The sequence below is a fragment of the Ruegeria lacuscaerulensis genome, assembly GCF_013033355.1.
GTDB classification, from domain to species: domain Bacteria; phylum Pseudomonadota; class Alphaproteobacteria; order Rhodobacterales; family Rhodobacteraceae; genus Ruegeria; species Ruegeria lacuscaerulensis_A.
On record NZ_WQDY01000002.1, the window covers coordinates 507,102 to 551,296 of the forward strand.

Here is a 44,195-nt window from a genome sequence, read left to right on the forward strand (position 1 = left end):
CGTTACCGTCACGTGGCCATTCAGCGCCATGCGGATACGGTCACGAACAACACCGTCCAGCGCGCCGACCTTGACAGTGCCGTCCAGATAAGTCCGACCCGTCTCGACATAGTCCACCACTTTCGGTGCGTTGCCGGTCAGATCCAACATCGTGCCATTAACAGCCAGAATTCCGGTGCGCCCTCCAGCCTCGGCCAGCTTAGCATGCTCGCGCAGGTGGCGATGCTCACCATGCATTGGGATCACGATCTGCGGGTTGATCAGTGCATGTACCCTCTCAAGATCGGGACGGTTGGCATGACCCGACACGTGATACAGCCCCGAGCTGTCATCGACCACGTCCACCCCTTTTTCGCTAAGCTGGTTGATGATGAAGATCACGCCCCGCTCGTTGCCCGGAATAGTTTTCGACGAAAACAGGAACAGATCGCCCTCTTTCAGTTCCAGACCGCGATACTTGCCACGTGCAAGCTGCGCGCTGGCGGCACGGCGTTCGCCCTGGCTGCCAGTCACGATCAACATCAGGTTTTGGCGTGGAACGTCCACCGCCTCTTCTGCACTGATGACTTTGGGGAAATCCGACAGGATACCCGTTTCGGTCGCAGCTTCAATCATGCGGCGCATCGCGCGGCCCAGCAACACGACCGAGCGTCCGGCCCGCTGCCCAGCCTCGGCCAAGGTTTTCACCCGAGCGACGTTGGACGCGAAGGTGGTTGCAACAACCATCCCCTCGGCGCTTTCGACCAGCTTGGTGATCTCGGGGCCAACCTCGGATTCCGATCGTCCGTCATGGGGCGAGAATACATTGGTGCTATCACAAACCAGCGCCTTGACGCCCGGTTTGGCAATCTCGGCCCACAAATCGGCGTCGAAAGGCTCGCCCACCACCGGGTTGGTGTCCAGCTTGAAGTCACCCGAATGTACAATCCGTCCCGCTGGCGTATCTATTACCAACGCCGCACTTTCCGGGATCGAATGCGAGACCGGCAGGAAACCTACCGAGAACGGCCCCACCTGAACCTGCTCGGGCCAGGGCGAAACCGTTTGAACCGCATCCTCGGGATGGCCATGCTCTTCCATTTTCCGGCGTGCGATATTGGCAGTGAAAGCACGCGCATAAACCGGGGCGCCCAAAGCCTCGTAGCAATGGGCCACAGCACCGACGTGATCCTCGTGCGCGTGGGTCACAAAAACCGCTTCCAGCCGGTCGGCCCGCTCTTGCAGCCAAGAGATATCGGCATGGATCAGATCGACACCCGGCGTCGTATCCATATCCGGAAAGGTCACGCCAAGATCGACTAGGATCAACCTTTCCTGCCCGGGCTTTCCATAGCCGTAGACATAGGCGTTCATGCCGATTTCACCTGCACCGCCCAGCGGCAGATAGATCAGTCGTTCACTGCTCATGTTGAGCCATTTTCCTTGTTATAGCGATGGATCACGGTCAGTCCGTGCATCGTCAGATCATCTTCGATCGCGTCAAACCCTACATCCGCCTGATCAAACAGCGGGGCAAGCCCCCCGGTTCCGACAACCTTCATCGGATGGCCGTACTCGGCCTTGATCCGCGCAATCAGTCCTTCGATCAAGCCGGAATACCCCCAGTACACGCCGGATTGAATGCAGCCAACTGTATTCGTACCAATGACTTTGTCGGGGCGCGTGATATCAATATGCGGTAGAGCCGCAGCACCTTGGTGAAGCGCCTCAAGGCTGAGGTTCACACCCGGCGCAATAATACCCCCAACGTAGGCACCATCCGAGGCCACAACATCGAAATTGGTGGCAGTCCCGAAGTCGACCACCACAACGTCTCCGCCATGCCTGTAGAAGGCCCCAACCGCATTGGCCAGCCTGTCCGGTCCAGGAATAGTGCCCTCATCAATGCGCGGGGCCACCGGCAAAAGGCATTCAGGTTTGCCAACGACCAACGGGCGGCAACCAAAGAACCGATCCGCGAAAATACGAAGGTTGAACACCACACGCGGCACAGTCGAGGCGATCACTACATCGGTGATGTCCGCCTCGATCCCGTAGTGTTTCACCAATGTCGAATACCATGTGAAATAGGCATCTGCCGTGCGGGAATGATGGGTCGAGGTTCGCAACGTGCACAGAAACTGCTTGCCATCCCAGATCGAAAAAACAGTGTTTGTGTTGCCGCAATCAATAGCCAAAAGCATTTGCGTTCCTCTCAAAAATACACGTCGGCGGCTGGGATCGCGACCCGGCCTTTGGCGGTGTTTAGGACAAGGTTGCCGCCGGCGTCCACCGTTTCAAAAGTGCCCATCGTTTCGGATCTCGCTGTTTTGGCTGTAATCACTTCGCCCAAACGCGCGGCCCGATCCAACCATGCAGTACGGATCGGCTCGAACCCATAGGTCACGAACTGCGTCTCATAGCGAGCAAACGCGGCGGCCAACTCTGTCAGGAAATCCTCGGGCATGACGTCTGCGCCGGTCTCGGACAAAAGCGAAACGGGTCGGACCGCACCCTCCTCCAGCGCGTCGGTTGGTGGGGACTGAGACAGATTGACCCCGATCCCAATCGCCAAGTGAGACAGGTCGCGCCCTTGGCCCGTACCCTCCAGCAGTATCCCCGCAAGTTTTCCGCCGTTCAGCAGCACATCATTTGGCCATTTCAAAGACAGCCCATCGGACCGCCCTGAGACGGCAACACAGGCATCACACAGAGCGAGGGCTGCAACAAAGCTCCGCAACGCTGCTTGTTCGGGATTACCACTTGGTCGCATCAATAAAGTGGCAGCCAGGTTTCCAACGGGATTGGCCCATGCACGTCCCCGACGTCCACGCGCCGCAGTTTGGTTATAGGCCATGATCCACACTGGCCCCGTCGCCGTTGGTGCGATGCGCGAAGCTTCGTTCAACGTACTGTCAACCGTTTGCAACACATGCAAACCGTAACCTTGTGGCCAATCCGTCATGGTAAAAAGGCCCGGTCCAACGACCGAGCCCCTCTGATGTGTGTGATTTCAGGGTTAATTGACAAGCGTCGCCGCAGCAGCAGCTGCCGCGCCTTCAACACCAAATTGATAGAAAATTCCCACCAGCATCAAAGCAGCCGACCCCATCAGGGCGACCCACAGAACAGGCGTCGAGCGCGTTTCAATCGGGTCTTCGTTTTCTTCGCCGAAATACATGTAGAACACGATCCGCAGGTAATAGAACGCACCGATGACCGATGCGATGGCCGACACGATCACCAGACCCGTCAGGCCTGCGCTCACACCGGCCTGCCAAACGCCAAACTTGGCGAAGAAGCCCAGCATCGGCGGGACGCCGGCAAGGCTGAACATCAGGATCAGAACCGCAAGCGCCTTGCCCGGGTCACGTTTGGAATACTGCCGCAGCGCGTCAATATCCGTGACGGGCTTACCGTCCCGCTCCATCATCAGGATGAACGCAAAGGTGCCGATATTCATGGTCACATAGATCGCCAGATACATCAGCATCGCCTTGACGCCCATTTCCGTACCCGCCGCCAGACCGATCAGCGCATAGCCCATATGCGCAATCGACGAAAACGCCATCAGTCGCTTGATGTCACGCTGCCCGATCGCAGCCACTGCACCCAACAGCATCGACAAGACCGAGAGCAGAACGATCACCTGCTGCCAGTCCTTGATCACGCCGCCGAACGCGTCATGCAGCAGCCGCGCAAATAGCGCCATCGCCGCCACTTTCGGCGCGGTAGCGAAGAAAGCGGTGATTGGTGTCGGTGAGCCTTCGTATACGTCCGGCGTCCACATGTGGAACGGCACGGCTGACACTTTGAAGGCCAGCCCCGAGATCAGGAAGATCAGGCCAAACAGCAGCCCGACCGAGACGTCTCCGTGATGGACCGTCTGGATGATGCCCGAGAACAGCGTGGTGCCCGTGAAGCCATATACAAGCGACGCACCGTACAGCAACAAGCCCGAGCTTAGCGCGCCCAGAACGAAATACTTCAGACCAGCCTCGGTGGATTTTGCACTGTCGCGGCGCAGAGCGGCCACGACGTACAGCGCCAGCGATTGCAGCTCCAACCCCATGTACAGGGACATCAGATCACCAGCGCTGACCATCATCATCATACCCACGGCGGCCAGAGCGACCAGCAACGGGTATTCGAACCGCAACAACCCGCGGCGCGACATGTAATCCTGGCTCATCAACAAAACGGCTGCCGCTGACAGCAGGATCGCAACCTTAGCAAAGCGTGAGAAACCATCGTCAACGAACATGCCGTTAAAGGCCACGTTGGTGCCGTCGCCATTGGTGGCGATCCAAATCGCCAGCAGCGCCATCAGGCCCGAGGTCGCCCAGATCAGAACCGGGGCCAGCCCGTCTTTTGTGGTGTAGACAGCCCCAATCAGCGCCGCCATCGCATAAACGGCCAGAACGATCTCTGGCAGGATGATTGTCAGATCAGCTTGGATCATCTCCGAAGCTCCCTTAATGCGAAGCGGCTGTCTGGATCACGGCCTCAGCCGCGGCCAGAGCCGTGTCATAGTTCGAAATCAGTGCGGCGGTCGAGTCGCCGATCACATCGGTTACCAGCGACGGATAGACACCTAGCAGGATGGTCATCACGATCAGCGGTGCAAAGATCAGCCGCTCGCGCGAGCTCATGTCCGTCATCGCCTTGAGGCTTTCCTTGATCAGATCGCCAAAGACCACTCGACGGTATAGCCACAGCGCATACCCGGCCGAGAAGATCACCCCGGTCGCAGCCACTGCCGTTACCCAAGTGTTGACCTGGAAGGCTCCCATCAAGGTCAGGAATTCGCCGATAAAGCCCGAGGTGCCAGGCAGACCGACATTCGCCATGGTGAACAGCATGAAGACCAGCGCATAAGCGGGCATCCGGATCACCAAGCCGCCATATGCGTCAATGTCGCGGGTGTGCATCCGGTCATAGATCACGCCGACACACAGGAACAACGCCGCCGAGATGAACCCGTGGCTGATCATCTGGAAGATCGCGCCATCAATCCCCTGCTGGTTCGCCGCAAAAATCCCCATGGTCACAAAACCCATATGCGCGACCGAGGAATAGGCGATCAGCTTTTTCATATCCTCCTGCACCAGCGCCACCAGCGAGGTGTAGACAACCGCAATCGCCGACATCCACAGCACCAGATCGGTCATCACTGCCGACCCCACTGGGAACATCGGCAAGCTGAACCGCAAGAAGCCATAGCCGCCCATCTTCAGCAGGATCGCCGCCAGAACGACCGAGCCGGCCGTCGGGGCCTGCACGTGCGCGTCTGGCAACCAGGTATGCACCGGCCACATTGGCATTTTCACCGCGAAAGATGCAAAGAACGCCAGGAACATCAGCGTCTGCATTCCGCCGACGATGTAGACACCCAACACGCTGAAGCTTTCAGACGAGAACTGATGGCTCATCAGTGCTTCGATATCCGTGGTGCCTGCATCCGCATACATCGCGACCATCGCCACCAACATCAGCACCGAGCCAAGGAAGGTGTAGAGGAAGAACTTGAAGCTGGCATAGATGCGGTTCGCCCCGCCCCAGATACCGATGATCAGGAACATCGGGATCAGACCGGCCTCGAAGAACAGGTAGAAAAGCACCAGATCCAGTGCCATGAACACGCCCAGCATGAGCGTTTCCAGCAGCAGGAAGGCGATCATGTATTCCTTGACCCGGTCGGTCACGTTCCAGCTGGCCAGAATGGTCAGCGGCATGATGAAGGTGGTCAGCAGCACGAACAACACGCTGATGCCGTCCACGCCCATCTTGTATTTCAGGCCCAGCAGCCACTCACCCTCTTCCACCATCTGAAAGCCGGTGTTCGAGGGGTCAAAGCCCGTATAGATGCCAATCGAGACAAGGAACGTCACCGTGGTCGCCACCAGCGCGACCCATTTCGCGTTGCGCTGCGCGGCGTCGTCATCTCCGTGCAGGAACAGGGCCAGAATGGCCGCTGCCACTGCGGGGATGAAAGTAACGATCGAGAGGATATTATCCATTAGTGTGCGCCTCCGCCGATCGACATCCAGGTGACAAGGGCTGCAATCCCCAAGACCATCCAGAAGGCATAAGTAAAGATGTAGCCCGTCTGCGCCTTGCCTGCGAGGCGGGTTAAGAAGGGAACAACGCCCATGGCGATCCCGTTCAGGAAGCCGTCAATGGTGTTGCCATCGCCGCGTTTCCACAGGAACCGTCCAAGCGCCACGGTGGGTTTGACGAAGATCACATTGTAGATTTCGTCAAAGTACCACTTGTTCAGCAGGAACAGGTACAGCGGCCGCTGGTTCGCTGCCAGACGTCCTGGCAGAGACGGGTTCACGATGTAGAACCAATAGGCCATCGCAAAGCCCAGCAGCATCGCAACAAAGGGTGAAAACTTGACCCACTTAGGCGCCGCATGCGCATCGTCCAGCACATGGTTGTCCGGCGCCATATACAGCGCGCCCTCGCCCGGCTCACCTGCGAAAACATAGTGATGATCGCCATGAGCATCCTTTTCACCATGACCGTCATCCGCGTGGTCATCGCCGTGGCTATCATCGCCATGCGCGTCGGCTTTGCCATGATCACCGGCCTCGGCATGTTCCGACGCCTCAGCCACCGGGATGCCATAGAACTTGCCGACCGTGTCCGCGTGGCCGAAGAAATTGCCGTACCAAATCATGCCCGCAAAGACCGCGCCCAGCGAGAGAACGCCCAGCGGCACCAGCATGACCATCGGGCTTTCATGCGCATGGTCATGCGTATGTTTGTCGCCGCGCGGCGTGCCGTAGAAGGTCAGGAAGATCAGACGCCAGCTGTAGAAGGACGTAAACGCCGCCGCTACGACCAACAGCCAGAAGCCATAGGAAGACCCACCGGCATAGGCGCTCTCGATGATCGCATCCTTCGACAGGAAGCCAGCGAAACCGAAGGTCGTCAGCGGAATGCCCACACCTGTGATGGCCAGTGTGCCAATCATCATCGCCCAGAACGTATAGGGGATCTTTTTGCGCAGCCCGCCATATTCAGTCATCTCTTGTTCGTGGTGCATGGCGTGGATCACGGACCCCGCGCCAAGGAACAACAGCGCCTTGAAGAACGCGTGTGTGAACAGGTGGAACATCGCCGCCGAATACATGCCGACACCTGCGGCCACAAACATGTAGCCCAGCTGCGAACAGGTCGAATAGGCGATGACGCGCTTGATGTCGGTCTGAACCAGACCCACGGTCGCCGCAAAAAACGCGGTCGAAGCTCCCAGCACGGTGATGAATCCGGTCGCACCCGGCGCGAACTCCATAAGCGGCGACATACGGCATACAAGGAACACTCCCGCCGTCACCATGGTCGCGGCGTGGATCAGGGCCGACACAGGCGTCGGGCCTTCCATCGCGTCGGGCAACCATGTGTGCAGGATCAACTGCGCCGATTTCCCCATCGCGCCGACAAACAGCAGCACGCAGATGACCTCAACAGCGGTCCATTCGCCCCACAGGAAGTGCAGCTTCTCTTCGGCCAAGGCGGGCGCCGAGGCGAAAATGTCCGAGAAGTTGATGCTGTCGGTCAGCAAGAACAGCGCGAAAATCCCCAGCGCAAAGCCAAAGTCGCCGACACGGTTCACGATAAACGCTTTCATCGCCGCCGCATTGGCCGATGGCTTGCGATAATAAAACCCGATCAGCAAGTAGGATGCGACGCCCACGCCTTCCCAGCCAAAGAACATCTGCACCAGATTGTCCGCCGTCACCAGCATCAGCATCGCGAAGGTAAAGAAGGACAGATAGGCGAAGAAACGCGGCTTATAGCTCTCGCCCTCGCGCCATTGCGGGTCGTGATCCATGTAGCCGAAGGAATAGAGGTGCACGAGCGCCGAAACCGTCGTCACCACGATCAGCATGATCGCGGTCAGACGGTCCAGACGGATGGCCCAGCTTGTCGACAACGATCCGCTCTCGATCCAGCGCATAATCTCGATCTGTTGCGTCACCCCGTCGAAGGCAAAGAACACGATCCACGACAGCAGACAGGCCAGAAACAGCAGGCCCGTTGCGGTCCACATGGCGGCTTTCTCACCAATGAACCGCCAGCCGAAACCGCAGATCAACGCGCCCACCAGCGGGGCAAAGAGGATGGTGGTTTCCATAGTTCTCTTAGCCCTTCATCATATTGACGTCTTCAACCGCGATGGTGCCACGGTTGCGGAAGAAGCAGACCAGAATGGCCAGACCAATCGCCGCCTCGGCGGCCGCAACTGTCAGGACAAACAGCGTAAACACCTGTCCGACCAGATCGCCCAAGAAACTGGAAAACGCCACGAGGTTGATATTCACCGCCAAAAGCATCAACTCGATACTCATCAGCAGGATGATGACGTTCTTGCGGTTCAGGAAGAGACCGAAGATGCCGATGACGAACAGCGTCGCCGCCACAGTCAGGTAATGTTCAAGTCCGATCATTTTCTTTCGGTCCCATTCGTTTCCTGTTTTTCGCGGCCCTATACCCGATCCAACCAAGTACAACAGGCACCGCAATTAGTATTTTTAGCAGCCAGTACTCCATTGGAAGTACCAGCGGCAATTTCACAACCCCTGCCCCGGTTTCACGTCCTTCAGCTCCATCGCCTTGGCCGGGTCGCGCATCATTTGGCCGATGATGTCCTGACGTTTGATGTCCTGACGGTGGCGAAGGGTCAGTACGATGGCGCCAATCATAGCCACCAGCAGGATCAGACCCGCCAGTTGGAACAGAAGGAAGTATTGGTCGTAAAGGATGACACCCAGCGCCTCGGTGTTGTGGCGGTCGGTCGGAACCGGTTGGGCCAGATTGGCCTCAACGCCTTGCGCGCTGTCCCATGCACCGAACGCCATGACGAACTGCATCAGGATGACCAGACCGATCAGCAATGCCAGCGGCATATAACGCGCCATCTCGGCCTTAAGCTCGGCAAAGTCGACGTCCAGCATCATCACCACGAACAGGAACAACACCGCGACCGCGCCCACATAGACGATGATCAGCAGCATCGCCACGAACTCGGCCCCCAGCAGCACGAACAGCCCCGCCGAGGACAGGAAGGACAGTATCAGCCAAAGCACTGAGTGCACCGGCTGGCGGCTGATCACCGTGAACAGGCCGCCGGTGATGGCGCTGATGGCAAACAAATAGAAGGCAAAGACGGTCATTGATCCTCATCCTTGTTGTCGTCCATGACCTCTTGCGCCAGATCCAGCGCACGGGTCATGGCCGGGATGCCAGCAAACACCGACATCTGACCGATCGTTTCCACGATCTCTTGTTTTCTGGCCCCGGCTTCCAGAGCGTGACGCACGGTTTGACGCACCGCGGTATCGGCCTGCGCGCCCTGACAGGTCAGCCCGGCCAGCGTCAGCAACAGGCGGGTTTTGGCGTCCAGTCCGTCCTTGTTGACGGTGTTGCCGAACATCATCTCCATGATCTCTTTTGGCATGGTCGGCCAAAGCGCCTCGAACCCTTTGGGCGAGAAGTTCTCCATCGCCGGGTTCATCGCCTTGGCCATGTCCTGAGCCTGACGCATCATCAGCTCGAACGGATTTGTCGGCGTGTCATTCATCGGTACGGCGCATCCATTTCCAGATTGCGGGCGATCTCGGCTTCCCAGCGTTCACCGTTGTCGAGCAGTTTTTCCTTGTCGTAGAACAGCTCTTCGCGGGTTTCCGTGGCGAATTCGAAATTCGGACCTTCGACGATGGCATCGACCGGGCAGGCCTCCTGGCAGAAGCCGCAATAGATACACTTGGTCATGTCGATATCATACCGCGTGGTGCGGCGGCTGCCGTCTTCGCGCGGTTCGGCGTCGATGGTGATGGCCTGGGCCGGGCAGATCGCCTCGCACAGTTTACAGGCGATGCAGCGTTCCTCGCCGTTTGGATAACGGCGCAGGGCGTGTTCGCCACGAAAACGAGGGGACAGCGGTCCCTTTTCATGCGGGTAATTCACGGTGGCCTTCGGGGCAAAGAAGTACTTCAGACCCAGTTTCATCCCGACCCAGAAGTCCTGCAGCAGAAAGTACTTAGCGGCGCGGGTATAGTCGATTTGGGTCATATCAGCCTCCTACGCTCCAACGGGCGAACGCGCCCCAGAACCAGTCGAATTTCGCCGCAAAGGCCACGAAAACCACCCATACCAGCGAGAATGGCAGGAACACCTTCCACCCCAGACGCATCAGCTGGTCGTAGCGGTAGCGGGGCGTGATCGCCTTGACCATCGCGAAGAGGAAGAAGAAGAACGCCATCTTGGCGACCATCCACAAAACGCCATCCGGCAGGCCGGGGATTGGCGACAGCCAGCCACCAAAGAACAGCAGAGAGATCAACGCGCACATCAGGAAGATGGCGATGTATTCCCCTGCCATGAACAGCAGGAAGGGCGTGGCCGAGTACTCGACCTGATAGCCTGCGACCAGTTCCGATTCCGCCTCGGGCAGGTCAAAGGGTGGTCGGTTGGTTTCGGCCAACGCCGAGATGAAGAACAGGAACACCATCGGGAAATGCGGCAGCCAGTACCAGCTAAAGAAGCCAAACCGACCGTCCTGTGCCTCGACGATGTTTCCAAAATTCATCGACCCGGTCGAGATGATCACGCCGATGATGATCAGGCCCAACGAGACCTCGTACGAAATCATCTGCGCGGCAGACCGCAGTGACCCAAGGAATGGGTACTTTGAGTTCGACGCCCAACCGCCCATAATCACGCCATAAACTTCCAACGACGATACAGCAAAGACGTAAAGGATCGCCACGTTCAGGTCGGACAGAACCCAGCCATCGTTGAACGGGATCACCGCCCAGGCGATCATCGCAAGCACGAAGGATGTCAGCGGCGCCAGCATAAAGACCGTGCGGTCGGCACCTGCCGGAATGACAACCTCTTTCACCACGTATTTCAGCGCATCCGCCACCGATTGCAGCAAGCCATAGACACCCACCACGTTGGGCCCCCGGCGCATCTGGACCGCCGCCCAAATCTTGCGGTCGCCATAGACGAGGAACAACAGAGAGATCATCACAAAGGCAACGACTGCAAGCACTTGCGCCAGAATGATGATGGCTATTCCGCCTGGGGTGTTAAAGAATTCAGCCATTGGTCCTCACACCGTGGGTATTCCGTTTTACGCGCGCGATACGAAGGCCAGATGCCTGCGCATTTAGCGGCTGGGTCGGCGCGTTGGTGTAAACAGCATCTGTCGCCATTGCGCCACCCTTAATCTTGAGTTTCACACACAAATCAGGCGCGGCGTACTGCCACCCGGCAGTCGCCTTACCTTGCGATATGAAACAGTTCTGGTTCATTCCGCTGCAATCTTCTCGGATTTAAGAGCCAGCGCCTGCGCCGAGAGCTCGGCCATCAACTGCGACGCCCGGGCAATCGGGTTGGTCAGATAGAAATCCTTGATGGCATAGCGGAAGGTTGCCTTGCCTAGTGGACCTGCATCCAACACCTGAGCTTCGTTCTCGATCACCTCATCAACGCGAGCCAGATGTGGAACCGCCTCGATCAGCGTGGTGCGCAATTGCGCCAGCGAGTCGAAAGGCAATGTGGCACCCAGCTCGGCCGAGAGCGCACGCAGGATCGCCCAGTTTTCCTTGGCCTCACCGGGCGCAAAGCCAGCACGCATGGCCAGTTGCGGGCGACCTTCGGTGTTGACGAACAGGCCGTTTTCCTCGGTGTAGGCCGCACCAGGCAGGATCACGTCGGCACGGTGTGCACCCCGATCTCCGTGGCTGCCCTGATAGATGACAAAGGCACCCTCACCAATCTCGACCTCATCCGCGCCCAGATTGTAGATCACGTCTGCAGCGCTGACTGCGTCCATGCCGCTGTCGTTCGTCGCGTCCACGTCCATTGCGCCGACACGCGATGCTGCGGTGTGCAGAACGATCAGGCCGCTTTCAGTGTTGGCGGCAATGGCTTGCGCTGCGGCCAGAACGGCGGCCCCGTCAGCCTCTTGCAGCGCACCCTGACCAACGATCACCAGTGACGGCTTGCCCTTGATCTCATCATCACCGCCCATATCCACGGCAGCCTGCAGGGCGGCGCGCTCGTCACCCATATGATGGTAGGGATACGTCAGTTCGGCGGCGGGCCCGACCAGGGCCACTTCGGCCCCATGCGCCCACGCTTTGCGAATACGCGCGTTCAGAACCGGCGCTTCGTCGCGCGGGTTGGTGCCGATTAGCAAAATGCGTTCCGCCGAGTCGATATCTTCGATCGCGGCGGTGCCAGCATAAGCCCCGCGATTGCCCGCAGGCAACTTGGCACCGTCGGTACGGCATTCGACAACACCGCCCTGCCCTTCGATCATCTGTTTCAGGGCAAACGCAGCCTCAACCGGGGCCAGATCTCCCACGATACCGGCGGGTTTCTCGGCTCCTTTCAGCGCTTCGGCGGCTTTGGTCAAAGCCTCGGGCCAGGTCGCCGGGCGCAATTTTCCATTCTCGCGCACGTAAGGCTTGTCAAGACGCTGGCGGCGCAGCCCATCCCATACAAACCGCGTCTTGTCGCTGATCCATTCCTCGTTCACGCCATCATGGTTGCGCGGAAGGAACCGCATCACTTCGCGTCCCTTGGTGTCTACGCGAATGTTCGAGCCCAGAGCATCCATGACATCGACGCTTTCGGTCTTGGTCAGCTCCCACGGACGCGCGGTAAAGGCATAAGGCTTCGAGGTCAACGCCCCAACCGGGCACAAATCGATGATGTTCCCCTGCAGATTCGATTGCAGAGTCTCGTTCAGATAAGAGGTGATCTCGGCATCTTCACCGCGCCCGGTCTGGCCCATCTGGGTGATCCCGGCGACTTCGGTAGTGAAGCGCACACAGCGCGTGCAGCTGATGCAGCGCGTCATCGCGGTGCCGACCAATGGCCCCAAATCCAGATCATCAACCGCGCGTTTGGCTTCCTTGAAGCGCGAGCCCGAAACACCGTAGGCCATCGCCTGATCCTGCAGATCACATTCGCCACCCTGATCGCAGATGGGGCAATCTAGCGGGTGGTTGATCAGCAGGAACTCCATCACCCCTTCGCGGGCCTTCTTAACCATGGGCGAGTTCGTCTTGACCACCGGCGCCTGACCTTCCGGCCCAGGACGCAGGTCGCGCACCTGCATCGCGCAGGACGCCGCCGGTTTCGGCGGTCCCCCGACGACTTCGACCAGACACATCCGGCAGTTTCCGGCAATAGAAAGACGCTCGTGGTAGCAGAAACGCGGGACCTCGACCCCGGCCTCTTCACAAGCTTGGATCAGGGTCATCGAGCCATCAACTTCGATTTCCTGCCCGTCGATATTCACTTTGCGGAGGTCAGACATGGCTTTCAGTTCGCCCTCAAATACACGCCAATGGCGCTGTTTCTATCGATTTCCTTTTTGCCCAACGAGCAAAAGGAAGTGGGGTTGTCGTAAGATACGCCATTGGCGGCCAGATACGCTTCGCCTTTGGCGCGCATACGGTCCTTTTCGGCGTCCGAGTCCACATAGGCCCGGATTTCCGTGTCCGAATACCCCAGTTTGTTCGCTTTGGACCTAAGGTCCCACATCACACCAATCGCCTTCAGACGGCGCCCGCTGATCGACGGGCAGAGTTCCGAAATCTCGTTTGCGATCGCGATGTAATAGAGTTCGTCGTCAATCTCTTTGACTTCGCGCAAAGGCGGTTTCGCCTCAGCCAGGGCAGGCATGCCCAATACTGCGAGAACCGTCAGAGCTTTTAGTACTTGCATGACATATCCTTTCGTCTTGGTTCCACCAAGACGACCTGCGGGCTGGACGTTATGCAATAACGCCTGCCGCAACCCAGCATGATATGTCTGCATCTGCATCATGGACGGCGACACCGCCCTGCAAAGGTCAATTTATCGTCTACCACGCGCAACTTTTCAGGCTCGGTGTCCGGACCAACAGCCCAGTCGATGCGAGATGACCCAAAACTGGTGATACAGAACTTTGTTCCTTCAAAACGTCCTGCCTCACGGGCCCCGTCCAAGGAAGCAGAGACGCCGTTGACCACCACTGTGAATTCTGTAGGTGACCTTTTCTTGTCGACCGGCTTCACCTTGGTGCGGAAATACTGGCCATCAAACCTAACCTGATCCGAAGATGGTGTTATCAGTCCACAGGCCGAGACCGCAAATAACGCCCCAACGGCGACCGACCGGACTACGCCTGCCCCAAGGGTCTTGTTCCGATGCATCCGACTTGCCGCCATCAGAACGCCGCCACCAGTGCAATGATGCCCATTACGACCATGCAAGCCCAGGCAATCACGTAGAGAACAGACCTTAAGCCACTGTTTGGGCGACCAAATCCACGAATATGGACAAACAGCATTACCAGTCGTGCAACCAGGGCAAGCGAAGCCAGTAGGTTTACCCAGAATGGATTGGCACCCATCAGAATAGCGGCAAACGTTACGGCCACATAGGCTGGCAGTGTTTCGGTCCCATTCAGATAGGCACGGTTCAGACGATACGCCTTATCCGAGTAGTCCTGTTCAGGCGTTGCACCGGGCGCAAGTCCTTTGCCCTGCTTTGCCAGGGCTGTGAACGGAGCCATAAACAGCACGACCAGGGTGAAAATCACCACCGATGCAACAGCATGACCGTATTCTGCAAAGGTCTCCATCAAAAGTTACTCCGCCGCCATCGCGCCGGTGCGACCGGATTTCTGCGCCTTTATGCGATCCTCGATCTCTTCGCGGAAGTTACGGATCAGACCCTGGATCGGCCACGCGGCCGCATCACCAAGGGCGCAGATGGTGTGGCCTTCGACCTGCTTGGTGACGTCGAACAGCATATCGATCTCTTCCAGTTCGGCCTCGCCACGTACCAAACGGTCCATCACACGCATCATCCAGCCGGTGCCTTCGCGACACGGCGTGCACTGACCGCAACTTTCATGCTTGTAGAACTTAGACAGCCGCCAAATCGCCTTGATGATGTCGGTGGACTTATCCATCACGATCACAGCGGCGGTTCCCAGACCAGAACCCAAATCATTGCGCAGATGATCGAAATCCATGATCGCATCGCGCATATTCTCACCGCGCACGCAGGGCACTGATGAGCCGCCGGGGATCACCGCCAGCAAGTTGTCCCAGCCGCCGCGAATGCCACCGCAATGGGTCTCTATCAATTCTTCAAAGGGGATCGACATCGCCTCTTCGACGACACAGGGGTTGTTCACATGGCCCGAGATCGCGAACAGCTTGGTGCCAGCGTTGTTCTGACGACCAAAGCCGGCGAACCAATCCGCGCCCCGGCGCAGGATGGTCGGAACCACTGCGATAGATTCCACGTTGTTCACCGTGGTCGGGCAGCCATAAAGTCCCGCGCCGGCCGGGAACGGAGGTTTCATCCGCGGCATGCCCTTCTTGCCCTCAAGACTTTCGATCAGGGCTGTTTCCTCGCCGCAGATATAAGCCCCTGCCCCGTGGTGCAGGAATAAGTCGAAATCCCAACCGGAGCCTGCTGCGTTCTTACCCAAAAGGCCCGCGTCATAGGCCTCGTCAATCGCGGCCTGCAGCGCCTCACGCTCGCGGATATATTCACCGCGCAGGTAGATGTAGCAGGTATGCGCATTCATCGCGAAAGAGGCGATCAAGCAACCTTCGATCAGGGTATGCGGATCATGGCGCATAATCTCGCGGTCTTTGCAGGTTCCGGGCTCGGACTCATCGGCGTTCACAACCAGATAGGCCGGGCGACCATCGCTCTCCTTTGGCATGAACGACCATTTCAGACCGGTTGGAAAGCCCGCACCGCCGCGCCCCCGCAGCCCCGAGTCCTTCATCGTCTGGATGATCCAGTCGCGGCCCTTTTCGATCAGGCCAGCCGTGCCGTCCCAATGCCCGCGCGCCTGTGCGCCCCGCAATGTGCGCTCATGCATCCCGTAGATGTTGGTAAAGATCCGGTCCTGATCCTTCAGCATCGCGTGTTACCTTCAGCTGTCCTGACGCATACGCCAGAGTTGAAATATGTTGACGCCCGCATAGATGAAACCCGCCAGAGCAGCGAAATCAAACAGCAGCGCATACCGAGCGGTCAAACCCAGCGCGGGACCGATGAACAGGTTCATGGCAAGCCAAATCACCATCGTCACCGCAATGACAATGCCGATATGTCGGCCCTTTCGGGCTATGGCCAGTTCCTTGTCCTTATCCATCTTACCCTGATGCCCGACTGGGCACCGTCATCTAGTCTTCGTATGTGCCATCTTCCTTGGCACGTTTGGCAAATTATGTCTCTTGGCCCGAGGCCAGACTTTTCGCCTGTTCAATCCAGCCGTCGCGTTCGATCCGGCCTTTGAACTTCAGCCGCGCATCGACCCAGGCCACATGTTCGGGTGTCCAGCCTGCGATCTGGTCGTAGTGATAGAAGCCCAGCCCGTTCAGCGTTTCTTCTAACTTCGGTCCGACCCCTTTGAGCAGCTTGAGGTCATCTGCCTTGCCACCGCGCGGGTCGGTCAATGTCTCGGGTTGTTCCTCGCCAACTGTCTCTGCCTTGGCCTTCGCCTCTTCAGCCTGCTTCACGGCAGGTTTCGGCGTCGCACGCTCCTTCGGAGGTTTCGGGGCCGTTTTGGTTGCCGCCGCCTTGCCATCCTTACCCAGCCAAGGGGTCAGGATGGGCACTTCGGTTCCGTCGATGCGTTTGACAGTGTCCCCCAGATCAGAAGCCAGTTCGACACTCGCATTGTATTTAGGCTTGCCCGCCTCATACTCGGTCAAGCTGCTTAAACCGCTCAACGGTTCCGCCGCATAACGCCCGTTCTGCGGGCCCGGAGTCGGAACCTTGCCCGCCACCAGATCATCGATGATCTTGCCAAAGTTCTCGGCGGTCAGGTCTTCATAATAGTCCTTGCCGATCTGCGCCATCGGCGCGTTGGTGCAAGAGCCGAGGCATTCCACCTCTTCCCAACTCAGCTTACCATCTGCGGACAAAACGTGCGGCTTGGCGGCGATCTTGTCCTTGCAGACAGCGATCAAGTCCTCGGCCCCGCAGATCATGCAAGAGGTTGTGCCGCATACCTGAATATGTGCCACCGATCCAACAGGTTGCAGCTGAAACATGAAGTAGAACGAGGCGACCTCAAGAACGCGAATATACGCCATGCCCAGCATGTCGGCGACGGATTCGATCGCCGGACGGGACAGCCACCCCTCCTGCTCTTGCGCGCGCCATAGCAACGGGATAACCGCGCTGGCCTGACGACCTTCGGGGTATTTGGTGATCTGTGCTTCGGCCCATTGCTGGTTGGCAGCCGTGAAGGCGAAAGCATCGGGTTGTTCGGGGTGAAGACGGCGGAGCATTAGCGGTCAATCTCTCCAAATACGACATCCATGGTGCCGATGATGGCGGCGACGTCGGCCAGTTGGTGTCCTCCGGCGACGTGATCCATGGCTTGCAGGTGCAGGAAGCCCGGCGCGCGCAGTTTGGCGCGGTAGGGTTTGTTGGTGCCGTCGGCGACCAGATAGACGCCGAACTCACCCTTGGGGGCTTCGACGGCGGCGTAAACCTCGCCCGCAGGGACGTGGAAGCCTTCGGTATACAGTTTGAAGTGATGGATCAGGCTTTCCATCGAGGTCTTCATGTCCGAGCGTTTCGGCGGGGTGATCTTGCCGCGCGCCAAAACGTCACCCGGACATTCGCGGATTTTGGCGATGGCTTGGCGGATGATCAGCAGTGACTGACGCATCTCTTCCATTCGCACCAGATAGCGGTCATAGCAGTCGCCGTTCTTGCCGACGGGGATCTGAAAATCGAACTCGTCATAGCATTCATAGGGCTGCGCGCGGCGCAAATCCCAGGCCAGACCCGATCCGCGCACCATCACGCCCGAGAAGCCGTATTTCTGAATGTCATCCTCAGTCACAACGCCAATATCGGCGTTGCGCTGTTTAAAGATGCGGTTTTCGGTCAACAGGCCGTCGATGTCGTCCAGAACGGCGGGGAATTCGTGACTCCACGCCTCGATATCATCCAGCAGTTCGGGCGGCAGGTCCTGATGGACACCTCCGGGGCGGAAATAGGCCGCGTGCAGGCGGGCTCCACAAGCACGCTCGTAAAACACCATCAGCTTTTCGCGTTCCTCAAAGCCCCAGAGCGGCGGCGTCAGTGCGCCTACGTCCATCGCCTGCGTGGTCACGTTCAGCAAGTGGTTCAGGATGCGCCCGATCTCGGAATACAGAACCCGGATCAGCGAGCCACGGCGCGGCACCTCAACCCCGGTCAGTTTTTCAATGGCCAGACACCAGGCATGTTCCTGGTTCATAGGTGCCACGTAATCCAGACGGTCGAAATACGGCAGGTTCTGCAGATACGTCCGGCTTTCCATCAGCTTCTCAGTACCACGGTGCAGCAGACCGATATGCGGGTCGCAACGCTCGACAATCTCGCCGTCAAGCTCAAGAACCAGACGCAAAACTCCGTGCGCCGCAGGGTGTTGCGGGCCGAAGTTAATGTTAAAGTTGCGAATCTTCTGTTCTCCGCTCAGCGCGTCTGTGCTGCCGTCATCGTATCTTGAGCCGTCCATCAACGCCCTCGTTTCTTCTTTGCTTCGGCCCGAACCCGGACCTTTTCGGCCTCAGCCGCCTTGGCTGCGGCCCCTGCAAGCAAGACGCCCAAAGCGCCCAAAATGATCAATTCGCCCATCATGTCAGCGTCGCTCCATCTCTTGCAGCTTCATGGCCATCATCCACAACAGGACAATCACAGCCGGAGAGATAATGCAGGCAAACGCCCAGTTCTTGTTGATCCCGAAATGCGGCAGCAGCTTGATCATCGGTACGACCGTTGCGACCACCAGAATTATCCAGATCAGGAACTCAAACATGACGGTTACTCCTGTTTTTCATCCCCCGGCAGAATGTAATTCGCACCTTCCCAGGGGGACATAAAATCGAACTGCCGGTATTCCTGTACCAAGCTCACCGGCTCGTAAACGACGCGCTTTTCGGCCTCGTCATAACGAACCTCGGTATAGCCCGTTGTCGGGAAATCCTTGCGTAGCGGATAGCCGCGGAAGCCGTAGTCGGTCAGGATGCGCCGCAGATCGGGGTGACCCGAGAATAAGATGCCGAACATGTCGAACACCTCACGTTCGAACCAGTTGGCCGAGGGGTGAACATCGACGATCGAAGGCACCATGTCTTCCTCGCGGATCGACACCCGCAGGCGGATCCGCTGATTCTGGTACATGGACAGGAAGTGATAAACCACATCGAACCGCTTGGCGTGTTCCGGGTAATCGACGCCGGTGATATCGACCAGAGACGAGAACTTGCAGTTCGGGTCGGATTTCAGGAATTCGACGAATTCAACCAGGCTCGACGGGGCCACATCCACGTTCAGTTCGCCATGAGTCACGTCCCAGGACAGAACGCAATCAGTGCGCTTGAGTTCCAGCTGTGCGCCGAGTTCTTTGAGTGCTTCGCTCATTCAACCTCTCCTTCAGCGCACAATCGTGCCGGTGCGGCGGATTTTGCGTTGCAACTGCATCAGGCCATAAAGCAACGCCTCAGCGGTCGGAGGACAGCCAGGCACGTAGATATCCACCGGAACGATGCGGTCGCAACCGCGCACGACAGAATAGGAATAGTGGTAGTACCCGCCCCCATTGGCGCAGGACCCCATCGAGATCACATAACGCGGCTCGGGCATCTGATCGTAAACTTTGCGCAGCGCCGGGGCCATCTTGTTGGTCAGCGTCCCAGCCACGATCATCACGTCCGACTGACGTGGGGACGCACGCGGCGCGATACCGAACCGTTCCGCATCATAGCGCGGCATCGAGGTGTGCATCATCTCAACAGCACAACAGGCCAAACCGAATGTCATCCAGTGCAACGATCCGGTTCGCGCCCAGTTGATAATGTCCTCGGTCGAGGTCAGCAGGAAACCTTTGTCCTGCAACTCGGCATTCAGGGCCTGGGTGGCGACTTCTTTATCGACGCCGGCGGTGTTTGCACCCGTCATCACTCCCATTCCAAGGCCCCTTTCTTCCATTCATAGGCAAAGCCAATGGTCAGAACGCCCAGGAACACCATCATGGACCAGAAGCCCACATCGCTGATGTCTTTAAAGCCCACGGCCCATGGGAAAAGGAACGCGATTTCCAGATCGAAGATGATGAAAAGAATCGAGACCAGATAGAACCGGACATCAAACTTCATCCGCGCATCGTCAAAGGCGTTGAAGCCACATTCATATGCGCTGACCTTTTCGGGGTCGGGATTGCGGACAGCCAGAACCACAGCGGCCAGAATCAGGACGATTCCAAGGCCCACGGCAATGGCCAGAAACACCAGAATCGGGAGGTACTCCCGCAGCAGGTCTTCCACGTAAAGCTCCTTTCCTGCGCATGCCCCCAAAGGGTGCGCCGTCAATTGGCGTGTTGACTGGACATTCTCTATCCCTGCCGGGTCAGAGGGTCAACCGAACACAAACGCGCAGGGCGTGAAATATCTGCTTGCCATCAAAGGTTATTCCGGAAGGGTGATTCCTATCACCACGGCACGACGGCTATCGTCTAATCCTTACTAATCCAGGTTGGTTTTCGTTTCTCGAAAAAGGCGGCGATTCCCTCTTTGGCCTCGTCGGTTTCCCAACGGCCAACCAAAGCGCGGATCGTCTGGTCGATTACCGTGTCATCTATTCTTGGCCCCAAATCACGCACCAATCCCTTGGCCGAAGCGACAGCACCCGGCGCGCAGGACAAATAGGGGGTCACTTCGGCTTCGACCGCCTCGGGCAAATCGACGGCTGCAACCACTTTCGCCAACAAACCAAGCTCAACCGCCTCACTGGCATCGAAAAGGCGTGCAGACATAAAAACCCGCCGCGACCGTGCCTCGCCCATGCGCGCGATGACATACGGACCAATCGTGGCCGGGATCAGCCCAAGCCGCGTTTCGGTCAGCCCCATGGTCAATGTGTCGACCCCGATGGCCACATCACAGACCGCGGCCAGCCCAACACCGCCCCCGAACGCATTGCCCTGCAGCGCCCCGATCAGAGGTTTCGGCAGTGTATTCAGCGCCTGCAGCATCTCGGCCAGCTTGCGCGCCTCGGTGAACCGCGTTTCGGGGTCGGCTGCCATCTGATCCTGCATCCAGCCCAGATCACCACCGGCACAAAAGCTCTTGCCCGCGCCAGTCAGGACCACAACCCGCACCGAGTCGTCCGCCCCCAACTGCCCTGCCGCTTGCGTCAGTTCGGAGATCATCTGCGCCGACATGGCATTATGCTTGCCGGGGCGGTTCAGCGTCAGAGTGGCAACACCGCGCGTATCATTCGTGACCGAAATCGTTTCGAACATCGTTTATTCCGCTCGCATAGCGCGCGCCATCTGGGCGGCCTCTTCCACGATCGCGACATCAATGCCCGTCTGATATCCTAGCCGATCGAGATGGGCGACTACAGATTCAGTGGCGACATTCCCTGCCGTCCCCGGCGCATAAGGGCACCCTCCCAGACCGCCGACCGCCGAATCGAATGTCCGCACACCAAGCGCCAGAGCTGCGTCGATATTGTCGATGGCACGTCCCGTAGTGTCATGAAAATGCCCCGACAAACGCGTCACAGGCACCCGTTCGCGCACGGCCAAAAGCATATGAGCGATTGTGTCAGGCGTCCCCTGCCCGATCGTGTCGCCCAGCGAGATCTCATAGCAGCCCAGCGCGAACAATGTGTCGGCCACCTCGGCCACCTTTTCGGGCGAGGTCGGACCGTCATAGGGGCAGTCGGTCACGCAGGACACATAGCCCCGCACCGGCAGGTCGATATGGCGCGCGGCCTCCAGGATGGGTGTGAAGCGTTCAATGGATTCCGCAATCGTCGCGTTGATATTTGCCTTCGAGAAGCCCTCGGACGCCGAGGCAAACACCGCAATCTCATCGGCTTTGGCGGCCAGCGCGTCCTCGTACCCGCGCATATTTGGTGTCAGCGCAGCATAGCGGATACCATCGGCCCGGCTGATCTCGGCCAGCACCTCGGCACTGCCTGCCATCTGCGGCACCCATTTGGGCGAGACAAAGCTGGCCACCTCGATCCGGTTGAACCCGGCGCGGCTCAGGCAATCGACCAGAGCGACTTTTTCCGCAACCGGGATTTCCCGCTGCTCGTTCTGCAGCCCGTCGCGCGGCCCCACTTCGAATATCTCGACCCGATCGCCCATCTTACTCCTCCGCTAAGCTGTTGATCCGACTGTGCCACGGCTGAGGCGGCAGGAACAGATCATTCCTCCTCTAGCCGGACCAGTGCGGCCCCGGCCTCGACCTGAGCGCCCGCCTCGACCAGTACTTCGGCCACAGTGCCGTCGCGGGCGGCCAGCAGAGAATGCTCCATCTTCATCGCTTCAAGGACGGCCAACCGATCGCCTTCGGCCACGGTTTGTCCGGCCTGTGCAAAGACCGCCTTGACCAGACCGGGCATCGGGGCCTCGATGACATTGGTGTCACCGGTGGCGCTGGTATCGCGGTCCAGCGGGTCGATCATCTCGAACACCTGAACATACGCCTCGAACACAGTGATCCGAGAGCCTGCAACCGATACAGGCGGCATCGCTGTGCTGTCGATCATCCAGCCTCCGGGACCACGTTCAGCCACTAAAGTATCGCCGCCGAGCTGCCAAACCTGCCGGTTCGGTCCTTCGACCTGCACGTCCAGATCAATCACCTCATCCGCCATCAGCTGAACGGCACGATGCAGAGGCGCCCACAGCGAGAACCCAGTCTCTTCGGATGTGTCCACCAAACCAACAGCGGTCATGGCCGCCGCGACGGTCGCAAGGGTTGAGGTCGCCGTAGTCTGAACCAACCCATCCAGATCACGCCCGATCAGCCCGGTATCCACATCACCCGACGCGAACCCCTGATGCCGCGTCAGCGCACCCAGAAAGGCAAGGTTGGTTACAGTGCCCGCAACCTCTGTCTGACGCAGAGCACGGTGTAACTGTTCCAGCGCAATGTCGCGCGTGGGGCCGTGGACGATGACCTTGGCGATCATCGGGTCATACCACGGACTGATCGTATCCCCTGCCCGCACACCGCTATCGGCGCGGCAATGCGCCGGGAAGTGCAGATACGTCAACGTCCCCGTGGCAGGCAGGAAGCCTTTGGGCACGTCCTCGGCATACAGCCGCGCCTCGAACGCGTGACCCGAGATAGAAAGGTCACTCTGCTGTTTCGGCAGCGTCTCGCCCGCCGCCACGCGCAACTGCCATTCGACCAGATCAACCCCGGTAATCGCCTCGGTCACGGGATGCTCCACTTGCAGGCGGGTATTCATCTCCATGAACCAGAACCGATCCGGTCGCAGCCCGTCCGAGGCATCCACGATGAATTCAACCGTACCCGCGCCCTTATAGCCAATCGCCTCGGCGGCGCGTACACCGGCCTGCCCCATCGCTTCGCGCATTTCAGCCGTCATACCGGGTGCCGGAGCCTCTTCGATCACCTTCTGGTGCCTCCGCTGCAACGAGCAATCGCGTTCGAACAGATGAACCCCATGGGTGCCGTCGCCGAAAACCTGCACCTCGATATGGCGCGGTTTGGAGACGAATTTCTCGACGAGAACGGCGTCGTTGCCAAAGGCCGTGCGCGCCTCGCCTCGCGCACTGTGCAGCGCGTCTGCGAAATCTTCGGCACGTTCAACCAGCCGCATACCCTTTCCGCCGCCACCTGCAACAGCTTTGATGAGAACAGGGTAGCCGATTGTGTCCGCGGCACCGGCCAAATGCTCCGGGTCCTGATTGTCGCCATGATAGCCCGGCACCACAGGCACGCCCGCCTGTTCCATCAAGACTTTGGCAGCATCCTTGAGGCCCATCTTGCGGATCGCATCCGCCGAAGGCCCGATGAAGGTAAGGCCTGCCGCCTCGACCGCATCGACGAAATCGGGGTTCTCGGACAGAAACCCGTATCCCGGATGGATCGCCTGCGCTCCGGTGTCGAGCGCCGCCTGAATGATCGTTTCGCCCTTCAGATAACTCTCCGCCGGGGCCGCGCCACCGATATGCACGGCCTCATCCGACATCTGCACATGCTTGGCCGAGGCGTCCACATCAGAATAGACCGCAACGCAGGCCACACCCATCTTCTGGGCGGTCTCGATCACCCGACAAGCAATCTCACCCCGGTTGGCAATCAGGATTTTGGTGAACATGACTTACCCCTCAACCGTCAGATCTTCGACCAACCGGAACCGCTCGCAGAGCAGCTCCATCTCGGGCTCGAACCCGCCATTTCGTTCAAAGTACCGGCGGTGATCTTCGCGCCACCCCTCAAGCGTCTCATTCTCGCCTTCGGCCAACGCAAACTCCTCGGTCACATCGCAATAGCGGCAGATCGAAACTTCGACCGTTTCGATGACCAAAGCTGGGCGATCATCCCAATCCAGAGCGATATCGCGCCGCCCCACAACCGGAGTGTCCGCGCTGCCCTCAGGATAGTCTCGCAACGCGCCGCAGGTCGCGGTTTTCTTTCCCGCGCGCACCAACGCCAACAACTCGGCGCTCAGCGTTGCGTTGTCTCCAAACTTAAAGGTCTGCGCACCGGGGTAGCGGGATTTCAGTTTTTCCGGATCGACCATTTTACATCCTGAACACGCCAAAGCGTGTCTCCTCGATCGGAGCATTCAACGCCGCACTCAGCGACAAGGCCAACACATCCCGCGATTTGCGCGGGTCGATGATGCCGTCATCCCAAAGCCGCGCCGAGGCATAGAGTGGATGCGATTGCTCTTCGAACATGTCCAAGGTCGGGCGTTTGAATTCGGCCTCTTCCTCGGCCGACCAGGTGCCGCCCTGCCGCTCGATCCCGTCGCGTTTGACGGTGGCCAGAACGCCCGCCGCCTGTTCACCGCCCATCACCGAGATCCGCGAATTCGGCCATGTCCACAGGAACCGCGGCTGATAAGCCCGACCGGCCATACCGTAATTACCAGCGCCAAATGACCCGCCCACCAGCATCGTGACCTTCGGCACCGAGGTCGTCGCCACCGCCGTCACCATCTTGGCCCCGTGCCGCGCGATGCCCTCGTTTTCGTATTTGCGACCAACCATGAACCCGGTGATGTTCTGCAGGAACACCAGCGGGATGCGACGCTGAGAACACAGCTCGACAAAATGCGCGCCCTTTTGCGCCGCCTCGGAAAACAGCACGCCGTTGTTGGCGATGATCCCAACCGGGCAGCCTTTAACATGAGCAAAGCCGGTTACCAGCGTTTCCCCGAAGCGCGGCTTGAACTCATCGAAGCGCGAGCCATCGACCAGCCGCGCAATCACCTCGCGGATGTCATAGGGCGTGCGCAGATCGGCAGGCACAACCCCGAGGATTTCCTCGGGGTCATAGGCCGGGTCCTCAGGGCTGGCCCAATCCACCGTCTGCGGTTTGCGCAGGTTCAGCGACCCTACGGCGCGGCGCGCCAAAGCTAGTGCGTGCGCATCATCCTCGGCCAGATAGTCCGCCACGCCGGACAGACGCGTGTGCACATCGCCGCCGCCCAGATCCTCGGCGCTGACCACCTCGCCCGTCGCGGCCTTGACCAGAGGTGGACCGGCCAGAAAGATCGTGCCCTGTTCCTTGACGATGATCGTCACATCCGACATCGCGGGCACATAGGCCCCACCTGCCGTGCACGACCCCATCACCACAGCGATCTGCGCAATCCCCTTGGCGCTCATCCGCGCCTGATTATAGAAGATGCGGCCAAAGTGGTCGCGATCTGGGAACACCTCATCCTGATTGGGCAGGTTCGCGCCGCCGCTGTCGACCAGATAGATGCAGGGCAGATGGTTTTCCTCGGCAATCTCCTGTGCCCGCAGGTGCTTTTTGACCGACATCGGATAGTATGTGCCGCCCTTCACGGTGGCATCGTTGCACACCACCATGACCTCACGCCCCTGCACCCGGCCAATGCCCGCGATCACCCCAGCACAGGGCGCGGCGTCGCCATACATCCTGTGCGCCGCCGTTGCGCCGATTTCCAGAAACGGCGACCCCGCGTCCAGCAGGTTCGCCACTCGGCGCCTGGGGAGCATCTTGCCCCGAGACACATGCCGCGCACGAGATTTCTCACCACCGCCCATGCGGGCTGTTTCGGCAGCTGAGGAGATTTGCGCCAGCGCGTCGAGATGGGCGGTTCGGTTGGCCTTGAAGGCTTCGGACTTGGGCATCGCTTTGGATGTGAGTTTCATTCTATTCCCCTAGTGCCAGTCTCAATCGCGAGAAGTCGGGTTGGCCCTGCTTTGAAATGCGCCACGCATCAAATCTCGGGTTCGGATACTCTTCGTTTCTGACTTTGGAGCGTCCGTTCATCCAAACACTTCGGTTTCCGGTGTTTTTTCCGGAGGACGTGGTCACGCAATTCTCAATGAAATCCGCTGACGACATGAGCCACATTTCGTCGAGTCGTTCTGAATAAAACATAAAATAAAATCCATCTCGCTCTTCCGGATGGGATTGGCCAACACCGAACAAAGCGGAAGATCCAAATTTCACCTGATTGGAACGAGCTTTGATTTGCAAGTCGAGCTTTTGTCCCGCTTTGCCCCTGACGATCGCATCAATACCATCATCATCAACAAGCGGCACAAATACATCGAAGCCATCTTTTAACAGCAGACCGATAACCCAATACTCAATTCGCTTTCCAAAGGACGCGGAGTTTCTAGAGCTCATCGCCTCACCTCCGCCGCTGCCCGCGCCTTCAATTCCTTCCGAACAACCTTTCCCGTCACCGTCATCGGCAATTCCTCCAGAAACGCCACCTCGCGCGGATAGGAATACTGCGCCAGACGAGCCTTGACCCACTCCTGCAGCTCTGTGCCCGACGCTTCGACCCCCGGCTTCAACACCACATAGGCTTTGACGATCTCGGTCCGCAGCTTGTCGGGTTTGCCGACCACGCCCACGGTTGCCACCGCCGGGTGGGTCAGCAGGCAATCCTCGATCTCAGCTGGGCCGATCCGGTATCCGGCTGAGGTGATCACGTCGTCATCGCGCCCCACGAAGCGCAGGTACTCGCCCTCCCACACACCACGGTCGCCGGTGATCAGCCAGTCGCCGCGGAATTTCTGCGCGGTCTCCTCGGGTCGGTTCCAATATTCTAACAGCATCGAAGCCGAGCCACAGCGGATGGCCACGTCGCCCTCGTGATCGGTCGGATGGCCATCCTCGTCGATCACCGCTACCTCATGCCCCGGCACCGGTTTACCAATACAACCGGGGCGCACCGGGAAATCCTCGGCGCAAGAGGACACGACCATGTTGCATTCGGTCTGGCCGTAGAATTCGTTGATCGTCAAACCGAACGCCTGCTGCCCCCAGGCCAGCATTTCGGCCCCCAGAGGCTCACCGCCCGAGGCGACCGAGCGCAGGCCGGGGATGGCCTGATCCGCCGCTTTCAGCATCCGCAGCGCGGTGGGCGGAAAGAACACGTTACGCACGCCGCCACGCGCGACCACATCGGCGCAGGCCTCGGGGGTGAATTTCTCAAGCCGCGCGGCGACCACGGGGATGCCTAGCGCCAGACCGGGCATCAGCACATCAAACAATCCCCCGATCCAAGCCCAGTCAGCGGGGGTCCACAGGCAGTCACCGTCGCGCAGGTGGTTGTGACTGATCGAGACGCCCGGTAGATGCCCCGTCAGTACCCGATGCCCGTGCAGCGCGCCCTTGGGGCTGCCAGTGGTGCCCGAGGTATAGATCAGCACGGCAGGGTCTTCGGGGCCGGTATCAGCAAAGGGCAGTGGCTCGTTTGATGGCGCAATCTGATCCACCAGAATGGGCCGCGCCAGATTGGCCAGCAGCGCCGCACCCTCCTCATCCGTCAGCACGATCTGCACGCCCGAGTCGCCAATGCGCGAGGCCAACGCGTCCTGCTGGAACAGTTTGAACAAAGGCACGGATATCGCGCCCAGCTTCCAAATCGCTAGATGTGCCCCTGCGCACCAAGGGGATTGGCTTAGCAGAACCCCTATGCGATCGCCGGGCTGTACCTGCTGCGCAAGAACCCGGGCCAAACCATCCGTCATTTGTCGCAGCACCCCAAAACTGACACCCTGGCCTTCTGCGGCGGTGAGGTCGATGATTGCTGTTTGGTCGTCGGGTTGCGACAAGCATTGCAACGCCATGTTGAGGCGCTGAGGCACGTCCCACCCCCCTTCTGTCAGCAACCCAGGTATGCGCTCAGCGGGACGCATATTCATCATCCTTTGTTTTCAACGAAGTTACCCGGCGTCGCGAATTTTCGCGGGTCACAGAAATTTGACACAGATCAGAGTTTGCGCCCCGAAAGGCGGGCAAGAACGCCTCATCAACAAATTCAAAGGCTGTAAAATGACCAAAAAACTCGCCGCTTTGACCGTCTCCACTGCGCTTGTCGCGCTGGCCGCCCCCGCATTTGCCCAGAACCAGGGTGACTGGACCGTTGGTATCGGTGCCGGGTATCTGAACCCGAAATCCGACAACGGCACGCTGGCCGGGCTGGATGCCGACATCGATTCCGACGTCAGCGCCATCTTCACTGTCGAGTACTTTATCCGTGACAATCTGGGCATCGAATTGCTCGCCGCAACGCCGTTCAACCACAACATCGCGCTTGGCGGCACCGATCTGGCCAGCACCAAACACCTGCCGCCCACCCTGTCGCTGAACTACCACTTCGACACCGGCAGCGCGTGGAAACCCTATGTTGGTGCGGGTCTGAACTATACCATCTTCTTTGACGAGAAGACGCCGCTGGGCAATGGCGACCTGGACATCGACAACTCGTTCGGCGTCTCGCTGCAGGCCGGTATCGACTATCAGATCACCGAGAAAGGCGCCGTGCGCCTGAACGTGCGCTGGTTCGACATCGACTCGGACGTCAAACTGGATGGCGTCGACATTGGCGAAGCCGAAATCGATCCCTGGCTGGTTGGCGTATCCTACGTTCATCGCTTCTGATCCTTCAATTTCAACGCCCTGCAATCACCCGGATTGCGGGGCGTTTTTCTATCAGAGCATTTCGTTCATCATTTCCCGCCCGATCAGCATCCGACGGATTTCGCTAGTTCCCGCACCAATCTCCATCAGCTTCGCGTCACGGAATATCCGGCTGACCGCTGAATCCGACAGGAACCCGGCCCCTCCCATCGCCTGAACAGCCTGATGCGCCTGCGTCATCGCCTGCTCTGACGCGTAAAGACAGCACGCCGCAGCATCCTGACGAGTCACGTCACCCCGGTCACAGGCCTTGGCAACCTCGTACACATAGGCCCGCGCAGAGTTCATCGCGGTGTACATGTCGGCGATTTTGCCCTGCATCAACTGAAAGCTGCCGATGGGTTTGCCGAACTGTTTGCGCTCGGCCAGGTACGGCATGATTTCATCCAGACAGGCCGCGATGATCCCGATCCCGATCCCGGCTAGAACCACGCGTTCATAGTCCAGACCGGACATCAAAACGGCAACACCCTTGCCCTCTTCGCCCAACACGTTCTCAAAGGGCACCTCGACGTCTTCAAAGATCAGTTCCGATGTGTTCGACCCGCGCATCCCCAGCTTGTCGAAATGGGGAGACGTCGAGAACCCCGTCATTTCCTTCTCGATCAGAAAGGCGGTAATCCCCTTCGATCCAGCCTCGGGGTCCGTCTTTGCATAGACGACCAGAGTGTCTGCATCCGGCCCGTTGGTGATCCAGTATTTGCTGCCATTCAGCCGGTAGTGATCGTTGCGCTTTTCCGCGCGCAGCTTCATCGACACCACATCCGATCCGGCACCCGCCTCGGACATGGCAAGCGCCCCCACATGCTCGCCGGAAACCAGACGCGGCAGGTATTTCGCCTTTTGTTCATCGGTTCCGTTCAGCTTGATCTGATTGACGCACAGATTCGAATGCGCCCCGTAGGACAACGAAACAGAGGCCGACGCCCGCGCTACCTCTTCAACGGCGACGGTATGCGCCAGATAGGACATCCCCACCCCGCCATATTCCTCGGGCACCGTAATTCCCAGCAGCCCCAGATCACCCATCTCTCGCCATAGCGCATTTGGGAAGGCATTCGTGGCGTCAATCTCGGCGGCCATCGGCTTGACCCGCTCCTGAGCCCAGCGATGCACCGATTCCCGCAGGGCGTTTACATCCTCGCCCAGGTCAAACTGCATGGTGGCCGTGAACATCTGCGATTTCCTCCCCTCGCATTAATGAACGGTTGTTCAAATAACTATCAGCGAATCCTTTCAGCGTCAACGACGGCCACACACAAACACAGCGCCGACCCGTCAGGGCGGCGCTGTGTTTACATAGAGCGTGCGCTGCAGGCGCACTCGATTGGATTACGACTGATAGACCGCGCCAACCTCGGCCCGGATGATCCGCGCAATCAGGCGGCAATCCTCCAGCGAGAATGTCAGCGGCACCCGCATATCCATGATCCCCGCCAGGACCCGGTCACTGGCGGGCAGAGGCGCACTATCCGCATAGCGCCAACTGTCGTATCGCGAGGTAAAACCAGTGGGCTCGGCCCCACCGAACCACTTCAACTCGACCCCACGCGCAGCACAGCGGTGGATCACCTCGGCGATACGCTCGGGCGACCAATCCAGCAAGAGGAATTGAATGGATGAGCCCACATAGGTCTCACCTTCGGGCCGTTCGACAATAGTTAGGCCGGGCGTGTCGCGCAGACCATCTTCGATCTCAGCATAGCGTTCGTTCCAGCGCGAAACCTGCTGGTCCAGATCCCGCAGTTGAGGCCGCAGGATCGCCGCCCGCAGGTTATCCATCCTGCCCGAGACATTGGGGGTGTTATATTTGATCCGCTCAAACACCTCTGGCCCCGGTGCGGCCAGATGACGTTCGTACAGCATATACGAGCCCGACAACATCGTCGCCTTCGCTGCAAGTTCCTCATCATCGGTGACCAGCAAGCCGCCCTCACCCGAGTTCACATGCTTGTAGGTCTGGCAGGAATAACACCCAATGGCCCCCTGCCGCCCCGACAATTGCCCGCGCCACGCTGCCCCCATCGTATGGGCGCAGTCCTCGATCACGATCACTCCTGCGGCGTCGCACATCTGCATCAGCCGGTCCATGTCGCACAGATGCCCGCGCATATGGCTGAGCATCAGCACTCGCGCCTGATCCAGCTTGGCTTCAAGATCGTCCAGATCAACCACCAACCCTTCGGTCACGCCCACGAACACAGGCCTCGCCCCGACCGAGGCGATTGACCCCGGCACCGGCGCCAGCGTGAAAGCATTGGTCAGCACCGGATCACCCGGCTGCACCCCAACTGCGCGCAGGGCCGCGGCCAGCGCATATCCGCCCGAGGATACCGCCAGACAGTATTTCGCCCCCATCTGCGCCGCGAATTCCTGCTCCAGCAACGCGGTTTCGCCCAGTTCTCCGGGCACCACGTTATAACGGTGCAACCGCCCATGGCGCAGTACAGCGAGCGCGGCCTCGACCGCCTCTTCGGGGATGGGTTCCTGCTGGGTGAAGCTGCCAGTGAATATCTCGGTCATGGCTCTGTTCTGGTCCTCACGCCCGCTCGGGTCAAGAGACTAAGCCGCCGCACCAATCAACCCCTCGACCACGCGGGGCAGATCATCGAAATGATGCAGCAACGCCTCGGGCTCCAGCGCGGCCATATCGTCACCAGAAGGGCCGAATGTAACCAGAACCGAAGGCACGCCCGCCGCCTTTGCCGTGTTCCGGTCGGTATCGGAGTCGCCGATCAGAACACACAGGTCGGGATGACCACCTGCCCGCCGCGCAGCCTCGCGCAGCGGTTCGGGGTCGGGTTTGCGCACGGGCAACGTATCCGCCCCGACCAGAGCGGCGAACTGATCCCGCACTCCCATCTGTGACAGCAACTGATGCGCCAGCGCCTCGGGCTTGTTGGTGCAGATGCCCACGCCGTAACCGGCCGCTTTCAGCGCCTCAACCGCGTCCAACGCGCCGGGATAGAAGGTGGTATGGGTGTCGATGGCCTGCGCGTAGGCCTCCAGCAACATCGGGTAATAGTCCGAAATGGTCTGCTCTTCGAATGCTCCAACACGCTTTAACCCGTGGGTCAGCATCATCCGACCACCCCGAAGTGCCACGCCCGCGTCCTGCCCGTGGATCAGCACATCACCATGGCCCATATGACGAAAACAATGGTTCGCGGCCTCCAGCAGATCGCCGGATGTATCCGCCAAAGTTCCATCCAGATCGAAGATTACGGTACGCATAAAGCCTCCTGCCTCGGCGGGTTTTCGCCACGTCGTGTTGCAAACGGCAATCTAGTTTGATGCCCGAACCGCTTGCGCCTTTGCCCCCAGCGGATAAAACGGTCGCCAACAAAACACAAAGAGAAAACGAATTCATGAGCACCGCCCTTGTCATCCTCGCCGCCGGAAAAGGCACCCGGATGAATTCGGATATCCCCAAAGTTCTGCATCCCATCGCGCAAGCTCCGATGCTAGTCCACGCCATGCGCGCCGGGGCCGTGCTGTCGCCCGAACGCACGGTGATTATCACCGGCCACGGCTCCGAGGCCGTTGCCAAGGTCGCCACAGCCGAGGATGAGACCGCGCAGATTGCCGTACAAGAGGAACAGTTGGGCACCGCCCATGCCGTCGCCCAGGCCCGCGCCGCGCTGGAGGGGTTCGAAGGCGACGTGGTGGTCCTTTACGGTGACACGCCGTTTCTGCAGCCCGACACGCTGGAACGGATGATCGAGGCACGCGCACAGAATGATTTGGTCATTCTGGGGTTCGAGGCCGCCGATCCCGCTCGCTACGGCCGCCTTGTCATGCAGGGCGACACGCTGGAACGGATCGTTGAATACAAGGATGCCTCGGATGAGGAACGCGCGATAAGCTTCTGCAATTCTGGACTTTTGGCATGTGACGCGCAGACGTTGTTCTCGTTGATAGACGCCGTGGGCAATGACAATGCGTCCAAGGAATACTACCTGACCGACGTGGTCGAGATCGCCCGCAGCCGGGATCTGAAAGTCACCGCCGTTGCCTGTGACGAGGCGCAGACGCTGGGTGTGAATTCACGTGCGGATTTGGCGGCCGCCGATGATGTCTTCCAAGCTCGTGCCCGCGCTGAACTTCTGGATCTAGGCGTCACGCTGATGGCCCCCGACACCGTCTATCTGGCCGCCGATACGATCATTGGGCGGGACACGGTGATCGAGCCCAACGTGGTCTTCGGCCCCGGCGTAACCGTCGAAAGTGGCGCGACGATCCGCGCGTTTTCGCATCTGGAAGGCTGCCATGTCAGCCGCGGAGCTATCGTCGGCCCCTACGCCCGCCTGCGCCCCGGCGCGGAACTGGCCGAGAACACGCGCATCGGGAATTTCGTCGAAATCAAGAATGCCGAGGTCGCCGAAGGGGCTAAGGTCAACCACCTCAGCTATATCGGGGATGCCTCCGTTGGCGCCGCAACAAATATCGGAGCGGGTACGATCACCTGTAACTATGATGGCGTGATGAAGCACAAAACCACGATTGGCGAGAATGTCTTCATCGGATCAAACACCATGCTGGTTGCCCCCGTGACCGTCGGCGACGGCGCCATGACGGCGACCGGCACGGTGGTCACGCGCAACGTGGAACCAGACGCACTGGCCGTGGCGCGCGCCAAGCAGGACAATAAACCCGGTTATGCGCGCAAACTTTTTGAAATGCTCAAGGCGAAGAAGGCTCGCCGCGATAAAGGAGCCTGACCCATGTGTGGTATCGTAGGCGTATTGGGTGAACACGAGGTCGCCCCCATTCTGGTCGAGGCGCTGAAGCGCCTTGAATATCGCGGTTATGACAGCGCCGGGATTGCGACCGTGAACAACGGCGCGTTGGGACGCAGACGGGCAGTGGGCAAGCTGGTGAACCTCAGCGATTTGCTGGTACATGACCCCCTGCCCGGTAAATCGGGTATCGGCCATACCCGCTGGGCCACCCATGGCGTACCCTCGGTCACGAATGCGCACCCGCATCAGGCGGGCCCCGTGGCCGTGGTTCATAACGGAATCGTGGAAAACTACCGCGAATTACGGGCCGAACTGGCAGAACATGGCGTCGATTTCGTCACCGAAACCGACACCGAAACCGTCGCCCTCATGGCCGAGCATTTCCTGAATACGGGCCTGTCGCCGGTTGACGCCGCATTCAAAACCATCGACCGGCTTGAGGGGGCTTTTGCGTTGGCGTTCCTTTTTGACGGTCAGGACGATTTGATCGTGGCGGCGCGCAAGGGCTCTCCGCTGGCCGTCGGTCACGGGGATGGCGAGATGTACGTAGGTTCGGACGCCATCGCATTGGCCCCGCTAACCGACCGTATCACCTATCTTGAAGAGGGTGACCGCGCCGTGCTGACCCGCACCTCGCTGGAGATCCGCAACGAAGCCGGTGAGTTGGTCAATCGTGAGCTCCGCCAGATCAAGATCGACCAATCCCGCGCCGACAAGGGCGGGCACAAGCATTTCATGGCCAAAGAAATCGCCGAACAACCCGTTGTCGTGGCCGAGGCGATCCGATCCTATCTGCGCACCGGCGGGGACGAGATCACCCTGCCCGGCAATTTGGATTTCACCAAGCTGGACCGTCTGACCATGGTCGCCTGCGGCACCGCTTTCTATGCCTGCCTGACCGCGAAATACTGGTTTGAACAACTGGCGCAAATCCCTGTCGAGGTCGATATCGCCAGCGAGTTCCGTTATCGCGAACCGCCCATTCCCGGTCGCACAGCAGCGCTGTTCGTCAGCCAGTCGGGCGAAACCGCCGACACGCTGGCCGCGCTGCGCTATTGCGAGGGCAAGGCCGACAAGATCGTCTCGGTGGTCAATGTTCCCGAAAGCTCGATCGCGCGGGAAAGCGATATTGCTCTGCCGATCCATGCGGGGGTTGAGATCGGCGTCGCCTCGACCAAAGCCTTCACTTGCCAGCTGAGCGTGTTGCTAATGCTGGCGCTGAAAGCGGCCGCTGATCGCGGCACTCTGACTCCCGAGGAACTGGCTGATCACGCCGCCGCCTTGCGCGGCCTACCATCTGTGCTGAACACCGCGCTGGAGCAAAACGATGCCATTCGCGCCGCTGCCCAACGCCTGTCCGAGGCGCGCGACGTTCTGTTTCTGGGCCGCGGCCTAATGTTCCCATTGGCAATGGAAGGCGCACTGAAACTGAAAGAAATCAGCTATATACACGCCGAAGGTTATGCATCAGGTGAGCTGAAACATGGGCCCATCGCCTTGATCGACAAGCATATGCCTGTGGTGGTGATGGCCCCGCGCGATGCGGTTTTCGACAAGACGGTGTCGAACATGCAAGAGGTCATGGCGCGCAAAGGTAAAGTCATCCTCGTTTCCGACGATGACGGCATCGCCGAGGCCAAGGACGGGGTGCAAAGCACCATTCGAATGCCGCATATCCACCCGGGCCTTGCGCCCATCCTCTATTCGGTTCCGGCGCAACTACTGGCCTATCACACAGCCGTGGCAAAGGGGACGGATGTGGACCAGCCGCGCAATCTGGCGAAGTCCGTCACCGTCGAATGATGCAAGCCGCCACATATCTGGACCAGATCAAAACATTTTCGGACACTGAGCGCGCGCAGCAGGCCGCCGCCTATCACAAGGCGGACCGTCCCTATCTGGGCGTGCCCAATCCGGTTCTGAATGATTTGACCAAAAGCTGGCGACAAGAACTGGTTGTGTCGGATCGCGTCGCTCTGGCAGATGCGCTTTGGCAGACGAATATTCACGAAGCCCGTATTGCTGCCGCGAAATTACTTACACAAGCGCGCATCCGATCAGACGACGCGGTTTGGGACTTGCTGCAAAGCTGGTTGCCCGACTTCGACGCATGGGCGATCGCCGATCATGCTTGCATGGCGATGCAAAAACGCCTTTCCGCAGAGCCATCCCGGCTGGATCAGGTCGAAGCATGGACGACCTCCGAGCATATGTGGACGCGCCGCGCGGTTTTGGTGGCCACTTTGCCATGGACCAAGCAAAACCACCCCAAAGTCGATGATCTGCACCGCCGCGACCGCATTCTGAAATGGGCCGCAGGCTATGTCCCGGATCGGGAGTGGTTCATACAAAAGGCAATCGCATGGTGGTTGCGTGATCTGTCGAAACACGATGAACCCAGGGTCGTTGCCTTTCTGGACGCGCACGGAGAAGCAATGAAGCCCTTTGCCCGTCGCGAAGCGGGGAAATACCTCAGGGGTCAGTTGGAATAGACTTCCAACTCGACTAATTCGTCAAACGGCAGCAACAAAGCTCGCATGGCATCCAGAGACAACTGGCTGCCCCCACCTTCCGGTCCCGGTGAGGGAACCAGAGTGATGTAGGCTTGTGCCCCGGTGCGTGGAACGACCACCCGTCCGGTAAACTCGGTATCGACCAGAGGTGTGCGCAACCACCGGCCCGGCGTAGTCGGATCGCCTAAACTGGCAATGGTCGTTTTCGCCCCAAGCCACCCAGCGGCAGTCGCGGGCAAAGGCTCGTCGTCGGCTGTTGCCTCTTCGACTTGGGTTTCATCTGCCGAAACGGGTTCAGGCTGGGCAGTGGCATCGCCACGCTTCAACAAACGATCGGACGTCGACCGAACCGTCTCGCATCCTGCCAGGAAAACACAGAAAACCAAAAGCGCATATTTCATCCCTGAACCCTATCGTCCTGCGCGCATCTGCACCAGCGCAAAGCGCAGTTCGCCCTTGCCGCAGGCCCTGCGCCGCTTTAGTTAAGAACCATGACAGCTCCACTTATCGACCCGTTCGCTCGTGCCATCACTTACCTCCGCGTTTCCGTCACGGATCGCTGTGATTTCCGCTGCGTATACTGCATGTCCGAGGACATGAAATTCCTACCCAAAAAAGACCTGCTCACGCTCGAGGAATTGGACCGCATGTGTTCGACCTTCGTGAACATGGGGGTAGAAAAATTGCGCATCACCGGGGGTGAGCCGCTTGTACGCCGCAACATCATGACGTTTTTCAACGCCATGACCCGCCATCTGGATAGCGGAGCGCTGAAGGAGCTGACCCTGACCACAAATGGCTCGCAGCTGCATCGCTTTTCGGAAGACCTCTATGCTGCGGGCGTGCGCCGGGTGAATATCTCGTTGGATACGCTGGACGAAGACAAGTTCGCGCAGATCACTCGCTGGGGACGCCTCAAACAGGTGCTGAACGGCATTGATGCCGCGCAAAAGGCCGGGCTGCGGATCAAGATCAACGCTGTGGCCCTGAAGGGCTTCAACGAGGAAGAACTGCCGACCATTACAAAATGGTGCGCCGAGCGCGATATGGACCTGACATGGATTGAGGTCATGCCGATGGGCGATATCGGCAACGAAGACCGCCTGGATCAGTACTGGTCCCTGAAAGACGTGCGCAAGGAATACGAAAACCACTATACCGTGACTGATCTTGCCGAACGCACCGGCGGACCCGCTCGCTATGTGCGGCTGGAAGAAACGGATCAAAAAATCGGCTTTATCACGCCCATGTCGCATAACTTCTGCGAAAGCTGCAACCGCGTGCGCCTGACCTGTACCGGCGAGCTGTTTATGTGCCTTGGACAAGAAGATATGGCGGACCTGCGCGGCGCTTTGCGTGACCATCCGGACACCGAGCAACCACTTGAAGAGGCGATCCGCGCAGCGATCAACCTCAAACCCAAAGGGCACGACTTCGACTACTCCCGCCAGGCGGTGGACGGCAAGATGAGCCGACACATGAGCCATACCGGCGGCTGACGTGCCTGCCCCTGTTGACCGACCGACACTGCTCTACCACCTGTATTGCAGCCTAGCCGCAGTTGCGGCACCGTTTGTCTGGCGGGCAGTTCGCAAAAAGCTGCTTGCTGCTGACGTTCCAACACTTCGTCAGCATGAACGCCTCGGCCATGCCAGCCAGCGACGGCCAAAGGGGCAACTCATTTGGTTCCACGCAGCAAGCGTGGGTGAGACTTTGTCGGTCATCAGCCTCATAAAACGCTTAGGCGAACGACTGCCAAGCGCCGAGTTTCTGATCACATCGGGCACGCCGACTTCGGCTTCGTTGATTGAAAAGCGGATGCCGCCCCGCACGCGTCACCAATACCCCCCGCTTGACGCCGGCGGCCCAGTGAAGCGTTTTCTTAACCATTGGCGCCCCGATGCGGGCATCTTTGTCGAAAGTGAGATCTGGCCACAACTGATAATCGAGGCTGGAAAACGCGAAATCCCACTGGCCCTTCTGAATGCGCGCCTGTCAGATAAATCAGTAGCAAGTTGGAAAAAGCGGCCTAAAACAGCGCGATTCATTCTGAATCACTTCCGCCTTTTCCTGACCCAGAATGATCGGACTGCGCAAAACCTGATCCAGATGGGCGCGCCGGAAACACGCGTGCAACCCGGAACCAACCTCAAAGCGATGTCCGACCCGCTGCCGGTAGATCAAGCAACCCTGGGCGATATGAAAGCCCAGATCGCTGACCGCCCCGTCTGGATTGCCAGTTCCACCCATGCCGGTGAAGAAGAGACCGTTCTGGCCGCCCATGCCGAATTGTTGAAACACTGGCCCGATCTGCTTCTGCTGTTGATTCCCCGCCATCCCGAACGCCGCGGCGACGTTGCTGAGCTGATCGACCAGACCGGACAAAAAGCCGCCTTTCGGTCCGCTAATGACCAGATCACCCCCGAAACTCAGGTCTATGTGGCCGACACGCTGGGCGAAACCGGCACATGGTACGCGCTCTGCCCCATCGTCTTTCTGGGCGGCTCGCTGCGCGAGATCGGAGGCCACAACCCGTTCGAACCCGCACAGGCGGGCGCTGCCGTGATCACCGGCCCTGGCTATTTCAACTTCGCGGAAACCTTCGCCCCCCTGATCGAAACCGGCGGCGCGATACAGGTCCAGTCCGCACCCGACCTGACCGCAGCCGTCACCGAATGGTTGTCCGATCCGACTGCGCTGACCACTGCCCGCAAGGCCGCGCAATCCTGCGTCAACACCCAGAAAAATGCGCTGAGCGCTATCGTTGACACTCTCTGCGATCAACTTGAACTGGGCGCGCAGGATCACTCTTCATCTGACTAAAAATATCTCGGGGAGCGCGAGGGGCTGGCCCCTCGCTGCCGCAAACGGTCAAGCCGATGGCATCCTCTGTTCAACGATTTCTGCCCACCAGCTGCATCCGGCTGGGATCGCCTCGTCATTGAAGTTGTATTCCGGGTGGTGCACCGCAGCAGTGTCGCCGTTGCCCAACAAAATATACGCCCCCGGACGCTCTTCCAGCATGAAGGCGAAGTCTTCTCCGCCCATAATCAAGGGTGCGTCATCGCAGTCGCCAGAAACCGACCGTGCGACCTCGGCAGCAAAATCCGTCTGCTCATCACTGTTAACCATCACCGGATATCCCCGGTAATAGGTCACGTCTACAGCCCCGCCAAAGGTCGCAGCGACCCCGTTACAAATCTCGCCAATCCGTTTTTCCGCCAGATCGCGCATGTCAGCACTCATCGTGCGCACTGTACCGCGCAGTTTGACAGTTTGCGGGATCACGTTGAAGGCGGTTGAAGAAGTTTCAAACGAGGTAACCGACACCACCACCTGATCGACCGGATCTGCATTGCGCGCCGCAATCGTCTGCAGCGCCAAGACCGCCTGCGCGGCCATAACAGTCGTGTCCACGGTCTCATGCGGTTTGGCTGCGTGGCCACCCTTGCCTTCAAAAACGATATCGAACTGATCCGTCGCAGCAAAAAACGCACCCGGGCGAATGGAGAAGCTGCCCACAGGGCGGCCGGGCCAGTTGTGCATCCCATAGACCTCTTGAATGCCCCAACGGTCCATCATCCCGTCTTCGCACATCTCGCGACCGCCGCCGCCGCCTTCTTCAGCGGGCTGGAAGATCACCACGACAGTACCATCGAAATTGCGCGTTTCGGACAGGTATTTGGCCGCGCCCAACAGCATCGCCGTATGTCCATCATGACCACAAGCATGCATTGCGCCCTCGGTCTTCGAGGCATAGTCAAGCCCAGTTGCCTCAAGGATCGGCAAAGCGTCCATGTCAGCGCGCAACCCGATGACCTTGCCCTTGGTATCCGCTTTGCCCTTGATCACACCGACAACACCGGTCCGGCCGATCCCGGTCACAACCTCATCGCACCCGAATTCAGCCAGTTTTTCAGCGACCAATGCACTGGTCCGATGAGTTTCGAACAGGATCTCAGGATGCTGGTGGATATCCCGCCGCCATTCGGTGATTTCACTTTGCAATTCGGCGAAGCGGTTTTTGATCGGCATGTGTTTCTCCCGGTTCAGTTATTTATTGTGCTGGCGGGACGCAAGGCCCCTGACAACAAGACGATCAGCACCGCCAGCGGTAGCAGAGCAGTAAACGCCAGACGCAATGTAAGCATCTCTGCCAAAAACCCAATAAGCGGAGGGCCAATGAGCAACCCGCCATAGCCCAGCGTTGCCACACTTGCGATGGCTTGCCCGGGCGGCACGTCAGGGTCGTTGGCTGCTCGACTGAAAGCCAATGGCATGATCACCGCATATCCAATCCCCATCAAGGCGAATCCAGACAGCGCTATTGTAGCCTCGGAGGCGGTCACAACTCCTAGCACCCCTAGTGCCGCGCATATCCCGCCAAATCGAGCTGTAGCGGCTGGACCAAAACGTGAAATGACGACCCCTCCGGCCAGACGAAAGGCGACCATCGTCACCGAGAACACGGCGTATCCCAGTGCCGCGACGCTTTCTGCGGCACCTGTTACGTCCCTTAGAAAAATCGCGCTCCAATCCGCCACTGCTCCTTCGCCCAATGCGCCACACAACGCCGTAAAGCCGACCAGAACCAATGCCCCGGATGGCAGCGCAAAGACCTTACCACTTGAGCTTTCGGTACGACGTGACGTCCAACGCACCATGGACAACGCCAAAGCCAACCCCACAACAACACCCCCTGCCAATAGAAAGTGTTGCATAACCGTCAACTCAAGTTGAACCGCTCCGTAGCCACTGAGCGCACCAAGACCTGCGCCCAGACTCCACATCGCGTGAAACGAAGACATCACAGGTTTGTCGTAAGCCTGCTCGACCTCGGCGGCCCAGGCGTTCATGGCAACATCCATCGACCCGTGAAACGCGCCGAAGACAAACAGAAATGCCGCTAGTGACCAGAAGCCATTCGCAAAGGCCAACAGGATCAGCGACAGCGTATACAAAACGGCAATCACCCTCGTGATTGCCACCGCACCGAACCTGTCGGTCAGTCGGCCTGTCACGGGAAAGGAACACACCGCCCCCGCAGCCATGAATAACAGGCCAAGCCCCAATGCCTCATGCGTGAGGTCCAGCCGGTCCCGCACGGCAGGAATACGAGAGGCCCAGATGCCAAACAAAGCACCGTTCAGAATGAACATGGCGGCAACGGCTCGCCAAGCGGTTACGATGCCAATCACGCAATCCCCTTTCCGCAGTTCAACCCCGCCAGTACTACAGGCGTGGGGCGGATTGGCAATCGGCGACTATTCCAACCGCTTGCGGATCCTTCGCACAGCCACCCAGACTGCCAGAACAACTGGAACGGTCACTGCAGCTGTCAGCATCCCCTTGCTGATCCCGGCCTTGGTCAATGGGTACAAAAGATAGCTGGCCAGCGACACGGCGTAATAACTGATGGCAACAACCGACAAGCCCTCGACCGTGTGTTGTAACCGCAGGGCCAGATCGGCGCGGCGGTCCATGCTTTCCAGCAACGCCTGATTCTGCGCGCTTCGTTCGACATCCACACGGGTTCGCAACAACTCTCCTGCACGAATGGCCCGATCGGACAGAGCTTGCAGACGACGTTCTGTGGACTTCACAGTACGCATTGCGGGATCGTAGCGACGCATCATGAAATCGGCAAAGCTCTGGCGGCCCTCGAACCGTTCCTCGCGCAAAACCTCGATCCGCTGGTTTACAATGGCTTCATATGCTCCAGTCGCACCAAACCGAAACGAACATTGCGCCGAAAGAGTTTCAAGCTGGGTCGAGGTATGCAGCAGATCGGGCAACAACTCATCCGGATGAGCCGAGTTGTCTGTCATTTGCCGCATCAACCGTGTCAGTTTCCCGTCCAGTTCGCCAATGCGGGGCGTCAATTCCTTGACCCGGGCAAATCCCAACATCGACATTGCCTTGTAGGTCTCAATCTCACACATACGCTGAATGATGCGCCCTATCCTGCGTTGGCCTGTACCTTTCGAGATAAACAACGCGAATCTCATATGCCCGGCTGGGTCGATGCGAAAATCGCTGGCGCAAATGGCGGTATTGTCCAGCATACGAGATACCGCAAGGCTCTCGGGCTCGAACCAATCCGCCAAAGCAGATTTCACCGTACCATCATCCGCACGGTCAATCACACGGATCATCGCCGAAGTCACGCGCTGACCGGGGCTGGCGGCCAGCCAGTCCTGCGGGAATACTTCAAAATCGGCGGGGTTAAACGGGCGGTCACTGACATTCTGCGTGATCGCAGTATAGGTGACAAATTCCGTGTGCTGCTCCCACTTCAGCCAATGACGGCCGATCTGCCCGGCAAAATGCGTGGCAGCAGGCTGCGGGTGCTGTGCACCGTGGCGGTCCAGCAAATTCACAAGATGCGCCATATCCTCTTGGCGATCCCGCCCGACAGCGACTTCCGATTTCTTGATCGCCAGAAACGCGACCGTGCACGGACTGTTCGCCACAGGAAATGGTCGGGCGTGCAGCTCATTGGCCAATGCGTATCGCAGTGGATGGTCGTCAATCGGTGTCATTTAGGGCTCCGTCTCATCCGACGCACTATACGACACAATTTTCCAACATCAATTATCTTTTTATTTCATATACTTACGTGAATGCAATGGTATACACTGGACCTATCTCATTGATTTGGTTGCCACAGCTCGATGGGATTGCCTTCAGGATCGTGGATCCGGGCAAAAAGCCCCACCTCACTGTTCCATTCCGGGTTGGTCTCAACAGCGATTCCCGCATCCTCCAACTGGGCCGTCATTGCAGCCAGATCATCGACCCTAAAGTTAATCATCCACTGTTGCTCAAGCCTGCCAAAATACTCAGTTTCCTGCGCAAATGGCGCAAAGACAGTATAGCCTTCACGCTGTTTCCACGGCAGAGGGTTAAGCTGGTTTACGCCCAGATGCTTTTCGTACCATGCGGCCAAAGCTTTGGGGTTTTCGGCACGAAAAAACACACCGCCAATTCCGTTTACAGTCTCCATGGGATACCTCCTGATGTTCAACCTACCGCGAAACGCGGAAAGGCGCCCGTTTGGGCGCCTTTTTGAGTTTTATGTGCCTTGGATCAGTCGATCATGGGCAGGAGCTTGTCCAGCGACTGCTTGGCGTCGCCATAGAACATGCGGGTGTTTTCCTTGAAGAACAGCGGGTTTTCGATGCCCGAATATCCCGTGCCCTGACCACGCTTGGACACAAACACCTGCTTGGCCTTCCAGCACTCCAGAACCGGCATCCCGGCGATGGGGCTGTTGGGATCTTCCTGCGCCGCTGGGTTCACGATGTCGTTCGAGCCGATCACGATGGCCACATCCGTTTCCGGGAAGTCATCGTTGATCTCGTCCATCTCCAGCACGATGTCATAAGGCACTTTGGCCTCGGCCAGCAGCACGTTCATGTGACCCGGTAGACGACCGGCAACGGGGTGGATCGCAAAACGCACCTCTTTGCCCTTGGAACGCAGCTTGCGGACCAGTTCGGAAACAGACTGCTGTGCCTGCGCCACCGCCATACCGTAGCCCGGAATGATGATCACGCTGTCCGCGTCGTTCAGAGCTGCGGCAACGCCATCGGCGTCAATCGCCACCTGCTCGCCCTCAACTTCCATCTGCGGACCCGAGGTGCCGCCAAAGCCGCCCAGGATCACGCTGACAAAGTGCCGGTTCATCGCCTTACACATGATGTAGGACAGGATCGCACCCGACGAGCCAACCAGCGCACCCACAACGATCAGCAGGTCGTTGCCGAGGCTGAAGCCAATGGCCGCTGCGGCCCAACCCGAATACGAGTTCAGCATCGACACAACCACCGGCATGTCCGCGCCACCGATGCCCATGATCAGGTGATAGCCGATGAACAGCGCCGCCAGTGTCATCAGGATCAGCGGGAACAGACCACCCGAGGCGGTGTACCAGATCAGGC

The 44,195-nt window shown here is 59.0% G+C and carries 46 protein-coding genes (1 of these 46 only partly in view); 6 read left to right on the forward strand and 40 right to left on the reverse strand.

Going from position 1 to position 44,195, the window contains the following annotated elements; translation table 11 throughout:
• The 31 genes from GOW48_RS05915 to GOW48_RS06060 all read right to left on the reverse strand — a co-directional run.
• Positions 1 to 1,407 carry the 5' portion of a ribonuclease J gene (locus GOW48_RS05915; RefSeq protein ID WP_170752134.1) on the reverse strand. It extends 261 nt beyond the left edge of the window, so 1,407 of the gene's 1,668 nt are visible here — the first part of the coding sequence; it begins with the start codon at positions 1,405 to 1,407; its stop codon lies off the left edge, out of view.
• Positions 1,404 to 2,183 (reverse strand): type III pantothenate kinase, encoded by a 780-nt coding sequence (locus tag GOW48_RS05920; RefSeq protein ID WP_170752136.1) that lies wholly within the window; start codon positions 2,181 to 2,183, stop codon positions 1,404 to 1,406. The genes GOW48_RS05915 and GOW48_RS05920 overlap by 4 nt, the downstream gene beginning before the upstream one ends.
• 11 nt (positions 2,184 to 2,194) lie before the next feature.
• On the reverse strand, positions 2,195 to 2,944 hold the full coding sequence (locus GOW48_RS05925; protein ID WP_170752145.1) for a biotin--[acetyl-CoA-carboxylase] ligase: 750 nt from the start codon (positions 2,942 to 2,944) through the stop codon (positions 2,195 to 2,197).
• Positions 2,945 to 2,998: 54 nt separating this feature from the next.
• A complete protein-coding gene (gene nuoN / locus GOW48_RS05930) occupies positions 2,999 to 4,441 on the reverse strand; it encodes an NADH-quinone oxidoreductase subunit NuoN (RefSeq protein ID WP_170752147.1) in 1,443 nt (480 codons plus the stop codon).
• A gap of 13 nt (positions 4,442 to 4,454) precedes the next feature.
• Positions 4,455 to 5,999 (reverse strand): NADH-quinone oxidoreductase subunit M, encoded by a 1,545-nt coding sequence (locus GOW48_RS05935; RefSeq protein WP_170752149.1) that lies wholly within the window; start codon positions 5,997 to 5,999, stop codon positions 4,455 to 4,457.
• Positions 5,999 to 8,125, reverse strand: a complete 2,127-nt coding sequence (gene nuoL / locus GOW48_RS05940) for an NADH-quinone oxidoreductase subunit L (RefSeq protein WP_170752151.1) — start codon at positions 8,123 to 8,125, stop codon at positions 5,999 to 6,001. Before nuoL ends, GOW48_RS05935 begins: the two co-directional genes overlap by 1 nt.
• 7 nt (positions 8,126 to 8,132) lie before the next feature.
• The gene (gene nuoK, locus GOW48_RS05945) at positions 8,133 to 8,438 is read right to left on the reverse strand and encodes an NADH-quinone oxidoreductase subunit NuoK (RefSeq protein WP_005984024.1); all 306 of its coding nucleotides are present in this window, start codon (positions 8,436 to 8,438) and stop codon (positions 8,133 to 8,135) included.
• Between the two features lie 123 nt (positions 8,439 to 8,561).
• A complete protein-coding gene (locus GOW48_RS05950; RefSeq protein ID WP_170752153.1) occupies positions 8,562 to 9,164 on the reverse strand; it encodes an NADH-quinone oxidoreductase subunit J in 603 nt (200 codons plus the stop codon).
• On the reverse strand, positions 9,161 to 9,571 hold the full coding sequence (locus GOW48_RS05955; protein ID WP_170752155.1) for a carboxymuconolactone decarboxylase family protein: 411 nt from the start codon (positions 9,569 to 9,571) through the stop codon (positions 9,161 to 9,163). Before GOW48_RS05955 ends, GOW48_RS05950 begins: the two co-directional genes overlap by 4 nt.
• The gene (gene nuoI / locus GOW48_RS05960; protein ID WP_039524264.1) at positions 9,568 to 10,062 is read right to left on the reverse strand and encodes an NADH-quinone oxidoreductase subunit NuoI; all 495 of its coding nucleotides are present in this window, start codon (positions 10,060 to 10,062) and stop codon (positions 9,568 to 9,570) included. Before nuoI ends, GOW48_RS05955 begins: the two co-directional genes overlap by 4 nt.
• 1 nt (position 10,063) lies before the next feature.
• Positions 10,064 to 11,101, reverse strand: coding sequence for an NADH-quinone oxidoreductase subunit NuoH (gene nuoH, locus GOW48_RS05965; protein ID WP_170352620.1), 1,038 nt, complete (start codon positions 11,099 to 11,101; stop codon positions 10,064 to 10,066).
• Between the two features lie 204 nt (positions 11,102 to 11,305).
• The gene (gene nuoG / locus GOW48_RS05970; RefSeq protein WP_170752157.1) at positions 11,306 to 13,327 is read right to left on the reverse strand and encodes an NADH-quinone oxidoreductase subunit NuoG; all 2,022 of its coding nucleotides are present in this window, start codon (positions 13,325 to 13,327) and stop codon (positions 11,306 to 11,308) included.
• 5 nt (positions 13,328 to 13,332) lie between these two features.
• Positions 13,333 to 13,737 (reverse strand): DUF5333 domain-containing protein, encoded by a 405-nt coding sequence (locus tag GOW48_RS05975; RefSeq protein ID WP_170353126.1) that lies wholly within the window; start codon positions 13,735 to 13,737, stop codon positions 13,333 to 13,335.
• Positions 13,738 to 13,835: 98 nt separating this feature from the next.
• Positions 13,836 to 14,222 (reverse strand): hypothetical protein, encoded by a 387-nt coding sequence (locus GOW48_RS05980; protein ID WP_234899557.1) that lies wholly within the window; start codon positions 14,220 to 14,222, stop codon positions 13,836 to 13,838.
• Positions 14,222 to 14,638: an MAPEG family protein gene (locus GOW48_RS05985; protein ID WP_170752159.1), complete on the reverse strand. Its 417-nt coding sequence runs from the start codon at positions 14,636 to 14,638 to the stop codon at positions 14,222 to 14,224. The genes GOW48_RS05980 and GOW48_RS05985 overlap by 1 nt, the downstream gene beginning before the upstream one ends.
• Before the next feature lie 6 nt (positions 14,639 to 14,644).
• The gene (nuoF, locus tag GOW48_RS05990; RefSeq protein ID WP_170752161.1) at positions 14,645 to 15,943 is read right to left on the reverse strand and encodes an NADH-quinone oxidoreductase subunit NuoF; all 1,299 of its coding nucleotides are present in this window, start codon (positions 15,941 to 15,943) and stop codon (positions 14,645 to 14,647) included.
• 12 nt (positions 15,944 to 15,955) lie between these two features.
• On the reverse strand, positions 15,956 to 16,177 hold the full coding sequence (locus GOW48_RS05995) for a DUF5337 domain-containing protein (protein WP_170752163.1): 222 nt from the start codon (positions 16,175 to 16,177) through the stop codon (positions 15,956 to 15,958).
• A 73-nt stretch (positions 16,178 to 16,250) separates the two neighbouring features.
• Positions 16,251 to 17,321 carry an NADH-quinone oxidoreductase subunit NuoE gene (nuoE, locus tag GOW48_RS06000; protein WP_170752165.1) on the reverse strand — a complete coding sequence of 357 codons (1,071 nt, stop codon included), beginning with the start codon at positions 17,319 to 17,321 and terminating at the stop codon, positions 16,251 to 16,253.
• A complete protein-coding gene (locus GOW48_RS06005) occupies positions 17,321 to 18,544 on the reverse strand; it encodes an NADH-quinone oxidoreductase subunit D (RefSeq protein ID WP_170752168.1) in 1,224 nt (407 codons plus the stop codon). Before GOW48_RS06005 ends, nuoE begins: the two co-directional genes overlap by 1 nt.
• Complete coding sequence (locus GOW48_RS22610; RefSeq protein ID WP_257599041.1) at positions 18,544 to 18,666, reverse strand: hypothetical protein; 123 nt, start codon at positions 18,664 to 18,666, stop codon at positions 18,544 to 18,546. Before GOW48_RS22610 ends, GOW48_RS06005 begins: the two co-directional genes overlap by 1 nt.
• A 1-nt stretch (position 18,667) precedes the next feature.
• Complete coding sequence (locus GOW48_RS06010; protein ID WP_170352613.1) at positions 18,668 to 18,844, reverse strand: hypothetical protein; 177 nt, start codon at positions 18,842 to 18,844, stop codon at positions 18,668 to 18,670.
• A gap of 5 nt (positions 18,845 to 18,849) precedes the next feature.
• Complete coding sequence (locus GOW48_RS06015) at positions 18,850 to 19,449, reverse strand: NADH-quinone oxidoreductase subunit C (RefSeq protein WP_170752170.1); 600 nt, start codon at positions 19,447 to 19,449, stop codon at positions 18,850 to 18,852.
• 12 nt (positions 19,450 to 19,461) lie between these two features.
• On the reverse strand, positions 19,462 to 19,995 hold the full coding sequence (locus GOW48_RS06020; protein ID WP_037307875.1) for a NuoB/complex I 20 kDa subunit family protein: 534 nt from the start codon (positions 19,993 to 19,995) through the stop codon (positions 19,462 to 19,464).
• On the reverse strand, positions 19,986 to 20,351 hold the full coding sequence (locus GOW48_RS06025) for an NADH-quinone oxidoreductase subunit A (protein ID WP_170752172.1): 366 nt from the start codon (positions 20,349 to 20,351) through the stop codon (positions 19,986 to 19,988). Before GOW48_RS06025 ends, GOW48_RS06020 begins: the two co-directional genes overlap by 10 nt.
• 188 nt (positions 20,352 to 20,539) lie before the next feature.
• Positions 20,540 to 21,328 (reverse strand): crotonase/enoyl-CoA hydratase family protein, encoded by a 789-nt coding sequence (locus tag GOW48_RS06030; RefSeq protein WP_170752174.1) that lies wholly within the window; start codon positions 21,326 to 21,328, stop codon positions 20,540 to 20,542.
• Between the two features lie 3 nt (positions 21,329 to 21,331).
• Complete coding sequence (locus tag GOW48_RS06035) at positions 21,332 to 22,186, reverse strand: hydroxymethylglutaryl-CoA lyase (protein WP_170752176.1); 855 nt, start codon at positions 22,184 to 22,186, stop codon at positions 21,332 to 21,334.
• A 59-nt stretch (positions 22,187 to 22,245) separates the two neighbouring features.
• Positions 22,246 to 24,174 (reverse strand): acetyl/propionyl/methylcrotonyl-CoA carboxylase subunit alpha, encoded by a 1,929-nt coding sequence (locus GOW48_RS06040; RefSeq protein ID WP_170752179.1) that lies wholly within the window; start codon positions 24,172 to 24,174, stop codon positions 22,246 to 22,248.
• A gap of 3 nt (positions 24,175 to 24,177) precedes the next feature.
• Positions 24,178 to 24,600: an ASCH domain-containing protein gene (locus GOW48_RS06045; RefSeq protein ID WP_170752181.1), complete on the reverse strand. Its 423-nt coding sequence runs from the start codon at positions 24,598 to 24,600 to the stop codon at positions 24,178 to 24,180.
• Between the two features lies 1 nt (position 24,601).
• Positions 24,602 to 26,206, reverse strand: a complete 1,605-nt coding sequence (locus tag GOW48_RS06050) for a carboxyl transferase domain-containing protein (protein WP_170752183.1) — start codon at positions 26,204 to 26,206, stop codon at positions 24,602 to 24,604.
• Between the two features lies 1 nt (position 26,207).
• A complete protein-coding gene (locus GOW48_RS06055; RefSeq protein WP_170752185.1) occupies positions 26,208 to 26,690 on the reverse strand; it encodes a hypothetical protein in 483 nt (160 codons plus the stop codon).
• Positions 26,687 to 28,213, reverse strand: coding sequence for an AMP-binding protein (locus GOW48_RS06060; RefSeq protein WP_170752186.1), 1,527 nt, complete (start codon positions 28,211 to 28,213; stop codon positions 26,687 to 26,689). The genes GOW48_RS06055 and GOW48_RS06060 overlap by 4 nt, the downstream gene beginning before the upstream one ends.
• A 136-nt stretch (positions 28,214 to 28,349) precedes the next feature.
• Between GOW48_RS06060 and GOW48_RS06065 the strand changes: the two genes are divergently transcribed.
• Complete coding sequence (locus GOW48_RS06065) at positions 28,350 to 28,958, forward strand: OmpW/AlkL family protein (RefSeq protein ID WP_170752187.1); 609 nt, start codon at positions 28,350 to 28,352, stop codon at positions 28,956 to 28,958.
• A gap of 51 nt (positions 28,959 to 29,009) precedes the next feature.
• Here the strand turns inward: GOW48_RS06065 and GOW48_RS06070 are convergent, their stop codons facing one another.
• The 3 genes from GOW48_RS06070 to GOW48_RS06080 all read right to left on the reverse strand — a co-directional run bounded on the left by GOW48_RS06070 (position 29,010) and on the right by GOW48_RS06080 (position 32,231).
• Positions 29,010 to 30,173, reverse strand: coding sequence for an acyl-CoA dehydrogenase family protein (locus GOW48_RS06070; RefSeq protein WP_170752189.1), 1,164 nt, complete (start codon positions 30,171 to 30,173; stop codon positions 29,010 to 29,012).
• A 156-nt stretch (positions 30,174 to 30,329) separates the two neighbouring features.
• Positions 30,330 to 31,520: a DegT/DnrJ/EryC1/StrS family aminotransferase gene (locus GOW48_RS06075; protein ID WP_170752191.1), complete on the reverse strand. Its 1,191-nt coding sequence runs from the start codon at positions 31,518 to 31,520 to the stop codon at positions 30,330 to 30,332.
• Between the two features lie 39 nt (positions 31,521 to 31,559).
• Positions 31,560 to 32,231, reverse strand: a complete 672-nt coding sequence (locus GOW48_RS06080) for an HAD-IA family hydrolase (RefSeq protein ID WP_170352600.1) — start codon at positions 32,229 to 32,231, stop codon at positions 31,560 to 31,562.
• A 134-nt stretch (positions 32,232 to 32,365) separates the two neighbouring features.
• Here GOW48_RS06080 and glmU point away from each other — a divergent pair, with 134 nt between their 5' ends.
• The 3 genes from glmU to GOW48_RS06095 are packed head-to-tail and all read left to right on the forward strand — an operon-like array spanning position 32,366 to position 36,231.
• Positions 32,366 to 33,718 carry a bifunctional UDP-N-acetylglucosamine diphosphorylase/glucosamine-1-phosphate N-acetyltransferase GlmU gene (glmU, locus tag GOW48_RS06085; protein WP_170752193.1) on the forward strand — a complete coding sequence of 451 codons (1,353 nt, stop codon included), beginning with the start codon at positions 32,366 to 32,368 and terminating at the stop codon, positions 33,716 to 33,718.
• Between the two features lie 3 nt (positions 33,719 to 33,721).
• Positions 33,722 to 35,542 carry a glutamine--fructose-6-phosphate transaminase (isomerizing) gene (gene glmS / locus GOW48_RS06090; RefSeq protein WP_170752195.1) on the forward strand — a complete coding sequence of 607 codons (1,821 nt, stop codon included), beginning with the start codon at positions 33,722 to 33,724 and terminating at the stop codon, positions 35,540 to 35,542.
• Complete coding sequence (locus tag GOW48_RS06095; RefSeq protein ID WP_170752197.1) at positions 35,542 to 36,231, forward strand: DNA alkylation repair protein; 690 nt, start codon at positions 35,542 to 35,544, stop codon at positions 36,229 to 36,231. Before glmS ends, GOW48_RS06095 begins: the two co-directional genes overlap by 1 nt.
• Here the strand turns inward: GOW48_RS06095 and GOW48_RS06100 are convergent.
• Positions 36,219 to 36,653, reverse strand: a complete 435-nt coding sequence (locus GOW48_RS06100; RefSeq protein ID WP_170752199.1) for a hypothetical protein — start codon at positions 36,651 to 36,653, stop codon at positions 36,219 to 36,221. The genes GOW48_RS06095 and GOW48_RS06100 overlap by 13 nt on opposite strands.
• A 90-nt stretch (positions 36,654 to 36,743) precedes the next feature.
• Here GOW48_RS06100 and moaA point away from each other — a divergent pair, with 90 nt between their 5' ends.
• A complete protein-coding gene (moaA, locus tag GOW48_RS06105) occupies positions 36,744 to 37,751 on the forward strand; it encodes a GTP 3',8-cyclase MoaA (protein WP_170352597.1) in 1,008 nt (335 codons plus the stop codon).
• A gap of 1 nt (position 37,752) precedes the next feature.
• Positions 37,753 to 39,075, forward strand: a complete 1,323-nt coding sequence (locus GOW48_RS06110; protein ID WP_170752201.1) for a 3-deoxy-D-manno-octulosonic acid transferase — start codon at positions 37,753 to 37,755, stop codon at positions 39,073 to 39,075.
• Positions 39,076 to 39,123: 48 nt separating this feature from the next.
• Here the strand turns inward: GOW48_RS06110 and GOW48_RS06115 are convergent, their stop codons facing one another.
• From GOW48_RS06115 to GOW48_RS06135, 5 genes are all read right to left on the reverse strand, one after another.
• The gene (locus tag GOW48_RS06115; RefSeq protein ID WP_170752203.1) at positions 39,124 to 40,287 is read right to left on the reverse strand and encodes a M20 aminoacylase family protein; all 1,164 of its coding nucleotides are present in this window, start codon (positions 40,285 to 40,287) and stop codon (positions 39,124 to 39,126) included.
• 14 nt (positions 40,288 to 40,301) lie between these two features.
• A complete protein-coding gene (locus GOW48_RS06120) occupies positions 40,302 to 41,450 on the reverse strand; it encodes an MFS transporter (RefSeq protein ID WP_331251866.1) in 1,149 nt (382 codons plus the stop codon).
• A 66-nt stretch (positions 41,451 to 41,516) separates the two neighbouring features.
• A complete protein-coding gene (locus tag GOW48_RS06125) occupies positions 41,517 to 42,794 on the reverse strand; it encodes a DUF3422 family protein (RefSeq protein WP_170752204.1) in 1,278 nt (425 codons plus the stop codon).
• A gap of 107 nt (positions 42,795 to 42,901) precedes the next feature.
• Positions 42,902 to 43,258, reverse strand: a complete 357-nt coding sequence (locus GOW48_RS06130; RefSeq protein WP_170752206.1) for a VOC family protein — start codon at positions 43,256 to 43,258, stop codon at positions 42,902 to 42,904.
• A gap of 83 nt (positions 43,259 to 43,341) precedes the next feature.
• On the reverse strand, positions 43,342 to 44,195 hold an 854-nt coding region (locus GOW48_RS06135; RefSeq protein WP_170752208.1), incomplete at its 5' end, for an NAD(P)(+) transhydrogenase (Re/Si-specific) subunit beta.

Bases quoted from the DNA above. Each gene is read 5' to 3' on its own strand.
- GOW48_RS05950 (WP_170752153.1), bottom strand. From the start codon at position 9,164: ATGACCGTCTTTGCCTTCTATTTGTTTGCCATCAGCGCCATCACCGGC.
- GOW48_RS05955 (WP_170752155.1), bottom strand. From the start codon at position 9,571: ATGAATGACACGCCGACAAATCCGTTCGAGCTGATGATGCGTCAGGCT.
- GOW48_RS05995 (WP_170752163.1), bottom strand. From the start codon at position 16,177: ATGGATAAGGACAAGGAACTGGCCATAGCCCGAAAGGGCCGACATATC.
- nuoI (WP_039524264.1), bottom strand. From the start codon at position 10,062: ATGACCCAAATCGACTATACCCGCGCCGCTAAGTACTTTCTGCTGCAG.
- nuoK (WP_005984024.1), bottom strand. From the start codon at position 8,438: ATGATCGGACTTGAACATTACCTGACTGTGGCGGCGACGCTGTTCGTC.
- GOW48_RS05925 (WP_170752145.1), bottom strand. From the start codon at position 2,944: ATGACGGATTGGCCACAAGGTTACGGTTTGCATGTGTTGCAAACGGTT.
- GOW48_RS05920 (WP_170752136.1), bottom strand. From the start codon at position 2,183: ATGCTTTTGGCTATTGATTGCGGCAACACAAACACTGTTTTTTCGATC.
- GOW48_RS22610 (WP_257599041.1), bottom strand. From the start codon at position 18,666: ATGATGGGCGAATTGATCATTTTGGGCGCTTTGGGCGTCTTGCTTGCA.
- GOW48_RS05980 (WP_234899557.1), bottom strand. From the start codon at position 14,222: ATGGCGGCAAGTCGGATGCATCGGAACAAGACCCTTGGGGCAGGCGTA.
- GOW48_RS06020 (WP_037307875.1), bottom strand. From the start codon at position 19,995: ATGGGAGTGATGACGGGTGCAAACACCGCCGGCGTCGATAAAGAAGTC.
- nuoE (WP_170752165.1), bottom strand. From the start codon at position 17,321: ATGCTCCGCCGTCTTCACCCCGAACAACCCGATGCTTTCGCCTTCACG.
- moaA (WP_170352597.1), top strand. From the start codon at position 36,744: ATGACAGCTCCACTTATCGACCCGTTCGCTCGTGCCATCACTTACCTC.
- GOW48_RS06050 (WP_170752183.1), bottom strand. From the start codon at position 26,206: ATGAAACTCACATCCAAAGCGATGCCCAAGTCCGAAGCCTTCAAGGCC.
- GOW48_RS06125 (WP_170752204.1), bottom strand. From the start codon at position 42,794: ATGACACCGATTGACGACCATCCACTGCGATACGCATTGGCCAATGAG.
- GOW48_RS06040 (WP_170752179.1), bottom strand. From the start codon at position 24,174: ATGTTCACCAAAATCCTGATTGCCAACCGGGGTGAGATTGCTTGTCGG.
- nuoF (WP_170752161.1), bottom strand. From the start codon at position 15,943: ATGCTGAAGGATCAGGACCGGATCTTTACCAACATCTACGGGATGCAT.
- glmS (WP_170752195.1), top strand. From the start codon at position 33,722: ATGTGTGGTATCGTAGGCGTATTGGGTGAACACGAGGTCGCCCCCATT.
- nuoG (WP_170752157.1), bottom strand. From the start codon at position 13,327: ATGTCTGACCTCCGCAAAGTGAATATCGACGGGCAGGAAATCGAAGTT.
- nuoH (WP_170352620.1), bottom strand. From the start codon at position 11,101: ATGGCTGAATTCTTTAACACCCCAGGCGGAATAGCCATCATCATTCTG.
- GOW48_RS06080 (WP_170352600.1), bottom strand. From the start codon at position 32,231: ATGCGTACCGTAATCTTCGATCTGGATGGAACTTTGGCGGATACATCC.
- GOW48_RS06055 (WP_170752185.1), bottom strand. From the start codon at position 26,690: ATGAGCTCTAGAAACTCCGCGTCCTTTGGAAAGCGAATTGAGTATTGG.
- GOW48_RS06010 (WP_170352613.1), bottom strand. From the start codon at position 18,844: ATGTTTGAGTTCCTGATCTGGATAATTCTGGTGGTCGCAACGGTCGTA.
- GOW48_RS06130 (WP_170752206.1), bottom strand. From the start codon at position 43,258: ATGGAGACTGTAAACGGAATTGGCGGTGTGTTTTTTCGTGCCGAAAAC.
- GOW48_RS05975 (WP_170353126.1), bottom strand. From the start codon at position 13,737: ATGCAAGTACTAAAAGCTCTGACGGTTCTCGCAGTATTGGGCATGCCT.
- GOW48_RS06005 (WP_170752168.1), bottom strand. From the start codon at position 18,544: ATGGACGGCTCAAGATACGATGACGGCAGCACAGACGCGCTGAGCGGA.
- GOW48_RS06035 (WP_170752176.1), bottom strand. From the start codon at position 22,186: ATGGGCGATCGGGTCGAGATATTCGAAGTGGGGCCGCGCGACGGGCTG.
- GOW48_RS06115 (WP_170752203.1), bottom strand. From the start codon at position 40,287: ATGCCGATCAAAAACCGCTTCGCCGAATTGCAAAGTGAAATCACCGAA.
- GOW48_RS05935 (WP_170752149.1), bottom strand. From the start codon at position 5,999: ATGGATAATATCCTCTCGATCGTTACTTTCATCCCCGCAGTGGCAGCG.
- glmU (WP_170752193.1), top strand. From the start codon at position 32,366: ATGAGCACCGCCCTTGTCATCCTCGCCGCCGGAAAAGGCACCCGGATG.
- nuoN (WP_170752147.1), bottom strand. From the start codon at position 4,441: ATGATCCAAGCTGATCTGACAATCATCCTGCCAGAGATCGTTCTGGCC.
- GOW48_RS06100 (WP_170752199.1), bottom strand. From the start codon at position 36,653: ATGAAATATGCGCTTTTGGTTTTCTGTGTTTTCCTGGCAGGATGCGAG.
- GOW48_RS06075 (WP_170752191.1), bottom strand. From the start codon at position 31,520: ATGACCGAGATATTCACTGGCAGCTTCACCCAGCAGGAACCCATCCCC.
- GOW48_RS05985 (WP_170752159.1), bottom strand. From the start codon at position 14,638: ATGGAGACCTTTGCAGAATACGGTCATGCTGTTGCATCGGTGGTGATT.
- GOW48_RS06060 (WP_170752186.1), bottom strand. From the start codon at position 28,213: ATGCGTCCCGCTGAGCGCATACCTGGGTTGCTGACAGAAGGGGGGTGG.
- GOW48_RS06065 (WP_170752187.1), top strand. From the start codon at position 28,350: ATGACCAAAAAACTCGCCGCTTTGACCGTCTCCACTGCGCTTGTCGCG.
- GOW48_RS06015 (WP_170752170.1), bottom strand. From the start codon at position 19,449: ATGAGCGAAGCACTCAAAGAACTCGGCGCACAGCTGGAACTCAAGCGC.
- GOW48_RS06070 (WP_170752189.1), bottom strand. From the start codon at position 30,173: ATGTTCACGGCCACCATGCAGTTTGACCTGGGCGAGGATGTAAACGCC.
- GOW48_RS06030 (WP_170752174.1), bottom strand. From the start codon at position 21,328: ATGTTCGAAACGATTTCGGTCACGAATGATACGCGCGGTGTTGCCACT.
- nuoL (WP_170752151.1), bottom strand. From the start codon at position 8,125: ATGGAAACCACCATCCTCTTTGCCCCGCTGGTGGGCGCGTTGATCTGC.
- GOW48_RS06045 (WP_170752181.1), bottom strand. From the start codon at position 24,600: ATGGTCGATCCGGAAAAACTGAAATCCCGCTACCCCGGTGCGCAGACC.
- GOW48_RS06095 (WP_170752197.1), top strand. From the start codon at position 35,542: ATGCAAGCCGCCACATATCTGGACCAGATCAAAACATTTTCGGACACT.